The organism is Azospirillum brasilense, assembly GCF_005222205.1.
Classification (GTDB): domain Bacteria; phylum Pseudomonadota; class Alphaproteobacteria; order Azospirillales; family Azospirillaceae; genus Azospirillum; species Azospirillum brasilense_G.
In genome coordinates this window covers 399,382-457,052 of the sequence record NZ_CP032347.1, presented here as the reverse complement: position 1 = coordinate 457,052, position 57,671 = coordinate 399,382, and the positions used below count along the sequence as shown (strand labels likewise).

47 protein-coding genes (1 of these 47 running past the window's edge) are annotated in these 57,671 nt (G+C 69.3%); 31 read left to right on the top strand and 16 right to left on the bottom strand.

Going from position 1 to position 57,671, the window contains the following annotated elements; genetic code table 11:
- Nucleotides 1-5,328: the start of a non-ribosomal peptide synthetase gene (locus D3869_RS24250; RefSeq protein WP_137142346.1), read on the bottom strand. The gene continues 7,257 nt to the left of window position 1, outside the view; the window shows 5,328 of its 12,585 coding nt (coding positions 1-5,328); the start codon lies at nt 5,326-5,328; its stop codon lies off the left edge, out of view.
- 375 nt (nt 5,329-5,703) lie between these two features.
- Here D3869_RS24250 and D3869_RS24245 point away from each other — a divergent pair, with 375 nt between their 5' ends.
- On the top strand, nt 5,704-5,907 hold the full coding sequence (locus tag D3869_RS24245) for a DUF3008 family protein (protein ID WP_137142345.1): 204 nt from the start codon (nt 5,704-5,706) through the stop codon (nt 5,905-5,907).
- A 31-nt stretch (nt 5,908-5,938) separates the two neighbouring features.
- Here the strand turns inward: D3869_RS24245 and D3869_RS24240 are convergent, their stop codons facing one another.
- Nucleotides 5,939-6,544 (bottom strand): DedA family protein, encoded by a 606-nt coding sequence (locus D3869_RS24240; RefSeq protein ID WP_137142344.1) that lies wholly within the window; start codon nt 6,542-6,544, stop codon nt 5,939-5,941.
- A gap of 210 nt (nt 6,545-6,754) precedes the next feature.
- On the opposite strand from D3869_RS24240, the gene glpD reads away from it, so the two are divergent.
- From glpD to D3869_RS24195, 9 genes are all read left to right on the top strand, one after another.
- A complete protein-coding gene (gene glpD / locus D3869_RS24235; protein WP_137142343.1) occupies nt 6,755-8,296 on the top strand; it encodes a glycerol-3-phosphate dehydrogenase in 1,542 nt (513 codons plus the stop codon).
- Between the two features lie 68 nt (nt 8,297-8,364).
- Complete coding sequence (locus D3869_RS24230) at nt 8,365-9,468, top strand: ABC transporter ATP-binding protein (protein WP_040136345.1); 1,104 nt, start codon at nt 8,365-8,367, stop codon at nt 9,466-9,468.
- Between the two features lie 16 nt (nt 9,469-9,484).
- Entirely contained in the window at nt 9,485-10,573 is a 1,089-nt protein-coding gene (locus tag D3869_RS24225; protein WP_137142342.1) for an ABC transporter ATP-binding protein, read from the top strand.
- Nucleotides 10,573-11,457 carry a carbohydrate ABC transporter permease gene (locus D3869_RS24220; RefSeq protein WP_014242526.1) on the top strand — a complete coding sequence of 295 codons (885 nt, stop codon included), beginning with the start codon at nt 10,573-10,575 and terminating at the stop codon, nt 11,455-11,457. The genes D3869_RS24225 and D3869_RS24220 overlap by 1 nt, the downstream gene beginning before the upstream one ends.
- Before the next feature lie 15 nt (nt 11,458-11,472).
- On the top strand, nt 11,473-12,270 hold the full coding sequence (locus D3869_RS24215; RefSeq protein WP_014242527.1) for a carbohydrate ABC transporter permease: 798 nt from the start codon (nt 11,473-11,475) through the stop codon (nt 12,268-12,270).
- 19 nt (nt 12,271-12,289) lie between these two features.
- Nucleotides 12,290-12,583 (top strand): DUF2160 domain-containing protein, encoded by a 294-nt coding sequence (locus D3869_RS24210; protein ID WP_014242528.1) that lies wholly within the window; start codon nt 12,290-12,292, stop codon nt 12,581-12,583.
- A gap of 58 nt (nt 12,584-12,641) precedes the next feature.
- Nucleotides 12,642-14,396: an ABC transporter substrate-binding protein gene (locus tag D3869_RS24205; RefSeq protein WP_137106001.1), complete on the top strand. Its 1,755-nt coding sequence runs from the start codon at nt 12,642-12,644 to the stop codon at nt 14,394-14,396.
- Between the two features lie 179 nt (nt 14,397-14,575).
- Nucleotides 14,576-16,081: a glycerol kinase GlpK gene (glpK, locus tag D3869_RS24200; RefSeq protein WP_137142341.1), complete on the top strand. Its 1,506-nt coding sequence runs from the start codon at nt 14,576-14,578 to the stop codon at nt 16,079-16,081.
- Between the two features lie 12 nt (nt 16,082-16,093).
- Nucleotides 16,094-16,867: an SDR family NAD(P)-dependent oxidoreductase gene (locus tag D3869_RS24195; RefSeq protein ID WP_137142340.1), complete on the top strand. Its 774-nt coding sequence runs from the start codon at nt 16,094-16,096 to the stop codon at nt 16,865-16,867.
- Here D3869_RS24195 and D3869_RS24190 read toward each other — a convergent pair.
- Nucleotides 16,857-17,438: an AAA family ATPase gene (locus D3869_RS24190; protein WP_175426588.1), complete on the bottom strand. Its 582-nt coding sequence runs from the start codon at nt 17,436-17,438 to the stop codon at nt 16,857-16,859. The two genes, D3869_RS24195 and D3869_RS24190, sit on opposite strands and share 11 nt — an antisense overlap.
- Before the next feature lie 49 nt (nt 17,439-17,487).
- Between D3869_RS24190 and D3869_RS24185 the strand changes: the two genes are divergently transcribed.
- Nucleotides 17,488-17,955, top strand: a complete 468-nt coding sequence (locus D3869_RS24185) for a flavodoxin family protein (RefSeq protein WP_137142338.1) — start codon at nt 17,488-17,490, stop codon at nt 17,953-17,955.
- Between the two features lie 123 nt (nt 17,956-18,078).
- Complete coding sequence (gene gltA / locus D3869_RS24180; protein WP_137142337.1) at nt 18,079-19,419, top strand: citrate synthase; 1,341 nt, start codon at nt 18,079-18,081, stop codon at nt 19,417-19,419.
- 15 nt (nt 19,420-19,434) lie between these two features.
- Here gltA and D3869_RS24175 read toward each other — a convergent pair whose 3' ends face one another.
- Together D3869_RS24175 and D3869_RS24170 are read right to left on the bottom strand one after the other, a co-directional pair.
- Nucleotides 19,435-20,298, bottom strand: coding sequence for an aldose 1-epimerase family protein (locus D3869_RS24175; RefSeq protein ID WP_137142336.1), 864 nt, complete (start codon nt 20,296-20,298; stop codon nt 19,435-19,437).
- Nucleotides 20,299-20,321: 23 nt separating this feature from the next.
- Complete coding sequence (locus D3869_RS24170; protein WP_247895945.1) at nt 20,322-20,948, bottom strand: MarC family protein; 627 nt, start codon at nt 20,946-20,948, stop codon at nt 20,322-20,324.
- A gap of 184 nt (nt 20,949-21,132) precedes the next feature.
- On the opposite strand from D3869_RS24170, the gene D3869_RS24165 reads away from it, so the two are divergent.
- From D3869_RS24165 to D3869_RS24120, 10 genes are all read left to right on the top strand, one after another.
- Nucleotides 21,133-21,570, top strand: coding sequence for a response regulator transcription factor (locus D3869_RS24165; protein WP_247895944.1), 438 nt, complete (start codon nt 21,133-21,135; stop codon nt 21,568-21,570).
- 27 nt (nt 21,571-21,597) lie between these two features.
- The gene (locus D3869_RS24160; protein WP_137142334.1) at nt 21,598-22,236 is read left to right on the top strand and encodes a chemotaxis protein CheC; all 639 of its coding nucleotides are present in this window, start codon (nt 21,598-21,600) and stop codon (nt 22,234-22,236) included.
- A 90-nt stretch (nt 22,237-22,326) separates the two neighbouring features.
- The gene (locus D3869_RS24155; RefSeq protein WP_137142333.1) at nt 22,327-24,300 is read left to right on the top strand and encodes a methyl-accepting chemotaxis protein; all 1,974 of its coding nucleotides are present in this window, start codon (nt 22,327-22,329) and stop codon (nt 24,298-24,300) included.
- Between the two features lie 22 nt (nt 24,301-24,322).
- Nucleotides 24,323-25,861: a chemotaxis protein CheW gene (locus tag D3869_RS24150; RefSeq protein ID WP_137142332.1), complete on the top strand. Its 1,539-nt coding sequence runs from the start codon at nt 24,323-24,325 to the stop codon at nt 25,859-25,861.
- Nucleotides 25,862-25,879: 18 nt separating this feature from the next.
- Nucleotides 25,880-27,010, top strand: coding sequence for a chemotaxis-specific protein-glutamate methyltransferase CheB (gene cheB / locus D3869_RS24145; protein ID WP_137142331.1), 1,131 nt, complete (start codon nt 25,880-25,882; stop codon nt 27,008-27,010).
- A gap of 33 nt (nt 27,011-27,043) precedes the next feature.
- A complete protein-coding gene (locus D3869_RS24140; RefSeq protein WP_137142330.1) occupies nt 27,044-27,661 on the top strand; it encodes a HEAT repeat domain-containing protein in 618 nt (205 codons plus the stop codon).
- Entirely contained in the window at nt 27,662-28,537 is an 876-nt protein-coding gene (locus D3869_RS24135) for a CheR family methyltransferase (protein WP_137142329.1), read from the top strand.
- Between the two features lie 12 nt (nt 28,538-28,549).
- Entirely contained in the window at nt 28,550-28,948 is a 399-nt protein-coding gene (locus tag D3869_RS24130) for a response regulator (protein ID WP_137142328.1), read from the top strand.
- Entirely contained in the window at nt 28,945-31,143 is a 2,199-nt protein-coding gene (locus D3869_RS24125) for a chemotaxis protein CheA (protein WP_137142327.1), read from the top strand. Before D3869_RS24130 ends, D3869_RS24125 begins: the two co-directional genes overlap by 4 nt.
- Nucleotides 31,143-31,382 carry a hypothetical protein gene (locus tag D3869_RS24120; RefSeq protein ID WP_137142326.1) on the top strand — a complete coding sequence of 80 codons (240 nt, stop codon included), beginning with the start codon at nt 31,143-31,145 and terminating at the stop codon, nt 31,380-31,382. Before D3869_RS24125 ends, D3869_RS24120 begins: the two co-directional genes overlap by 1 nt.
- 139 nt (nt 31,383-31,521) lie before the next feature.
- Here the strand turns inward: D3869_RS24120 and D3869_RS24115 are convergent, their stop codons facing one another.
- The 5 genes from D3869_RS24115 to D3869_RS24090 all read right to left on the bottom strand — a co-directional run bounded on the left by D3869_RS24115 (nt 31,522) and on the right by D3869_RS24090 (nt 36,358).
- On the bottom strand, nt 31,522-31,920 hold the full coding sequence (locus D3869_RS24115; RefSeq protein ID WP_137142325.1) for a response regulator: 399 nt from the start codon (nt 31,918-31,920) through the stop codon (nt 31,522-31,524).
- Nucleotides 31,917-33,770, bottom strand: a complete 1,854-nt coding sequence (locus D3869_RS24110) for a sensor histidine kinase (protein ID WP_137142324.1) — start codon at nt 33,768-33,770, stop codon at nt 31,917-31,919. Before D3869_RS24110 ends, D3869_RS24115 begins: the two co-directional genes overlap by 4 nt.
- Nucleotides 33,751-34,392, bottom strand: coding sequence for a chemotaxis protein CheC (locus tag D3869_RS24105; RefSeq protein WP_014242550.1), 642 nt, complete (start codon nt 34,390-34,392; stop codon nt 33,751-33,753). Before D3869_RS24105 ends, D3869_RS24110 begins: the two co-directional genes overlap by 20 nt.
- Before the next feature lie 240 nt (nt 34,393-34,632).
- Nucleotides 34,633-35,784 (bottom strand): acetylornithine deacetylase, encoded by a 1,152-nt coding sequence (argE, locus tag D3869_RS24100; RefSeq protein ID WP_282190189.1) that lies wholly within the window; start codon nt 35,782-35,784, stop codon nt 34,633-34,635.
- Nucleotides 35,785-36,010: 226 nt separating this feature from the next.
- On the bottom strand, nt 36,011-36,358 hold the full coding sequence (locus D3869_RS24090) for a hypothetical protein (protein WP_137142323.1): 348 nt from the start codon (nt 36,356-36,358) through the stop codon (nt 36,011-36,013).
- A gap of 381 nt (nt 36,359-36,739) precedes the next feature.
- Here D3869_RS24090 and D3869_RS24080 point away from each other — a divergent pair, with 381 nt between their 5' ends.
- The gene (locus D3869_RS24080; protein WP_137142322.1) at nt 36,740-37,252 is read left to right on the top strand and encodes a DUF2934 domain-containing protein; all 513 of its coding nucleotides are present in this window, start codon (nt 36,740-36,742) and stop codon (nt 37,250-37,252) included.
- A gap of 22 nt (nt 37,253-37,274) precedes the next feature.
- On the opposite strand, the gene D3869_RS24075 is transcribed toward D3869_RS24080, so the two are convergent.
- Nucleotides 37,275-38,570, bottom strand: a complete 1,296-nt coding sequence (locus D3869_RS24075) for an alpha-glucosidase/alpha-galactosidase (protein WP_137142321.1) — start codon at nt 38,568-38,570, stop codon at nt 37,275-37,277.
- 198 nt (nt 38,571-38,768) lie between these two features.
- On the opposite strand from D3869_RS24075, the gene D3869_RS24070 reads away from it, so the two are divergent.
- The 5 genes from D3869_RS24070 to D3869_RS34525 all read left to right on the top strand — a co-directional run bounded on the left by D3869_RS24070 (nt 38,769) and on the right by D3869_RS34525 (nt 46,828).
- Nucleotides 38,769-40,103 carry a GH1 family beta-glucosidase gene (locus D3869_RS24070; RefSeq protein ID WP_137142320.1) on the top strand — a complete coding sequence of 445 codons (1,335 nt, stop codon included), beginning with the start codon at nt 38,769-38,771 and terminating at the stop codon, nt 40,101-40,103.
- A gap of 197 nt (nt 40,104-40,300) precedes the next feature.
- Nucleotides 40,301-41,047: a hypothetical protein gene (locus D3869_RS24065; RefSeq protein WP_137142319.1), complete on the top strand. Its 747-nt coding sequence runs from the start codon at nt 40,301-40,303 to the stop codon at nt 41,045-41,047.
- A gap of 221 nt (nt 41,048-41,268) precedes the next feature.
- On the top strand, nt 41,269-43,326 hold the full coding sequence (locus D3869_RS24060; protein WP_175426587.1) for a glycosyltransferase family 2 protein: 2,058 nt from the start codon (nt 41,269-41,271) through the stop codon (nt 43,324-43,326).
- Nucleotides 43,327-43,342: 16 nt separating this feature from the next.
- Nucleotides 43,343-44,902 carry a DUF6212 domain-containing protein gene (locus D3869_RS24055; RefSeq protein WP_137142317.1) on the top strand — a complete coding sequence of 520 codons (1,560 nt, stop codon included), beginning with the start codon at nt 43,343-43,345 and terminating at the stop codon, nt 44,900-44,902.
- A gap of 120 nt (nt 44,903-45,022) precedes the next feature.
- Nucleotides 45,023-46,828, top strand: coding sequence for an ABC transporter ATP-binding protein/permease (locus tag D3869_RS34525; protein WP_137142316.1), 1,806 nt, complete (start codon nt 45,023-45,025; stop codon nt 46,826-46,828).
- A 9-nt stretch (nt 46,829-46,837) separates the two neighbouring features.
- Here D3869_RS34525 and D3869_RS24045 read toward each other — a convergent pair whose 3' ends face one another.
- On the bottom strand, nt 46,838-48,973 hold the full coding sequence (locus D3869_RS24045) for a tetratricopeptide repeat protein (RefSeq protein WP_137142315.1): 2,136 nt from the start codon (nt 48,971-48,973) through the stop codon (nt 46,838-46,840).
- A gap of 168 nt (nt 48,974-49,141) precedes the next feature.
- On the opposite strand from D3869_RS24045, the gene D3869_RS24040 reads away from it, so the two are divergent.
- Nucleotides 49,142-50,914 carry a radical SAM/SPASM domain-containing protein gene (locus D3869_RS24040; protein ID WP_137142314.1) on the top strand — a complete coding sequence of 591 codons (1,773 nt, stop codon included), beginning with the start codon at nt 49,142-49,144 and terminating at the stop codon, nt 50,912-50,914.
- On the opposite strand, the gene D3869_RS24035 is transcribed toward D3869_RS24040, so the two are convergent.
- A complete protein-coding gene (locus D3869_RS24035) occupies nt 50,911-52,281 on the bottom strand; it encodes a GH1 family beta-glucosidase (RefSeq protein ID WP_432613434.1) in 1,371 nt (456 codons plus the stop codon). The genes D3869_RS24040 and D3869_RS24035 overlap by 4 nt on opposite strands.
- 104 nt (nt 52,282-52,385) lie before the next feature.
- Here D3869_RS24035 and D3869_RS24030 point away from each other — a divergent pair, with 104 nt between their 5' ends.
- Nucleotides 52,386-53,711, top strand: coding sequence for a GH1 family beta-glucosidase (locus D3869_RS24030; RefSeq protein ID WP_137142313.1), 1,326 nt, complete (start codon nt 52,386-52,388; stop codon nt 53,709-53,711).
- 178 nt (nt 53,712-53,889) lie between these two features.
- Nucleotides 53,890-54,357, top strand: coding sequence for a MucR family transcriptional regulator (locus tag D3869_RS24025; RefSeq protein ID WP_051658475.1), 468 nt, complete (start codon nt 53,890-53,892; stop codon nt 54,355-54,357).
- Nucleotides 54,358-54,441: 84 nt separating this feature from the next.
- On the opposite strand, the gene D3869_RS24020 is transcribed toward D3869_RS24025, so the two are convergent.
- The 3 genes from D3869_RS24020 to D3869_RS24010 all read right to left on the bottom strand — a co-directional run bounded on the left by D3869_RS24020 (nt 54,442) and on the right by D3869_RS24010 (nt 57,647).
- On the bottom strand, nt 54,442-55,620 hold the full coding sequence (locus D3869_RS24020; protein WP_137142312.1) for a polysaccharide deacetylase family protein: 1,179 nt from the start codon (nt 55,618-55,620) through the stop codon (nt 54,442-54,444).
- 322 nt (nt 55,621-55,942) lie between these two features.
- Nucleotides 55,943-56,584: a class I SAM-dependent methyltransferase gene (locus tag D3869_RS24015; RefSeq protein WP_432613435.1), complete on the bottom strand. Its 642-nt coding sequence runs from the start codon at nt 56,582-56,584 to the stop codon at nt 55,943-55,945.
- 139 nt (nt 56,585-56,723) lie between these two features.
- A complete protein-coding gene (locus tag D3869_RS24010) occupies nt 56,724-57,647 on the bottom strand; it encodes an alpha/beta hydrolase (RefSeq protein ID WP_137142310.1) in 924 nt (307 codons plus the stop codon).
- Nucleotides 57,648-57,671: the final 24 nt, after the last annotated feature.

Sequence of the window (57,671 nt, the reverse complement as noted above, 5' to 3'; positions counted from 1 at the left end):
CTCGGTCATGGCGAAGGGCTGCCCCTGGCGGGCGCGGATGTGGGCAAGCGCCGCGGCGCGGTCAGCCTGCGTGGAGAGTTCCAGCGCACCGTCGATGGAGGCGGCGATGCGGCGGCGCAAACGCCCATCCGCACCTTCCGCGAAGCTTGTGCGCAGCGCCTCATGCCGCTCGGCGAGCGCCGTCCAGGCGTCCGACCAGCGGGCCGCGTCCGGCAACTCCCCCTCCACGGCGCGGATCACCGGGATGATGAAGGGCCGCGTGTCCAGCCCCGCCGCTTCGGCCACCCAGAATTCGCGCTCCCCTTCGGTGGCGAGGTCGGAGTCGTCCGCGTCGGCTTGCGGCGTTTCCGCATCGCGCAACGCCGCCACCTTGCGGGCGAAGCCGGCCAGGGTCGGGGCGGCGAACAGGGCGCGCGCCGGAACGGCCACGCCCAGATCCTGGGACAGCCGGTGCGCAATGGTCACCGCCAGCAGGCTGTTGCCGCCGAGCGCGAAGAAATTGTCGGTGCGTGCGACCTCCTCGCCCAGCAGACCGCTCCACAGGGCGGCGATGCGGTGTTCTAGCCCGTCCCGCGGCGCCTGCCGCTCCGCCGTGGTGGCATCGCCATGGGCGTGTGCGAGGCGGAGCAGGGCGTCGCGGTCGATCTTGCCCGCCGGCGTCAGGGGGACGCTGTCCACACCCGTCACGCTGGCCGGCACCATGAAGGCGGGCAGGCGGTCGGCGAGGAAGGCGCGCCACGCCTCCTCGTCGGGCAGGGTGGCGCCGTCCTTGGCGCGGACGAAAGCGCGCAAGGCCTTGGTGCCCTCCGCCGCGGCGTCCACCAGGACGACGGCCTGGGCGGCGGCGGGGTGGGCCAGCAGGTCCTGCTCGATCTCGGCGAGTTCGACGCGCTGGCCGTGCAGCTTCACCTGATGGTCGATGCGGCCACACAGGACCAGTCGCCCGTCCGCCGTCCAGCGGCCCAGATCGCCGGTGCGGTAGAAGCGGCCCTCCGCCGTCTCGACGAAGGCGCGGGCGGTCAGGTCGGGGTTGTTGAGGTAGCCGCGGGCGAGGCCCACCCCGCCCAGCCACACTTCTCCCGGCAGGCCCGGCGGAACCGGCGTGCCGTCCGGACGGCGCAGAGTGACCCGGCTGTTGGGCAACGGGCGTCCGGCGGGGACCGGGCCGCCGCGCCCGCTGTCGGGCAGGATGCGGCCCATGGATGCGAGGATGCTCGCCTCGGTGGGGCCGTAGGCGTTCCAGAAGGCCAGGTCGGCGGCGTGGTGGCGGGCGTCGTCGGCGTTCGGCGCCTCTCCGCCGGTCAGCAGGACACGCAGGCCGCGGAACGGCTTCTCCTGGCTGATCCGCAGATAGGAAGGGGCGTGGAAGGCCACGGTGACGCCCAACTCCGTGTAGGCGTCCTTCAGCGCCCAGGGATCATCGCGCAGGTCCGGCGGCACGGGAACCATCGCCATCCCGTGCAGCAGCGCCAGCCCGAGTTCCCACAGCGAGGCGTCGAATCCCGGCGTCGCCGCCAGCGCCATGCGGTCGTCCGCCCGCAGGCCGACCGTCTCCCCGGTCGCCAGCGCGGCGTTGATGAAGCCGTCGTGACGGACCGCGACGCCCTTCGGATGCCCGGTCGTGCCGGAGGTGTAGATGACGTAGGCGAGGTCGTCCGGCGCCCCAGCCACGGTGGTCGGTGCGGCGGAGCCTTCGAGGATGTCCGGGCGGATCAGCGTCGGCACGGCCTCGGCCAGGGCGGGCGGGACGGGCTGGCCGTCCAGCGCGATCAGCAGCCGGACCCCGGCGTCGCGGACCATGTAGGCCATGCGCTCCGGCGGCAGGTCCTGGGCCAGAGGCAGATAGGCCGCCCCGGCTTTCCAGACGCCTAGCACCGCCGCCGGCAGGCCTGGAGAGCAGCCGGTCAGCACCGCCACGGCGTCCTGCCGTGCCACGCCGCAGAGCAGAAGGGCGGCGGCGATGCGGTCGGCGTCCCGGTTCAACTCGCCATAGGTCCGCACGCCGCTGCGGGTGACCACGGCGGGGCGGTCCGGCTGGCGGGCGGCGATGTCCTCGAACAGTTCGTGGGCGCGGCGGGGCGGGCGGGGGCGCTCCTCGCCATGCTCCCAGCGGTCGAGAAGGGCCGCCTCCTCCGGGAGCAGCGCGGGCAGGGGCGAGTCCAGCCGTGCCGGATCGACGGCGAGCCAACGCGCCCAGGCGGCGAAGCCGGCCAGCCAGGAGTGCGCCGTGGTCTCCGTGTGGACGTCCGGATTCCATAGAAGGGCGAGTTCCAACCCTTCGCCGTCGTCATCCGTCACCGGCTCGTGGCTGAAGGCGAGGTCAAGGCCGGCGGCGGGGTGGGCGAGCGCGCCGGGCAACCGGCGTGGGGACAGCGACAGGCCGCTGGCCGGATCGGCGCTGGTGCGCGGCGGGTTGGCGGTCAGCGCCACCGCGAAGAGGTTGGGGCGGGCGGGCGGCAGCGCGTCGGGCCGGCGCTGGCGGAATTCACGCTGGATCAGGTTGGCGGGCAGGCCGGCGTGTCCGACCGCCTCGGTCAGCGCATCCTGGGCGGCGCGGACCTGCCCGGCCAGTGCCGTCGGGGCGCCGGGCAGGACGACCGGCACGAGATTGACGAAATGCCCGACCGCGTCCTCGCCCCCCGCCGGGCGCAGCGAAACGCCGGTTCCGAGGATCAGGTCGGTCCGCCCACCGCGCCGCCGCGTCTCCGCCGCCAGGATCGCCAGCAGCAGCCCGTGCAGGCCGACGCCTTGAGCCTTCGCGATGGCGGTGAGGGCTGTGGTGGTCGCGGCGTCCAGCCGCTCCGCCAGGGGTGGGGCGGAGCGCCCGCTGGGCGTGATGGGGCGGGGCTGGTCGAGCGGAAGCTCCTCGAACGCCTCAAGCGGCAGGGCGTCCAGCTTGGCGTTCCAGAAGGCGCGGTCCCGCTCCGCCAGGTCGGAGCGGAGGTGGCGGGCTTCGTCCCGCGCGGCCAGCGCGATGCCGTGCGGCGCCGGAGGCAAGGCGCGGTCCAGCAGGAGGGCCAGGACATCCTCCTGCACGGTGCGGGCGGACTGGCCGTCCACGACGGCATGATGCAGCACGAACCAGAACAGCGTCTCGTTGCCGGATTCGATGATCATCAGGCCGGCGCGGGCCAACGGCGCTTCGGTCAGGGCAAAGGGCGTCTCGGCGTAGCCGGCGATCAGCTCGCGCGCCTCCTCCGGGAGGTGGCAGCGGTCGACGGAGAAGCCGGCGGAGGGCGGCAGGGCGGCGGCGGGGATCGTGCGCCAGCGCACCCGGCCTTCGGCGTCGGTGTGGAAGGCGGTGCGCAGGGCCGGGTGGCGCTCCAGCAAGGCGGCCCAGGCGGCGCGCCAGCGCTCGACCTTTGGAACCGGGCCGCGCACCGACAGGACGCGCACGACGTGCGATCCGGCGGCGGCGAGGCCGAGCTTGGCGGCGACCCAGAAATCCTCCTGTCCGGCGGTGGCGGGGCCTTCGCTCACGTCCAGCGGGGCGGTGTCCTCGTCCTTGCGCTCCACGATTCGGCGGGCCAACGCCTCCACCGTCTGCGAGGCCAGGATCACCGGCACCGTGACCGGATGGCCGAGCGCATGGAGGCGCTGCCCGACCGCGATGGCGAGCAGGCTGGTGCCGCCGATGGCGAAGAACGGGTCGTCCCGCATCACCGGGCGTGTGTCCAGAATCTCTTCCCAGACCGTGGCGATGGCCCGCTCCAGATCGCCTTGCGGCGGCGTTCCGCCCGTGCGGCGCGCGGCGGACAATGCCTCTTCGGCGAGCGCCAGCAGGGCGCGGCGGTCGGTCTTGCCGGCGGAGTTGATCGGCATGCGGGCCACCGCCTTCACCCGCGCCGGCACCATGTAGGCGGGCAGTGTGCGGCCGAGGAAGGCGCGCCAGTCTTCCGCTTGCGCCGCCTCCGGATCGGCGCTCTCGACGATCGCGGCGAGGCGGCCCTGATGCTGAAGGGCGGCGGCGCGGCTGACCAGCGGATGGCGCAGCAGTGTCCGCTCGATCTCGCTCAGCGACACCGACTGGCCGGACACCTTCACCATGTCGTCGGCGCGGCCCAGCGTCTCCAGGTCGCCGTTTTCGTTCCAGCGCCCAAGGTCGTGCGTGCGGTAGGCGCGCCCGAAGCGCGTCTCGACGAAATTCTCCGCCGACAGCTCGGGCTGGTTCAGGTAGCCGCGCGACACGCCCCGCCCGATGACATGGATCTCGCCGACCTCGCCGTCGGGGACCTCGTTGCCGTGGCGGTCCAGCAGATGGACGGCGTTGTTGGTGAAGGGGCGCCCGCTGGGCAGCGGGCCGTCGCCGTCCGGATTCACCTTGTGCATGCAGATGGTGCCGCAGACCTCGGTGGCGCCGTGCATGTTCCAATAGTCGAGGTAACGGGCGTAATGCCGCGCGTCGTCCGGGTTGGGCCGCTCCCCGGCGGTCAGGATCATGCGCAGCCCCGCCGGTACCGCGCCGCGCAGAAGCCGCAGATAGGAGGGGGTGAACAGCGCGATGGTCACGCCCAGCCGGGCCATATGGTCGAGCAGCCGCGCCGGATCGTCGATCAGCGCGCGCGAGGCCGGGACATAGGCGGCCCCGGAGAGCAGCGGCAGGCACAGCTCGCGGAAGCCCAGGATGAAGCCGGGGGAGGTGGACAGCAGCACCCGGTCTCCCGGCCCGACGCCTTGCGCCTCCGTGTGGCCGAGCGCCAGATTCACGCAGGCGTCGTGCTGGATCAGGACGCCCTTCGGCTGGCCGGTCGAGCCGGAGGTGAAGAGGATGACCGCCAGCCCATTGGCCGGACCGGGCCGGTCCGGGCGCTCCGCGGACCTGGCAAGACTCTCGCCGTCCAGGGATTCGGGGCGCAGGACGGCTTGCGGCCGCTCCATCTTGCCGTTGGCGGACAGAGCATGGGTCAGCGCTTCCGGCGGGACCAGCCCGTCGAGCGCGACCAGCAGCCGCATCCCCGCTTGCCGCGCCATGTTCGCCAGCCGCTCCGGCGGCAGGTCGGCGACCATCGGCACATAGACCCCGCCCGCCTTGAGAATGCCGAGGAAGGCCTGCGGCAGGTGACCCGACCGTTCCGTCAGAACGCCGACCGGCTCCTCCATGCCCAACCCAAGCGCCAGCAGCGCGTGAGCCAGCGCGTTGGCCGCCGCGTCCAGTCCGGCATAGTCGAGGATACCGGCCTCCGTCACCACCGCCGGAGCGGTGGGATGCCGCTCGACAAGCTGTTCGAATCCCTCGTGCAGACGAAGATCGGGCCAGATTTTGACCGGTCCGAAACTGTTGGACAGATGAAGGCGATCGGTGGGGATGTGCGGCGTGGTGTCGGGCATCGAAGTCCCCACTATTCCTTCGGCGTTGCAATGATCCGATGGGAAAATTCGCGGCGAGTTTTTACAGAAACGTCATATGCATCCCGAAAAGGGATTAGATCGCCAAAAATACGTCCTAAAGAGGGATTGTCAACGATTGATACAACTAAGAGAGATTCTGACAGTTGCGAAAGCCGTATTACGGATATGGAACAGCCCCGAACACACCCGCGTGTGGTTATTCCAGTCCAAGGAGTCTCACGGACGCCGGGCGGCGCGACCGGCGCGGTGGAGCCATCAAAGGTTGCGGCGCCGGCGGGACGGACGGAATTCGTCTCAGCCCTGTTGATGGCCTGTTGAAGGACAGTGCGTTCACATCACGGTTGGAGGGGACGGATGAGCAAGGCGGAGTCCAAGAAGCAGCAGATGGCCGCGGGCGCGGCGCTGGCGGCCAAGCGCGGGGAGCAGCCGGAATCCAGTCTGCGCGGGGCCTCGAAGGAGATGGCGAAGTCAATGAGTGAAAAGGAACTGCAGGAGATGGCATCCGCAAAACGGAAGGACTTGCCCACCCGCAGTTCGAAAGATGAAGCGAAGGATTGAGGGTTGTGGACACTGACGGGGAAACACCCCGTCAGTTCTGCTCCTGCGGGCGGAAGGTGGCGACGCGATAGGCGTACCAGGCGGCGATGGCGGCGATGACCAGCTTGGCCACCGGGTCCATCCAGCCCGACACCTTGTCGTACTGGCCCTCCAGCAGATAGCCGGCGCCGGCGAGGACCAGCGACCACAGCGCCGTTCCGATGGTCGAGAAGACCATGAAGCGGGCCAGACCCATCCCGGCGATCCCGGCGGGAACGGAGATCAGCGTCCGCACCGCCGGGATCAGGCGCCCGATCAGCACCGACGCCCCGCTGTGCCGGCGGAACCAGCCCGTCGCCTCGTCAACCTGCGCGGGCGCCACCGTCAGCCAGCGGCCATGCCGGGCGGCCAGCCGCTTCAGCCGTTCGCTGCCCAGCCACAGCCCGGCGTAATACCAGAACAGCGCGCCCGCCACCGAACCCGCGGTGCCCGCCAGAACCACCAGCGGCAGGCTGAGATCCCCGCGTGCGGCGACGAATCCGGCCAACGGCATGATGAGTTCCGATGGGATGGGCGGAAAGACGTTCTCCAGCAGCATCAGAAGCGCAATGCCGGCGTAGCCGCCGCTTTCGACCAAGTCAGTGATCCACTCGAACACGCGGTCCTCCGGTTCCGGTTGCCTGGATAACCCGCCAGCGCCGCGGGAGTTCACCGGCTCCCCCAACGAGGGAGGGGGGATGGCGCCATCGTCTTTCGTATCGCTTTCACTTTTTTCGTATTGCGGCCTGTCGAACCCTCAGCTACCGTTTGAAACGAAAACAAAGGCGCAGACCGCAAGGGGCGGGCGCACAGCGGAGAGGAGGGATGGATGGCCGGGGTCTACGACCTTGCCATCGTCGGCGGCGGCATCAACGGCTCCGGCATCGCGCGCGATGCCGCGGGGCGGGGCTGCTCCGTCTATCTGTGCGAACAGAAGGATCTGGCGTCGGGCACGTCCTCGGCCTCGACCAAGCTGATCCACGGCGGCCTGCGCTACCTGGAATATTACGAGTTCCGGCTGGTCCGCGAGGCGCTGCGCGAGCGCGAGGTGCTGTGGCGCATGGCGCCGCACATCATCTGGCCGCTGCGCTTCGTCCTGCCCCACCTGCCCGGCCTGCGGCCCTCCTGGTTCCTGCGGCTGGGCCTGTTCCTCTATGACCATCTCGGCGGGCGGGAGAGGCTGCCGGGCACGCGCGGGCTCGATCTGCGCAGCGATCCGGCGGGAAAGCCGCTGAAGCCGGGTTTCGGTCGCGCTTTCGAATATTCGGATTGCTGGGTCGACGACGCGCGTCTGGTGGTCCTGAACGCACAGGACGCCGCCCGCATGGGCGCGACGATCCGCACCCGCACCCGTTTCCTGAACGCCGTCCGCGAGGACGGGCTGTGGACCGTGACGGTCGAGGACGCGCGCAGCGGCCAGCGCAGCAGCATCCGCGCCCGCGCGCTGGTCAACGCCGCCGGCCCCTGGGTGTCGGAGGTGATGCGGCAGGGCGCGCGGTCCACGGTGGACGCGCGCATCCGTCTGGTCCAGGGCTCGCACATCGTGGTGCCGAAGCTGTTCGACCACGACCGCTGCTACATCTTCCAGAACGCCGACAAGCGGATCGTCTTCGCCATCCCCTACGAGCGCGACTTCACCCTGATCGGCACCACCGACAACGACTACCAGGGCGATCCGGCGGACGCCCGGGCGTCGGAGGCGGAGATCGCCTATCTCTGCGCCGCCGCCGGGGACTATTTCGCCAAGCCGGTGACGCCCGCCGACGTGGTGTGGACCTATTCCGGCGTCCGCCCGCTCTATGACGACGGCGCCTCGACGGCGCAGGCGGCGACCCGCGACTATGTGCTGGCGCTCGACGCGCCGGGCGACGGCAAGGCGGCGCTGCTCAACATCTTCGGCGGCAAGATCACCACCTACCGCCGTCTGGCCGACGCGGCCATCGCCAAGCTGGCGCCGTTCCTGCCGAAGCTCGCCCCAGGCGCCTCGGACTGGAGCAGCGCCGGGACCCTGCCGGGCGGCGATTTCCCGGTGGACGGCGTCGCGGCACTGGCCGCCGAACTGCGCGGGCGGGCGCCCTTCCTGACGCAGCCGCATCTGGAGCGGCTGGTGCGCACCTACGGCACCCGCGCCCGTCGGATTCTCGACAGCGCTGCGCGGCCGGAGGATCTGGGCCGCGATTTCGGCGGCACCCTGACCGAGGCCGAGGTCCGCTATCTGATGACGGAGGAATGGGCGGAGACCGCCGAGGACGTGCTGTGGCGCCGGACCAAGCTGGGGCTGCGGCTGGACACCGCCCAGGCGCAGGCGCTCGACGCCTTCATGACGGAGGAGCGCAGCCGGAGGGAGAGGGCATCCGACGCTGCCGAATAGCGGGCGTGGAAAAACGGCGACAAGAACCATCTCAATAAAGAAAAAATGAATATTGGGGAGGAAGGCCGGTGGGCTTGGTTCTGGACAAGGTCAGCAGGCACGTCGGCGGCCACGTTCACCTCGAAAACGTGTCGCTGAGCCTGGAGCGCGGGTCGCTGAACGTTCTGCTGGGGCCGACCCTGTCGGGCAAGACGTCGCTGATGCGGCTGATGGCCGGGCTGGACGTGCCCAGCGCTGGGCGCGTGCTGGTGGACGGTGTGGACGTGACGGGGCGGCACGTCCGCGAACGCTCCGTCGCCATGGTCTACCAGCAATTCATCAACTACCCCTCCCTGACCGTCTACGAGAACATCGCCTCCCCCCTGCGGGTCGCCCGCCGGCCCAAGGACGAAATCGACCGCAAGGTGCGGGAGGCCGCCCGCCTGCTGAAGCTGGAGCCCTACCTGCAGCGCACGCCGCAGCAGCTCTCCGGCGGCCAGCAGCAGCGCACCGCCATCGCCCGCGCCCTGGTGAAGGAGGCGCAGCTCGTCCTGCTCGACGAGCCGCTGGCCAACCTGGACTACAAGCTGCGCGAGGAATTGCGGGAGGAGCTGCCGAAGATCTTCGCCGCGACCGGCGCGGTCTTCGTCTACGCGACGACCGAGCCGGCGGAGGCGCTGCTGCTCCGCGGCAACACGGCGACTTTGTGGGAAGGGCGGCTGGCGCAGTTCGGGCGCACCCCGGACGTCTACCGCCGCCCGGCCAACCTGACCAGCGCGCGCGTGTTCTCCGACCCGCCGCTCAACACCATGCGGGTGCACAAGCGCGGCCTGCAGATCGTGCTGGCGACCGGTGAGCACGGGCCGGCGCGCGGCGTCCTGGCGGAGTTGCCGGACGACGACTACACCATCGGCTTTCGCGCCGACCACCTGCACCTGACGCGGCCCCATGCCGACGCGATGTCCCTGAGCGGTGCCGTGGCGGTCAGCGAGATCACCGGTTCGGAGAGTTTCGTCCACATCGACCTGCCGCGCACGGATGGAGGAACCGACCGCTGGGTCGCCGTCACCCGCGGCGTGCTGGAGGTCGAGCCGGGCGAGCGGATCGAGTGCTTCATCGACCCGCGGCGGCTGTTCGTGTTCGGCCATGACGGGCGGCTGGCCGCGGCGCCGCCGCTGGTCATGGCGGCGTGACGGGAGGGCGGACGGCATGGCGCGCATCGACCTTCAATCCCTCGGCCACAGCTACACCCCCAATCCGAAAAGCGACGACGACTACGCGCTGAAGCCGATGACCCATGTGTGGGAGCAGGGCGGCGCCTACGCGCTGCTCGGGCCGTCGGGCTGCGGCAAGACCACGCTGCTGAACATCATCTCCGGCCTGCTGACCCCCAGCGAGGGGCGGGTGCTGTTCGACGGCAAGGACGTGACGGCGCTGCCGACCGAGGCGCGCAACATTGCCCAGGTTTTCCAGTTCCCCGTCGTCTACGACACCATGACGGTCTACGAGAACCTCGCCTTTCCGCTGCGCAACCGCGGCCTGCGCGGGGCGCCGCTCGACGCGCGGGTGCGCGAGATCGCCGGGCTGCTCGACCTGACGGCGGACCTGAACCGGCGCGGGCGGAACCTGACCGCCGACGCCAAGCAGAAGATCTCGCTGGGGCGCGGGCTGGTGCGTCCGGACGTGGCGGCCATCCTGTTCGACGAGCCGCTGACCGTCATCGACCCGCATCTGAAATGGGAGCTGCGGTCGAAGCTGAAGGCGCTGCACCGCGCGCTCGACCTGACGATGATCTACGTGACCCACGACCAGACGGAGGCGCTGACCTTCGCCGACAGGGTGGTGGTGATGCATGACGGGCGCGTCGTCCAGGTCGGCCGCCCGCAGGAGCTGTTCGAGCGGCCCGCCCACGTCTTCGTCGGCCATTTCATCGGGTCGCCGGGCATGAATGTCCTGCCGGCGGAGGTGTCGGGCCGCGCCGCGCGGGTCGGCGGGCACGTCATCGCGCTGCGCCGCGACTATCCGACGCTCAATGGCGGAGCGAAAATCGAAATCGGCGTGCGGCCGGAGTTCGCCACGCTGGCTCCCGCCGGGGCCGGCGGCGTGCCGGTGCGGGTGCGCCGGCTGGACGATCTGGGGCGCACGCGCATCGCGCGGGTGGAGCTGTCGGGCCTGCCGATGGCGGCGACGGTGCCGGAGGATCTGACGCTGGCGGGGGACGAGGCGTCGCTGCTGCTCGACCCCGCCATGGTGCATGTCTACGCGGACGGAACGCTCGTGGAAGGGGAGGCGGCGTGATGGACAAACCCGTCAACCAGGGGGCATGGCTGCTGGTCCTGCCGGTTCTGCTGATCGTTGCCTTCTCGGCCATCCTGCCGCTGATGACGGTGGTCAACTACTCGGTGCAGGACACCTTCGGGAACAACCAGTTCTTCTGGAACGGCATCGGCTGGTACCAGGAGCTTCTCGACCCCTCCACCGACCTCGGCGGGCGCTTCTTCGACGCGCTGTGGCGCAACCTGCTGTTCTCGCTGCTGATCCTGCTGATCGAGGTGCCGCTGGGCATCGCCGTGGCGCTGAGCATGCCGCGCCACGGCTGGCGGGTGGCGGCGACGCTGGTGGTGTTGGCTCTGCCGCTGCTGATCCCGTGGAACGTCGTCGGCACCATCTGGCAGATCTTCGCCCGCGAGGACATCGGCCTGCTGGGCTGGGCGGTCAACCGGCTGGGCATCCCCTACAACTACACGGCGGACCCGCTGTCGGCCTGGGTGACCATCGTGGTGATGGACGTCTGGCACTGGACCTCGCTGGTCGCACTGCTCTGCTACGCCGGCCTGCGCTCCATTCCCGACGCCTTCTACCAGGCGGCCCGGATCGACGGCGCCTCGCGCTGGGCGGTGTTCCGCAACATCCAATTGCCGAAGATGCATCGGGTGCTGCTGATCGCCGTTCTGCTGCGCTTCATGGACAGCTTCATGATCTACACCGAGCCCTTCGTGGTGACCGGCGGCGGCCCCGGCAACTCGACCACCTTCGTGTCGATCGACCTCGTCAAGCTGGCGCTGGGGCAGTTCGACTTGGGCAAGGCCGCGGCCCTGTCCATCGTCTACAACCTGATCATCCTGGCGGTCTGCTGGGTCTTCTACACGGTCATGACGCGCATGGACGCGCAACGGAACTAGCAAAGGAAACGGGCCATGCTGCGCGCACGGATCGTCCTCACGCTCTACATCCTGTTCCTGATGCTGCCGATCTACTGGCTCGTGAACATGAGCCTGAAGACGAACACCGAGATCGTCAGCGGCCTGACGCTGTGGCCCCACACCCTGACCTTCGAGAATTACCGACGCATCTTCACCGACTCGTCCTGGTATTCGGGCTATCTGAACTCGCTGCAGTATGTGGCGCTGAACACGGTGCTGTCGATCGCGCTGGCCCTGCCGGCGGCCTACGCCTTTTCGCGCTACCGCTTCGTCGGCGACAAGCATCTGTTCTTCTGGCTGCTGTCCAACCGCATGGCCCCGGCGGCGGTCTTCGCGCTGCCCTTCTTCAACCTCTATTCCGCCATCGGGCTGTTCGACACGCCGCTGGCCGTGGCGCTGGCCCACTGCCTGTTCAACGTGCCGCTGGCGGTGTGGATCCTGGAGGGCTTCATGTCGGGGGTACCGCGGGAGATCGACGAAACCGCCTATCTCGATGGCTACAGCTTTCCGCGTTTCTTCGTGAAGATCTTCATGCCGCTGGTGGCCAGCGGGATCGGCGTCACCGCCTTCTTCTGCTTCATGTTCAGCTGGGTCGAGCTGCTGCTGGCGCGCACGCTGACCTCGGTGGACGCCAAGCCCATCGCGGCGACGATGACGCGCACCGTCTCGGCCTCCGGCATGGATTGGGGGCTGCTGGCGGCGGCGGGGGTGCTGACCATCCTGCCCGGCGCGCTGGTGATCTGGTTCGTGCGCAACTACATCGCCAAGGGCTTCGCCCTGGGCCGCGTCTGACGGGAGGGAGGACGCCGCCATGGACACCGTCACCGAACACCTCGCCTGGATGGCCTGGACCTGGCAGACCGGCGCCTTCTTCGCCGTCATCGCCGGGCTGCTGACCCTGCTGACCGTCCTGGCGCTCAACCGGCCGGAGGTGGCGCGCCCCGGCGTGCTGGGCATCACCACGACGCGCGGCGACCGGCTGTTCATCACGCTGCTCGGCAGCGCCTTCATCCACCTCGCCTGGCTGGGGCTGGTGGGCGGGGAGGTGCACTACGCGACGGCACTTTCGCTTCTTTACGCCGCGGCGGTCTTCCGCTGGGTGTGACGGCCGGCCGTCGCCGGCCGGAACGGGCCTAAAACAATGGAAACGGGAGGAAACAACGATGCGTACCCTGTATCTCGCCTCCGCATCCGCGGCGGCGCTTCTTCTGTCATCGGCCCCGGCCTTCGCCGACATCGAGGCGGCCAAGCGCTGGATCGACAGCGAGTTCCAGCCTTCGACCCTGTCGAAGGAGGAGCAGCTGAAGGAAATGCAGTGGTTCATCGACGCCGCCAAGCCCTTCGCCGGCATGGAGATCAACGTCGTCTCCGAGACCATCACCACCCATGAGTACGAGGCCCGGACGCTCGCCAGGGCCTTCAGCGAGATCACCGGCATCAAGCTGCGCCACGACCTGATCCAGGAAGGCGACGTGGTGGAGAAAATCCAGACGCAGATGCAGTCCGGCAAGAACATCTACGACGCCTGGATCAACGACAGCGACCTGATCGGCACCCATTTCCGCTACAAGCAGGCCGTGGCGCTCAGCGACTGGATGGAGGGGGAGGGCAAGGACGTCACGTCCCCCACGCTGGACGTGAACGACTTCATCGGCAAATCCTTCGGCACCGGTCCGGACGGCAAGCTCTACCAGCTTCCCGACCAGCAGTTCGCCAACCTCTACTGGTTCCGCTACGACTGGTTCCAGCGCCCGGACCTGAAGGAGAAGTTCAAGGCCAAGTACGGCTACGAGCTGGGCGTCCCGGTCAACTGGTCGGCCTATGAGGACATCGCCGAGTTCTTCACCAACGACGTGAAGGAGATCGACGGCGTCAAGGTCTACGGCCACATGGACTACGGCAAGAAGGACCCGTCGCTGGGCTGGCGCTTCACCGACGCGTGGCTGTCGATGGCCGGCAACGGCGACAAGGGTCTGCCCAACGGCAAGCCGGTGGACGAGTGGGGCATCCGCATGGAGGGCTGTAGCCCGGTCGGCTCCTCCGTCGAGCGGGGCGGCGACACCAACGGCCCGGCCGCCGTCTACTCCGTCACCAAATACGTGGAGTGGCTGAAGAAATACGCGCCGCCGCAGGCCGCTGGCATGACCTTCTCCGAATCCGGCCCGGTGCCGGCCCAGGGCAACGTCGCGCAGCAGATGTTCTGGTACACCGCCTTCACCGCCGACATGGTGAAGGACGGCCTGCCGGTGGTGAACGCCGACGGCACGCCGAAATGGCGCATGGCCCCGTCGCCCAAGGGCGCCTATTGGAAGGACGGCATGAAGCTGGGCTACCAGGACGCCGGGTCGTGGACTCTGCTGAAATCCACCCCGGTGGACCGCCGCAAGGCGGCGTGGCTCTACGCCCAGTTCACCATGGCGAAGTCGGTCAGCCTGAAGAAGAGCCATGTCGGCCTGACCTTCATCCGGGAAAGCGACATCTGGGACAAGAGCTTCACCGAACGCGCGCCGAAGCTGGGCGGGCTGGTCGAGTTCTACCGCTCCCCCGCGCGCGTGCAGTGGACGCCGACCGGCGTGAACGTGCCGGATTACCCGAAGCTGGCGCAGCTCTGGTGGCAGAACATCGGCGATGCCTCCTCCGGCGCCAAGACGCCGCAGGCGGCCATGGACGCGCTGGCCGCGGCCCAGGACTCGGTGATGGAGCGGCTGGAGCGGTCGGGCGTTCAGGGCGAATGCGGGCCGAAGCTGAACAAGAAGGAGTCGGCGGAGTTCTGGTTCGCCAAGGCCGAGAAGGACGGCACCACCGCGCCGCAGCGCAAGCTGTCCAACGAGAAGCCCAAGGGCGAGACGGTGGACTACGACCAGCTCATCAAGTCCTGGCCGGCCTCGCCGCCGAAGAAGGCCGCGATGGCGCAGTGATGCGATGACTTGAATCCCTCTCCCGTCCCGGGAGAGGGTGGCCCGAAGGGCCGGGTGAGGGTCGTTCGAGGATCAAGGTGCTGATCCTTGCCAGTACCCTCACCCTCCCACGCTGACGCGTGGGTCCCTCCCTCTCCCGGGACGGGAGAGGGGAAAGAAGAAAGACCATAGGAAAGACCATGTCTGAAGCCGGCCACGTCCTCGCCATCGATCAGGGCACCACCTCCACCCGCGCCATCGTCTTCGACCGGCAGGGCGTTCCCGCCGGGGTGGCCCGGCGCGAGTTCGCGCAGCATTATCCGGACGACGGCTGGGTGGAGCACGATCCGGAGGACATCTGGCGCGACACCGTGGCGGTGATGCGGGGCGCCGTGGACGAGGCCGGGCTGAGCGCCGCGGACATCGCCGCCATCGGCATCACCAACCAGCGCGAAACCACCGTCGTCTGGGACCGCCGCACCGGCGAGCCGGTGCACCGCGCCATCGTCTGGCAGGACCGCCGCACCGCCGACCTTTGCCGCAAGCTGGTCGAGGAGGGCTGCGGGCCGCTGGTGCGGCGCAAGACCGGGCTGCTGATCGACTCCTACTTCTCCGCCACCAAGATCGCCTGGATTCTCGACCATGTCCCCGGCGCGCGGGAGCGGGCGGAGCGGGGCGAGCTGTGCTTCGGCACCATCGACAGCTTCCTGCTGCACCGGCTGACCGGCGGGCGGGTGCACGCCACCGACGCGACCAACGCCTCGCGCAGCATGGTCTTCGACATCCATCGCCAGGACTGGGACGACGAGCTGCTCGCCCTGTTCCGCATCCCCCGCGCCATGATGCCGGAGGTGCTGGACAGCAGCGCCGAGTTCGGCGCGACGGAGCCGGACCTGCTGGGCCGCGCCATCCCGATCACCGGCATCGCCGGCGACCAGCAGGCGGCCACCTTCGGGCAGGCCTGCTTCGAGCCGGGCATGGTGAAGTCCACCTACGGTACCGGCTGCTTCGCCCTGCTGAACACCGGCGACACGCCGGTGGAATCACGCTCCAACATGCTGACCACCGTCGCCTACCGGCTGGACGGGCGGACGACCTACGCGCTGGAGGGCTCCATCTTCATCGCAGGGGCGGCCATCAAGTGGCTGCGCGACGGGCTGGGGATCATCACCCACGCCTCCCAGACCGACGACATGGCGACCCGCGTTCCGGACAGCCACGGCGTCTATCTGGTGCCGGCCTTCGTGGGCCTGGGCGCCCCACACTGGGACCCGGAGGCCCGCGCCGCCATCTTCGGCCTGACGCTGGACGCCGGCCCGGCCCACATCGCCCGCGCGGCGCTGGAGGCGGTCGCCTTCCAAACGCGCGACCTGCGCGACGCCATGGTCTCCGACTGGGCGGCCTCGCACATGGCGACCTCCGACGCGCTGCGGGTGGACGGCGGCATGGCGGCGAACGACTGGCTGTGCCAGTTCCTGGCCGACGTGCTGGACCTGCCGGTGGAACGCCCGGCGGTGATCGAGACGACCGCGCTGGGGGCGGCCGGGCTGGCTGGGCTGAAGGCCGGGGTCTACCGCGATCAGGCGGCGCTGGCCGGCGCCTGGCGCTGCGACCGCCGGTTCGAGCCGCGGATGGACGCGGCCAAGCGCGTCCGCCTGTACGACGGCTGGCTGGACGCCGTGCGCCGCGTGCGCCGCGAACGCTGAGGGGCAGGAGTCATGACTCTGTTGGGCGAGGACCTGCGCGGCAAGCGCGTGCTGGTGACCGGCAGCAGCCGGGGCATCGGGGCGGCGGTGGGCACCGCCTTCGCCAGCCTGGGCGCGCGGGTGGCGCTCCATGGTTCTGGTGGCAATGATGCCGCGGCGAGGCTGGCGCTTGCCCTCACGGCGGGCGGGACGGACGTCTACGCCGTCACCGGCGACTTCCGCGACCCGCGCGCCGTGGAGTCGGCGGTGGACGCGGCGGTGCAGGCGCTGGGCGGGCTGGACATCCTCGTCAACAACGCCGGCACCATGGTCGGACGGGTGCCGCTGGAGCGGATCGGCGACGACTTTCTGGACGAGGTGATCGACCTCAACCTGCGCTCCGTCGTCGTGGCCTGCCGGCGCGCCCTGCCGGCCCTGCGCGCCGCCGGGGGCGGGGCCATCGTCAACACCGTCTCCATCTCCGCCCGCACCGGCGGCAGTCCCGGATCGTCGGTCTACAGCGCGTCGAAGGCCTTCGTCTCGACCTTCACCCGCTCCCTGGCGGCGGAGCTGGCGCCGGACCGCATCCGCGTCAACGCCGTCTCGCCCGGCACCATCAACACCGATTTCCACCAGCGCTACTCCTCGCCGGAGAAGCTGGCGGCGACGGCGGCGCGCATCCCGTTGGGCCGGCTGGGCACGGCGGAGGACTGCGTCGGCGCCTATCTGTTCCTGGCGTCGGAGGCGCTCAGCGGCTACATCACCGGGCAGGTGATCGAAGTGAACGGCGGCCAGCTTATGGCGTGAGCTGGGTGGGCGTGAGCGGCCCCGGTTGGCCAAGCCGGTCCAGGACGAAGCGCAGCCGTTCCGCCACCGGCGCCTTGGGCAGTTCGACCAGTTCGTAACCCAGGCCGCGGTAGGTCTCGACCATGGCGTCGTGGGTCGCCGCGGCTTCGGCCAGGGTCTGCCGGCGCTCGGCGTCCGGCGCGAAAATCTCCGGCCAGGGCGGTGCGACAAAGACGGTCCGGTGATAGCGGAATTGCCGGGCCGCCCTTTCCAGATGTGCGGGAACCGGGCGCTTCATCAGGCGCAGATAGCCGAGGATGTCCGGGATGCCGCGGTCGAAGAAGACCGTCCCCTCCTGCTCCCGCGCGAGGCGAAGGGAGCGCAGTTCCCAGCACAGCATCAATTCCGCGAAGGCGGGCGGGTCGATCCAGGGCAGCGCCGGCCCGCCGATGGCCATCTGGTCCTGGATGATGGCGCGGCCCGCCTCCACGCTGTGGGCGTGGCCTTCGCTGGCCAGCGCGTCGATCAGGGTGCTTTTCCCGGAGCCGGGGCCACCGGTGACGACGACGAAGCGGCGCGCGTCTTCGCTCATGAGACGTCCTCCTGTGTTGTTGGTACAGTCGCCGTGGAAAGGACGAATCATGCCGCCCAAACGCCTTCTCGTCGTCGCCCATTGCCCGTCGCCAAACACGCGGGCGCTGCTGGACGCCGTGCTGCGCGGAGCGCGGTCGCCGGAGGTGCAGGGGGTGGAGGTGGTGGCGAAACCGCCGCTGGAGGCCGGTCCGGAGGATGTGCTGGAGTCGCAGGGCGTGATCCTCGGGACGACCGAGAATCTGGGCTATATGAGCGGGGCGCTCAAGGATTTCTTCGACCGCAACTACTATCCCTGTCTGGAGCGCACACAGGGGATGCCCTACGCGCTGTTCGTCCGGGCGGGCCATGACGGGACGGGGACCTGCCGCGCCGTCGCCTCCATCGCGACGGGGCTGCGCTGGCGTCCGGTGCAGGAACCGCTGGTCTGCCGCGGCCCGTACCGCGACGATTTCGCCCCCTCCTGCGAGGAACTTGGGCTGCTGATGGCCGCCGGGCTGGAGGCGGGAATCTTCTGACGGCCTATGCCCGGCGGAGTGGCATCTATCGGGAGTGCTATTGACGACACCCCCCTTTCATACAGTCTCCTACGTGCAACGAAACAGCGTCACGCCCGATGACGCGTGCATAAGGAGGGGCCGATGGAGAGCAGCAAGGGCCGGCCGGTCTGGCGCGGCGAGGTCAAGCAGGTCGGGACCATCACGGTCACCGACGACACGACCGGAAAAACCGTCAAGCTGCCGCTGCTGGAAGGCGAAACCGGCCCGCGCGCCATCGACGTGCGCAAGCTCTATGCGGAAACCGGGTATTTCACCTTCGACCCCGGCTTCACCTCCACCGCGAGCTGCGAGTCGGCGATCACCTTCATCGACGGCGACGAGGGCATCCTCCTGCACCGCGGCTACGCCATCCAGGATCTGGCGGAGAACTGCGATTACCTGGAGGTCTGCCACCTGCTGCTGCGCGGCGAGCTGCCGAATCCGCAGCAGAAGGAGGAGTTCGAGCGCACCATCACCTACCACACCATGGTGCACGAGCAGTTGAGCCGCTTCTACAGCGGCTTCCGACGCGACGCCCACCCCATGGCGGTGATGTGCGGGGTGACCGGCGCGCTGTCGGCCTTCTACCACGACTCGACCGACATCCTCGACCCGCGCCAGCGGATGATCGCCGCGCACCGGCTGATCGCCAAGATGCCGACCATGGCCGCCATGGCCTACAAATACTCGGTCGGCCAGCCCTTCATGTACCCGCGCAACGATCTCAGCTACGCGGAAAACTTCCTCTACATGACCTTCGGGACGCCGTGCGAGACCTGGAAGGTCGATCCGGTCCTGGCCCGCGCCATGGACAAGATCTTCATCCTGCACGCCGACCACGAGCAGAACGCCTCGACCTCCACGGTGCGGCTGGCCGGCTCGTCGCACGCCAACCCCTTCGCCTGCATCGCCTCGGGCATCGCGGCGCTGTGGGGGCCGGCGCATGGCGGCGCCAACGAAGCCGTGCTGCTGATGCTGGAGCAGATCGGCTCGGTCGAGCGCATCCCCGAGTTCATCAAGCGCGCCAAGGACAAGAACGATCCCTTCCGCCTGATGGGCTTCGGCCACCGGGTCTACAAGAACTACGACCCGCGCGCCAAGATCATGCGCCAGACCTGCTACGAGGTTCTGGACGTGCTGGGCATCAAGGACGAGCCGCACCTCGCCATCGCCATGGAGCTGGAGAAGATCGCGCTGGAAGATCCCTACTTCGTCGAGAAGAAGCTCTATCCCAACGTCGATTTCTATTCCGGCATCATCCTGAAGGCGATGGGCTTCCCGACCAGCATGTTCACCGTGCTGTTCGCGCTGGCCCGCACCGTCGGCTGGATTTCCCAGTGGCAGGAGATGATCGAGGACCCGCAGCAGAAGATCGGGCGCCCCCGCCAGCTCTACACCGGCAATCCGGGCCGCCCCTTCGTTCCGCTGAACAAGCGCGGCTGACGGACCGCCGGTCTCTTACCCCACGGCGACGCGGTAGCTCAGCTCCCGCGTCGCTCCGGGGGCGAGGTGAAGCAGCCCCGGCTTGTCCGCGAACTCCCCGTCGAACTCCGCCGGGGAGGCGTGGCCGTGCCAGGGCTCGATGCACAGGAAGGGCGCGCCGCTCGGCTTCGACCAGATGCCCAGCTCTTGGAAGCCCTCCCAGGAGACGGTGAGAACCGGCGTGCCGGGCGCGCCGTAGCGGACGGAACGGCTGGCCGGCCGGTCGAGGATCACCGCGTCCCGCGTGAACAGCCCTTCGCTCAGCGGCAGGCGGCGGCCCTCGATGGGCGTCGGCTCCGGCTGCGGCGACAGCAGGCCGCCTTCGACGCGGCGGATCGGCGCGGGCTCGTCGGTTTCGAACAGAAGCTCGTGCGCCTCCTTCGGGACGCCGTCCTGCAACGGCCAGAGGAAGGCCGGATGCACGCCGAGCGAGGCGGGCAGCGTCTCCGTGCCCGGATTGGTGATGCGGTGGCGGATGGTCAGCCCGTCCGCGTCCAGCTCGAAAATCAGTTCCAAATGGAAGGCGAAGGGGTAGTGCGCGCGGGTCTGCGCGTCGTCGGACAGCGACAGGCGGCAGAGGGTGGCGGTGTGTTCCTCCCAGGCGAAGCGGCGGTCGCGGGCGAAGCCGTGCTGCGTCATGCGGTGGGTCTGTCCCTGGTGGCGCAGCGTGTCGTCCTTCAGCCGGCCGACGATGGGGAACAGCACCGGCGCGTGGCGCGGCCATTCCGGGCCGGCCTGCCAGAGCAGTTCCCGCCCGTCGAGGGTCAGGGAGCACAGCTCCGCCCCGTCGGCCTTGATCGCGGCGCCGAGGCGCCCGTTGCTGAGCGTGTGCCGGTCCATGGTCGGTTGTCCCTCTGTGGATATCAGTGCGGCGGATAGACGGCGGTGATGCCTTCGATGATCGTCTGGGCGGCCAGCGCCGCCAGGACGATGCCCAGCACGCGGCTGACCGTGTGGATCACCGTGCGCCCGAGCAGCTTGTTCACCAGATCGGCGACGACCAGCAGCGCCATGACGCTGCCCACGGCGGCTGCGGCGGCGCCCAGCACCAGGCCCTGGCCGGCCAGCGTCGCGCCGTAGCGGTCCATCAGCAGCAGCGTGGAGGTGATCGCGCCCGGCCCGGCGATCAGCGGGATCGCCAGCGGGAAGACGGCGAGGTCGTGGGCCTCCTCCTCCGTCCGGGCATCGTCCGCGGTGCGCTCTTTGCGCTCGGCCCGGCGCTGGAACAGCATCTCGAAGGCGATCCAGAACAGCAGCGCGCCGCCGGCGATGCGGAAGGCCGGCATGCCGATGGACAGGGCGTTCAGCACCAGTTCGCCCAGATAGGCGAAGAAGACGATGATGGCGAAGCTGATCAGCGGCCCGCGCAGGGCGATGGTGCGCTTGCGCCGGCTGTCGAACCCGCGGGTGAGGCCGAGATAGATCGGAACCAGCCCGATCGGATCGACCACGACGAGAAACACCACGAGCGCGCTGATGAAATCTTCCACGGACGAAACCCCGGACGCCATGACCCTGTCGGCCGATCCTCTGTTAGCAAAGCCACCGCGGCGGGCCAAGGGGAGGCTCGTCGAAAAACGCTGATTGCGGACCGCAATCCATGCTGGCGTGCGGCGTGGCGGTGGTTATAATCGCTTCACAAATCAAATTTTCTCTCCTCCCGGAGCACAGGCGTTGAGCAAGACCGTAATCGTCGTGGACGACAGCAAGCTGTCCCGCATGCATGTCCGCGGCATAATACTTCGGAACAAGCCGGATTGGACGGTCATCGAAGCGGCGAACAGCGCTGAGCTTTATGGAAAACTGCACGAAAGTGATATCCATATCGCCATAATCGATTTCAACATGCCGGGGGACAACGGCCTGGAGGCCGCCGCCCGCCTGTTGCAGGCGAAGCCGGACATCCGCGTCGCCATCATCACGGCCAACGCCCAGGATTCGGTGGTGTCGGGCATCCGCGCGCTGGGCGCCGCCTTCATGCCCAAGCCGCTGGAGGAGGAGCAGATGGCCCGCTTCCTGACCGCCGCCAGCCTGCCGCGCCGCCCGTCGCCCGCATCATCGTCCTCCAACGACTCGTCATCCAACGATGTGGCCGGCGGGGGCGCCGGTTGACCGGCCCGGTCCGGCCGGCACCCGCCGATGGACCCGATCCCCATGCGGCTTGAGCTGGACGATCTGGAGCGCGACGCGCTGACGGAGCTGGGAAACATCGGCGTCGGCCGGGCGTCCACGGCGCTCAGCCGGATGATCGGCGGGCCTGTGGAACTTTCCGTGCCAATGGTCACCCTCGTCCCCGGCGACCGGGTGTCCGGCCTGCTTCGGTCGACGCTGCCGGGAGCGTTGATCGCGGTGACCGAGTGCCTGTCCGGCGCCTTCCTCGGTTCGGCCATCCTGCTGATGCCGGAACGCAGCGGCCTGCCGCTGGCCGCCGCCGCCCTGCCGCCCGGCGTTCCCAAGGAGGACGCGGCGGAGTTGGTGGAGGAGGCGCTGGCCGAGGTCGGCAACATCGTGCTGAACAGCTGTCTGTCCTCCATGGGGAACCTGCTGGGCGTCGCGATCGGCACCACCCTTCCGCAGGTTCTTCGCGGGATGGGGGACGACCTGCTGGACCGTTGCGGCGTCGCCCTGACGGCGGAGGCGCAGGCCATCCTGTTCCACGTCACCTTCCGCACACCGCCCCACGATGTCGAGGGGACCGTGGTCCTGGCGCTCGACGCCGGATCAGCGACGGAGCTGAAGGCGGCCATCGGGCGCTACATCGGCCGGGTGCTGGCCTGAGGGCGGGCAACCCGCCGGCAATCAACACACGCCAATCAACAAGAGCCCCCGGCAGGGACGCACGGGCTCGTGGGGCAAGGGGTTTGGATCATGGCCTTGGTCAAGAAGAAGCGGATCGACACGGCGAACGCCTCCCGCAACGCGGACATCGGCGAGGACGCGGCTGCGCTTCCCAATGACGCCGCTGTGTCCGGCCAGCCCGACAACGCCCTGTCGACCCGCCGCGCGGCGGAGGTCCGGCGGCGCGCCCGCGCCGGGAACCGGCGGCGCAAGGCGGCGGAGGGCATCGCCGCCGCCGCGAACGAGCTTGCCAGCGGGGTGACCCAGGCCGCCGCCGCCGCCGAGGAATTGCGCAAGGCGATGGAGCAGGTCGCCGCCGGGGCGGAGGAGGCGGCCAGCGCCACCCAGCAGTCGCAGCGGATGATCGACCGCAGCGCCAGCCTGATCGGGCGGGCGCGCAGCAACGCCGAATCCTCGCTGTCCCGCATCGAGGCGCTGCAAGCGCTGATGAAGGACGTCAGCGGCCAGATCCTGACCTCCGTCGATGGGCTGGTCCGCGCCGCCGCGCGGCAGGAGGCCGCGGTCGCCCTGGTTCGCGACCTGGAGCGGCAGGCGGCGGAGATCGGCACCATCGTCGAGGGGGTGGCGGTCATGGCCGACCAGACCAACCTCCTGGCGCTGAACGCCGCCATCGAGGCCGCGCGTGCCGGCGACGCCGGGCGCGGCTTCGCCGTGGTGGCCGACGAGGTGCAGGCCCTGGCCGAGCGGTCCGAGCGGTCCGCCAACGAAATCAACCGCATGGTCGTCCAGATCCAGGAGGCGGTCGGCGCCATCGCGGAGAGCATCGTGGCCGGCGCCGACGCGTCCAAGGCGGAGGTGGAGCGGGGCCGCAAGATCGCCGGCCAGCTCGACCGGGTCCGCGACGGCATGGGGGACATCGCTCGCGGCGCGCAGGACACCATCAAGGCCGCGCTGGAGGCCGATTCCGCCGGACGGGAGGCGCAGCGCGGCGCCGAAAGCGTCGCCTCCGCCGCGGAGGAGCAGGCGGCGGCGAGCGAGGAGGCGCTGAAGACGGTCGGCGAGCAGGCCAAGGCGCTGGCCCAGAGCGAGCAGGCCGCCGGCCAGCTGTCCGATCTGGCCGACGAGCTGACCGGCAGCACCGACGTCCACCGCGCCGCCGGGGACCTCGCGTCGGCCGCCGAACAGCTCTCCGCCGCCATCGAGGAGATCAACCGGGCCGCCGCCCAGATCATGGCGGCGATCACCCAGATCTCCCGCGGCGCCCAGGCCCAGGGGGCGGCCACCCACCAGTCCAGCAGCGCCATTGCCGAGATCGATGCCAGCGCCAAGCTCGGTCACAGCCGCGCCGAGGAGGCGCTTCAGCGCTGCGTCGGCCTGGAGGCGTTGCTGTCCGAGACGCAGGACATGGTGGGCGCTCTGACCGCCGGGGTGGGCGAGGCGGTGGCCGCCAGCCTCCGCACGGTGGAGCGGATCGGCACCATGGAGCAGATCGGGCGGCGCATCGACAAGGTGGTCGACGCCATCTCCATCATCGCCATCCAGACCGGCATGCTGGCGGTCAGCGGCTCCATCGAGGCGGCGCGGGCCGGGGAGTTCGGGCGCGGCTTCACCGTCGTCAGCAACGACATCCGCAACCTCGCCCGCGACAGCTCGGAGAATGTCGAGCGGGTGAAGGACATCGTCCACGCCATCCAGGACCAGATCGGGCGCGTCCGCCGCGACATCGAGGACATCGGGGGCGAGACGGCGCGCCAGTCCGTCCGCCACCAGGAGTTCGCCGGCAGCCTCGCCGCCGCCATCGCCGACCTGCGCACCGTGATCTCCGGCAGCCGCGAGATCGTCGAGAACGCCGGCGAGGTGCAGCGCGCCGTGGCCGAGGCGCAGAAGGGCGTGGAACAGGTCGCCGCCGCCGCCAACCAGGCCAATCGTTCGGCCAACGAGGCGGCCAAGGCCGCGCGGGAGCAGGCCAAGGGCGCGGAGGAACTGGCCGCCGCCATCGAGGAGATCGCCGCCATGGCCGAAGAACTGCAAGGGGCCGGCTGACCGGCCGGCGGGGAGACGACCGATGGCCGCGATCATCCGCCGCGACGGCGCGCGTTCCTTCGTCCTTTTCACGGTCGGTGGCATGGAATTGGCCTTGCCGCTCGACGGCGTGCTGGAGATCCTGCGCCCGCCCGCGCTGGTGCGCATCCCGCTGGGCCCGCCCAGCCTGGAAGGGCTGGCCCGGCGGCGCGGCGCCGTCCTGCCGGTCATCGGATTGCGCCGGGTCCTGGGCCTCACCGGGGCCGGGGAGGGCGAAGCGGGTCAGGGAGGGACGAAGGCGGCGCGGCTGCTCATCGTTCGTCACAACAGCCAGCCGGTCGGCCTGCTGGTGGACCGGGTCCTTGGCCTGTCCGCCGTGGACGAGGACCGCATCGCCGAGTCCGGGACAGTACCCGACCCGTCCATCGACGCCGATCTTCTGGCCGGCGCGATCCTGGCCGGCAGCGGCCGTGACGGCGCCCTGATCCTCGACCCCGGCCCGCTGATCGAGCGCCAGTTCACCGACCTCGGACGGGGGGCGGCGGGAATCGCCGACTTCAGCGCGGCGCCCCAGCCGAAGACCGCCGCCGCCATCCGCCAGGACGAGGAACAACTCGTCGTCCTCACCGTTGCGGAGCAGGAGTTCGCGCTGCCGGTGGCGGCGGTGCGGGAGATCGTTACGGTTCCGGAGACGGTGGCCCGCGTCCCCCGTGCCCGCGCCCATCTTCTGGGCATGATGACGCTGCGCGATGCGCTGCTTCCTCTGGTCGGGCTGCGGGAGCTGTTCGGGCTCGACGAGCGGAAGGGGATGGACCGTGGCAAGGTGGCCGTCCTGCGCACGGCGGAGGGCCTGGTCGGCGTGGCGGTGGAGGATGTGCGGGAAATCCTGCGCGTTCCCCGCGAACGGATCGATCCGGTGCCGCCTCTGATGGCGCGGGAGGCGGAGTTCGAGGACATGGACGGCATCGCGCGGCTGGACGGCGGCGCGCGGCTGATCCCGGTCCTGTCGGCGGAACGCTTGTTCCGTCATGGAGCGGGCGATGGCGCGGGGCTGGGCGCGCCTGCCCAGGGGCGCGAAGGAGGGTCGGCTGTGGCGATGGACGCGGAGGCGGAACGGGCGGAGGCCTTCGTGGTGTTCCGGCTGGCCGGGGCGGAATACGGCCTGCCGGTCGCGGCGGTGCAGGAGGTGCTCCGCCGGCCCGACGCCGTGACTCCGCTGCCCAACGCGCCGGATTTTGTGAGCGGCGTGACGACCCTGCGCGGCGCGGTCCTGCCGCTGGTCACGCTGCGCCGCCTGCTGCGCCTGCCGGAGGACCAGGGGAGCGCGGGGGAGCGAGGCCGCGTCGTGGTGATCGCCGCCGGGGCGGCCCGTGCCGGGCTGCTGGTGGACGGCATGGCCGGGATCGTCCGCCTTCCGGACGACGCCATCGGGCCCGCCCCCGTCGTGTCGCAGGCGCAGCACCGGCTGATCCGCCGCATCGGCGCGCTGGACGGCGCCGGGGAGCGGCGGATGATCCTGCTGATGGACCCGGCGGAACTGCTGGACATGGACCAGCTCGCCGACCTCCTGGCCACCGTCTGATCGGAAGGTGGTCCTGTCATGGTGAAGGTCCTGGTCGTCGATGATTCGGCGCTGATGCGGCGGCGCATCGGGGACATCCTCTCGTCCGCCGGCTTCGAGGTGGAGTCCGCCGCCGACGGGGCGGAGGCGCTGGAACGGCTGCCGGTCTTCGATCCGGATGTGGTGACCCTGGACGTCACGATGCCCGGCATGGACGGCCTCGCCTGCCTGAAGCGCATCATGGTCGAGCATCCGAAGCCGGTGGTGATGGTCTCGGCCCTGACCGCAGACGGGGCTGAGGTGACCCTGGAGGCGCTGCGGCTGGGGGCGGTCGAGGCGGTGCGGAAGCCGACGGGGATCGGCGCCATCGCCGGCATCGCCGAGGAGCTGGTCGACACCGTGCGCGCCGCCGCCGGGTCGCGCCCGCGTCGGGTGCTGGGTCTGCGGGAACGGCTGCGCCGGGCGCGCGAGCGCATCGCCGGGGCGGATTTCTTGGCCGACGCTCCACCGTCCAAGCCGTGGGCCGCGGACGAGGGCGGCGGCGAGGTTCCGGGTGGTGGGCCGGATGAGGGACCGGGTGAGGGGCTGGTGTTGATCGGCGTGTCCACCGGCGGGCCGCGCACGCTGGAAGACATCCTCCCGCTTCTGCCGGAGGATTTTCCCTGGCCGGTGGTCGTGGTCCAGCACATGCCCGCCAGCTTCACCGGACCGCTGGCCCGCCGTCTCAACACCATTTCCGCAATTACGGTGGTGGAGGCCGCGACGTCCACGGCGCTCCAGCCCGGAATGGCGTGCATCGCGCGCGGCGGCGCCGATCTACAGATCGTCCGGCGCGGCGGGCGGCTGTGCGCCCAGCCCGTTCCGATGGATGAACGGCGGAGCTGGCACCCCAACGTCGACCGCCTGGTCGAGAGCGCCCTGCGCGCCGTGGCACCGTCGCGGCTGATCGGCGTTCTTCTGACGGGCATGGGGTCGGATGGCGCGGTCTCGATGGCGGAACTGCGTCGCCAGGGCGGCCGGACCATCGCGGAGGCCGAGGCCAGCGCCGTCGTGTTCGGCATGCCGCAGGAGCTGATCCGCCGCGGCGGCGCCGACATGGTGCTGCCGTCCGACCGGGTGGCCCAGCAGTTGGGGCGGTGGGTGATGGCCCTGGGTGATGGCCGTGGGTGATGGGATGAACGCGACAGGCGTGGAGGCGGCGGCATGGCCCTGGTGAAGGCCCGGAAGATCGACGGAGCGAAGCCGGCGGGCGCCGCGGAGGGCGGCGATCCGCTGGCGTGGCTGGAGGATGCCGACCCGGCCCGCCGGCGTCAGGCGGCCCACGCGCTTGGCGATCGTCCCGACGCCGTGCCCGCCCTGTCCGCGCGGCTGACGCGCGAGGAGGACCCGAGCGTCCGTGAAACCCTTCTCACCGCGCTGGTCCGCATCGGCACCGCGGCCGCCGCGGCGGCGCTGGTGCCCCATCTGGCGAGCGAGGACGTCGGGCTGCGCAACGGCGTGATCGAGAGCCTCCAACAGATGCCCGCCGCCGTGGCGATGCCGGAGGTCGCCCCGCTGCTGACCGCGGCGGATTCGGACCTGCGCATCTTCGCGGCCCAGCTCATCGGGAAGCTGCCCCATCCGGACCGGCTGGACCTGCTGGCCGGGGTGATCGACCGCGACCCGCACGTCAACGTCTGCCTGTCCGCGGTGGAGGCGCTGATGGAGGGCGGCGACCCCGCGGCTCTGCCGGTCGTCGAGCGGCTGTCCGGACGTTTCCCGGACGACCCTTTCGTCGCCTTTTCCGTCGACGCGGCCCGCCGCCTGTTTTCCGGAGCCTGAATGAGCCTGCCTTCGGATAAGGGGCCTTCGGACAAGGGAGACACCGCCGGCCTGAGCGCCGCGGATTATGACGCCTTCTGCCGGTTCTTGCGGGAACGCACCGGCCTGTCCTTCACCGAGGCCAAGCGCTACTTCGTCGACCGCCGCGTGTCGGAGCGGATGGCGGCGGTCGGCGTCGAGCATGTCCGCCAGTATCTGAACCTGCTGCGCTTCCAGGCGTCGGGGGAGGAGCTGCAGCTTCTCGTCAACCGCATGACGGTGAACGAGACCTATTTCTTCCGCGAACTGTATCAGCTCGACTGCCTGGTGAACGCCGCCCTGGATGAGGTGGTGCGCGGGCGCCCGCCGGGCAGCCGGGTGCGCATCTGGTCCGCCGGCTGCGCCACCGGGGAGGAACCCTATTCCATCGCCATCACGCTGCTGGAGCGGTGGAGCCGGGTGGACGAGTTCGAGATCGAACTCTACGCCTCCGACATCGACAGCCAAGTGCTGGCCCGCGCGCGCGAAGGAATTTACGAGCAGCGGTCGCTCCAGGCGATGCCGCGCGACCTCGTCGCCAAATACTTCACCCGGCTGGACGACCAGAGCTGGCAGATCATGGAGGAGCTGCGGGACTCCATCGATTTTTCACTGGTGAACATCGCCGACCCGCAGCAGATGGAGAATTTCCGTGGCATGGACGTCATCTTCTGCCGCAATCTGCTGATCTACTTCGACGATCTGGGGCGGCGCGAGGCGGCATCGATGTTCTACGACGCGCTGTCGCCCAACGGCTTCATCTGCCTCGGCCATTCGGAGAGCATGAGCCGGATGTCCTCGCTCTTCGTGCCGCGCCGGTTCCCCGACGCCATCCTCTATCAGAAGCCCCAGAGTTAAGGAGGCCGTGCGGTGACCGACCCATCCAATCCCCAACCCCGCGTCCTCGTGGTGGACGACGCCGTGACCGTCCGGGCCTACACCCGGCAGGTTCTGGAGGCCGATGGCTTTCGGGTCGACGAGGCGGTGAACGGGATCGACGGGCTGGAGCATGCCCTGGCGTCCACGCCGGACCTGTTGATCGTCGACATCAACATGCAGAAGATGGACGGCTACACCATGCTGCGTCGCCTGCGGCAGGAGCAGACCCTGCGCGATGTGCCGGCGATCATGATCAGCACCGAATCCAAGGACAGCGACCGCGAGAAGGCGCTGCTCGCCGGGGCCAACTGGTATTTCGTGAAGCCGGTGCGCCCCGCCGACCTCACCGCCGCCGCCCGCCTGCTGACCGGCCGGGAGGCACGCTCATGAGCGCGCTGTTCGAGCAGTTCGTCCTGGAATCGCGGGAGCTGCTGGAGGCGGCGGGCGCCGCCCTGCTGCGGCTGGAGCGCGACCCGATCGACAAGGCCGCGGTCAACGACCTGTTCCGCGCGCTGCACACGCTGAAGGGGGCTACCGCCCTGTTCGACATGGCGCCCTTCACCCGCATGGTCCATGCCGGCGAAGACGCGCTGATGGCCGTGCGCGACGGGCGCGCCGCCATGACCGGGGATCTGGCCGACCGTTTGCTGGAGTTGCTCGACACCGGCGCGGCGTGGGTCGATGGGCTGGAATCCAGCCAGTCCCTTCCCGACGATGCCGACGCCCGCGCGCGGTCGCAGGAGGCGGGGCTGCGCGCCGCCCTCGGCGGGCCGGCGGAGGCCACAGGCGGTGGCACGCCCGCCGGCTTCGCCTGGGTGGACGACCTGCCGGCGGCCGAGCGGGCCAAGGCCGCCGGGCGCACGGTCACCGCCATCGCCTACGACCCCACGGAGGACTGCTTCTTCGCCGGGGACGATCCGTTGGACCTGTGCCGTCGCATTCCCGATCTGCTGCTGCTGCGCATCGAGTCCGCCGTGGCGTGGCCGCCGCTGAGCGACCTCGACCCCTACCGTTGCGCCCTGCGTTTCCGCGCGCTGAGCGGCGCCCCGAAGGACGAGCTGACTCGCCTGTTCCGTGGCGTTCCCGATCAGGTGGCGCTCGCCACGGTTGCTATTCCCACCCAGACAGCCGAGACGGCGCCCCTCGCGGCGCCGGCCAGCCTCGCCACCGCCATGCTGCGGGAGCAGGCGCGCATCCTCGGTCTGCCCGGCAGCGACGAGGAGACGGCGGCTCGCCGGGCCGCGGTGCTGCGGGCGGTGCGCAACATCCTCGCCGCCGAAGGGCGGAACGCCGACGCGCCGACCTTGGACCGCGCCGCCGACGGCCCGCCGGACGCGCTCATCCGCTGCATTGACACTTTGGCGGACGGCCCGGCCGCGGCGCCGCCGACCGTGCCCGCCGCTCCGGCTGCTCCGGCGCGGCGGGCGCTGCGGGTGGACGCTGAACGCATGGACCGGCTGATGGCGCTGGTCGGCGAACTGGTCGTCGCCAAGGGGAGCTTGCCCCATCTCGCCCGCGAGGCGCAGGAGGGGCGCAGCGCCGACGCGCTGGCCCAGGGCATCAAGGAGGCCCACGGGCGCATCGACTCCATCGTCGGCGAGTTGCAGGACGCGGTGCTGCGGTTGCGGCTGCTGCCGTTGTCGCGCGTCTTCGACCCGTTGCCCCGGCTGGTCCGCGACACCGCGCGGCGGCTCGGCAAGACGGTCGAACTGCATCTTAGCGGTGGCGAGACGGAAGCGGACAAGGACATCCTCGACATTCTGGGCGAGCCGCTGCTGCATCTCGTCCGCAACGGGCTGGACCATGGCATCGAACCGCCGGAGCGCCGCCGCGCCGCCGGCAAGCCGGAGGTGGCGGCGCTCCGCGTTCAGGCCTTCCAGGACAGCGGCGGCGTGGTGGTCGAGGTGTCCGACGACGGGGCGGGCATCGACGCGGCGGCGGTGCGCCGCAAGGCGGTGGCGACGGGCGCCCTGACCGCGGAGCAGGCGGCGGCGCTGTCCGATGCCGAGGCGCTGCGCCTGATCCTGCTGCCGGGACTCAGCACGTCGGACACAGTGTCGGACCTGTCGGGCCGCGGGGTGGGGATGGACGCCGTGCGCGGCGCGGTGGAGCAGGCGGGCGGACGGGTGGAGGTCGCCTCGACCCCCGGCGTCGGAACGCGCTTCCGCCTCGTCCTGCCGCTGACCATGATGGTCACGCGGCTGGTGACGGTGGAGACGGCGGGAGCGCTCTACGGCTTGCCGGTCACGCTGGTCACCGGCATGCAGCGCGTTCCCCGGGGCGCGATCCGCCGGATGAAGCACGCGGAGAGCGTCGTCGTGCAGGATACGGTGGTGCCGCTGCTGCGGTTGCGCCGCCTGCTCAACCTGCCGGAGGACGAGCGGGAGCGCAGCGGGGAGGCGGTGCTTCTGGTGGACCTCGGCGGACAGCCGGTGGCGCTGGTCGTGGACGCCTTCCGGGAGCGCGCGGAGGTGGTTCTGAAGCCGATGACCGGGCTTCTCGCCCGGCTGCGCGGCTATGCCGGCACGGCGGTGCTCGGCGACGGGCGCCTTCTGCTCGCCCTCAATTTGCGGGAGCTGCTGTGATGCCCATCCGTTTCGAGGGCCACACGGCCCGGTTCGAGGCCGCCTGCTCCATCGACGAAGCCATCCCGCTGGCCGAATGGCTGTGCGCCGTCGCGGAGCCGCGGCTGGACCTCGGCGGCTGCACCGCCCTGCACACCGCGCTGCTGCAGGTGCTGCTGGCGTCGGGACGGCCGATCGCGGTTCCGCCGGACGACGCCTTCCTGAAAAGCTGGGTGTTGCCGCTGCTGGTCAAGCCATAGCGCGCCCGCGCGTGTCGCGGGCGGCGCCTAAAGCGGATTGCAATCCGCTTTGGATCGCGACGGCGGTCCCGGCCGCACATGCGGCCGAAGCCCGCCGGCAAGTGAGGCGATGTGAGTCTAAAGCGAACGGAAGTTCGCTTTAGGAGAACAGCTCCATCGTATCGGGAACCTTGGTGGGCGTCCGCCCGGCCAGGATGGCGGCGACCGCCTCCACCGCGGAGACCAGCGAGGTTTGCGAGAACGGCTTGGGCAGGCAGCCCAGGCCATATTCGCGCGTCGGTTCCACCTCCTCGCGGTAGGAGGTCACGAACAGGCAGGGGATGCCCAGCGCGGTCATCCGGCGCGCCGCGTCGATGCCGCTGGAGCCCTGGGCCAGATGGATGTCCACCAGCGCCAGATCCGGCTTGACCTCCTGCGCCAGGACCAGCGCCTTTTCGCTGGTCGAGGCCGGCCCGTGCACCTCGTGCCCGGCGGATTCCAGGTAGAAGCTCTGCTCCATGGCGATGAGGACCTCGTCCTCGACGAGAAGGATCTTCATCCGTTCCACTCCGCCGCGCTTTCTTCCAGAATGGGGCCGCGCGTCTCCGGCATGGTCAGCGCGATGCGGAAGGAGGTGCCCCGTTCCACCGGCATCAGGGTGACCGTCGCCCCGACCTGACCGGTCAGGCTGGTGATCAAGCGCATGCCCAGGCTGCGCGACCGGCGCATGTCGAACCCGGCGGGAAGGCCGGGTCCCTGGTCGGTCACGGTCAGCGCCAGCAGGTCATCGGTCCGGTCGAGCGACACCAGGACGTTGGCGGGCGCGGACCCGCGATGCTTGATGGCGTTGGTGATCAGCTCGTTGGCGATCAGCCCCAGCGGTGCCGCCTGATCGATGGGCAGGTCGACGCGCTCGGCCCGCACCTCGATGGAGCCCAGCGTCTCACCGCCCGAGGCGCGGGACAGATCGGCGCACAGCTCGTTCAGATAGCTGCCGAACTCGATGGTCTGGAACTGCTCGGTCTGGTACAGCCGGCTGTGCACCCGCGCGATGGCGTCGATGCGGCTGCGGGCGTCCTGGAAATGGACGCGCTCGGCGGCCCCCGGCAGGCTCATGGTCTGCAAGGTCAGCAGGCTGGAGACGAGCTGAAGGCTGTTCTTCACCCGGTGGTTCACTTCGCGCAGCAGCGTGGACTTCTGCCCCACCAGCTTGCGCAGCGCCGCCTCCATCGACTTGATCTCGGTGACGTCGATGTGCATCAGCACCGCCCCGCCGAAGGGGCCGGCGGCCATCGGGGCGGCGAGGCAGCGGTACCAGCGCGGCCCCTCGTCCGACAGGCCGGGATACTCGATGGACACCGGCGATCCGCCGCGCAGCAGGCCGCGCAGCCCTTCGATCAACGCGTCGGCGTGCTCCGCTCCGCTGCGGGTGGCGGCGCAGGCCTCCAGATAATCGTCGCCGATGGCCGAGCCGTCGCCGAGAAAGCCGGCCTGTGGGCCGCTTTCCGCCCAGGCCTTGTTGACCGAGATGATGTGCCCGCCATGGTCGAGAACGGCGATGTGCGCCGGCAGCGCGTCGAGCGTGGCCTTGGTCTGCTCGGCGAGCTGGCGCATGGCGAGGGCGTTGGCCTTCAGTTCCTCGCGGGTGCGGCGGCGCTCGGTGATGTCGCGCAGGACGCCGGTGATGAAGCTCCGCCCCTCCGACTCCCAGCGGGCCAGCGACACCTCCAGGTCGATGCGGGTGCCGTCGCGCTTGCGGCCGATCAGCTCAACCGGGGCCGGCCGGCCGGCCGGGTCGCGCTCCAGAAGGCCGGACCAGTCGGGAGACCCTTCGGCGAGGAAGAGGCTGACATGCTGGCCCATCAGTTCGTTGGGCGGAAAGCCGAACTGCAGGGCCGCGGCCCCGTTGGCCCATTGCACCACACCGCGCGTGTCGGTGGTGACGATGGCGTCTGGGGCGGTGTCCACGATGGCGCGGTAGCGCGCGTCGCGCTGTTCGCGCAGAACCCGCTCGCGGTTGACCACGGCGGTGACGTCGGTCACCTGGATCAGGCAGTAGGAGGCGTTGGCAACGGTGAAGGGGCGGATCAGCACGTTGTGGACCATCCGCCGCCCGTCGGGGCAGCGCAGCGGGAACAGCACCGGGTTCAGCGTGTGGGACAGAACGCTGGGCGCTCCGGTCTCCAGCACGTCGCGCACCGCGTTGTGCAGCCGCGTGTCGCGCAGCGACGGCAGGGCCTCCACCAGCTCCCGCCCATGGATGTCGGGTTCGGGTGTGCCCGACGCCCTTTCCATCCATCGGTTCCAGAACTGCACGCGGCCATGGCGGTCCAGCACGACGATGCCGGCGTCCATCGCGTCGAGAAGCCCGTCCAGCCAGGGCATGCGCTTAAACTCGGTCGGTTCCATCGGGCGTTCCGGAGGCGATGCGGTCGATGAATCCATGGATCAGTCCCTTCAGCGACTCCAGAGACGACAGTCCCATGAGCAACGCGATGTAGCCGCGAATGCTCCGGCTGCGGATCAGGAAGTCGATGTAGAGGAACATCACCAGCTCGTCGGGGTTTGGCCCGTTGCTTTGGAAGATGCGGTCGCTGTCGCCGCGCAACACGCTGGGCAGCGAGATGTCCAGATTGTCCTTCAGCGTGTTGGCCATCACGACCAGACAGCCATTGAGGATGATGTTGCCGATCTCCGCCAGCGCGTCCTGTTCCAGATCGACGATCTCCTCCAGGCTCAGCTCGCTGCCCAGGACGGCGCGGGCCAGCTCCAGGCTGTTGGTCTCCGGGAAGATCAACAGGGCGCGGCCGGAAAAGGACCCGTCGAAACGCTGCTCCACCGCGACGAGGCTCATTTTCTCGCGCGCGGCCAGGAGGCCGGCGGCGTCGTTGCGGCTGACGATCTCGATGGAGGGAACGGACAGCAGGACCTGATCGGCGACCATGCGGCTGAGGTTGGTCGCGGCACGGCCGACGCCCATGTTCACCAGCTCGGTCAGCGCGTCGCGCTCGAGGTCGCTCAGATCAACCATGCACCGACGCTCCCGTTTCCATGGACACGCCGGTGCACCGGCGCCCCCGGGCACAGTGCGACAGGAATGCCGTCAAAGTCTCCCCCGTCGACGGCATAGGCCAAATTGGGAGTGCTCTAGGCAATTGAGCAACAAGGCGCCGTCGATCCAACAATTGGTACCTTCCATTGATCGCGGTCCGAATAAAATGGTCGTTTGTACTGTGATCCAGCGCGACGCTCCGCCGCACCCCGTTGCGGCTCAGGCCGCCAGCCGGCGGACGAGATTCCGGAGGAAGCCTTCACAGGCCGTCACCTGGGCGACGTCGATGTACTCGTTGGGCTGATGCGCCTGATCGATGGAGCCCGGGCCGCAGAGCACGGTGGACAGGCCGGCCTCCTGGAACTGCCCGGCCTCCGCCGCGAAGGACACCATGCCGGTGTCGTTGCGTCCGGTCAGGGCGTGGCAGAGCTGGGCCGCCGGCCCGCCCGGCTCCGGCGCCAGCCCCGGCACGCCGGCGAGCTGCTCGGTGCGGATGTCGCAGTCCGGGCTGATTTGCCGCATGGCGGCGCGCAGCCGTTCGCATTCCGCCTCGAACCGGTCGTGGTAGCGCGTCCAGTCGTCGCCGGGCAGCGGACGGATGTCCCAGACGAAGGAACAGTGTCGGGCGGTGATGTTGGCCGCCGTGCCGCCTTCGATGGTGCCGACCTGCAGCGTGGTGAAGGGCGGGTCGAAGCCACAGGCGGGGTCCGCGGCGGCGGCGTTCTCCGCCGCCATGTCACCGACGAGGGTGACGAGCCGCGCCGCGGTCATCACGGCGCTGACCCCGCGGTCGATCTGGGACGAATGAACCTCGTGCCCGGTGACCGTGGTGCGCAGCACGTAGCAGCCCTTGTGGGCCAGCACGACCCCCATCGATGTTGGCTCGCCGACGATGACGGCGCTGGGGCGCGGCAATTCATCGGCGATGCGGGCGATCATGGCCGGCGCGCCGATGCAGCCGACCTCCTCGTCGTAGGACAGCGCCAGATGCAGCGGCCGCTTCAGCCCGGCCTCCAGGATTTCCGGCAGCAGGGCCAGCGCCACGGCGGGAAAGCTCTTCATATCGGCGGTGCCGCGCCCGTAGAGGCGCCCGTCGCGCTCGACCAGGGTGAAGGGATCGGTGTCCCAGGGCTGCCCGTCCACCGGGACGACGTCGGTGTGGGCCGACAGCACCACGCCGCCCTCAACCATCGGACCGATGGTCGCGAACAGGTTCGCCTTGGCGCCGTCCGGGCTGGGCACCAGCCGGCTCTCCACGCCGTATCCGGCGAGATAGTCCCGAACCCAGTCGATCAGCGCCATGTTGGAGCGGCGCGAAACCGTGTCGAAACCGACCAGGCGAGCGATCATCGCCTTGGAGACGTCTTGCACCCTTGCGATCCAATCTGCGGAACGGCGGCGCCGTTCCCGCGCTTGTGATAATCTTTAGCAGTCAGACACTGGCCCCTGCATCCTACGATGTCAAATGAGTCGTCTGAATTACGTGGGCATAGCGGCCAACGGCGAACGCCGATTGAACGCTTCCGTCGCCTTCGGAAAGCGGTCCAACCAGTTGTGATACGGGCCGGGCCGGTGCGCCGCAGGGCGAAAGGGGCGGTCAGGCCGCCGACCAGACCTTCTCGGTCAGGATCGTGCGGACCAGCGTCAGCGCGCTCTCGGCGCTCTCGCGCCCGTCCAGCTTCGCCGCCACCGCCTCGATCTGGGCCGGCGGCAGGGTGGACCGTAGGCGGCGCACCGTATCGGTCAGGTGCTTCTTGGCGAAGCGCGCCTGGTTCCCACGCTCCGACAATTCCTGGAAGGCCAGCCGCCGGGTGGTCGCGTCGCGTCCGGCGCTGGCCGCCGTCGCCCGCTCCGCCGCCGCGGCAAGCTCGTTCGAGGATTGGAGGTAATTGCTGATGGCTTCGGTGAGAATACGGTTGGCTTGAAGCATGGGATCAAGGGACATGCGCTGAACTCTTTGCCTTCCGTGACGGCTCTGGGCCGCAAACGGCCCCCTGCCAAGACGTTTCACCCGAAGTTAATTGGGCCGGGCACCCCGCTTCAACCCGGCGAAGGGTTCTATGCGGACCGCAAGCCGGTGCAGCGCCGGTGCCGTCGGGGCGGCACCAACCCATGGTCTATCACCGTCCGCTGCCTGGCGAGGCTGGACAAGCAATGGGCCTATGAATTTCCTATGAACTAAGGCACGCTTTCTTTGTGTACGTTTATCGTCACATAAACCGGGCACTAAAACGGGAACCCACGGGCGCAGGACGCCGTTTTCCTCGAGCGTCGATGTTTCTGCGGCCAAACCCACTTGGACCAAAGCCCACTTGGAGACGGAAGAATGCAAGGCGATCGTGAGGACCGCATCCGCCACCGCGCCTATGAGATCTGGGAGCGCAACGGGCGACCGGAGGGACGGGGGGAAGAACACTGGGCGCAGGCCTGCGCCGAGATCGAAGCCGAGGACCGGGCGGTGACCACGGCGGAACCGGTCGCCATGGTCGCGGCGGTGAAGGACGCCGCCGCGGGCGCCGTGAAGAAGGCGGTCCGCCGGACCAAGACGGCGGCGACCGAATTGCTGGGCGTCGGCCTGAACGCCGTGGTCGATGTCGTGGAGGAGGCGGTCGCCCCCAAGAAGCCGCGCGCCCGCAAGGCCAAGGCCGAACCGGTCGCCGCGAATGAATCCTCCGCCGAAACCCCGGCCGCGGTTCCGGTGCCGGCGGTCCCGAAGGCGGCGAAGCCGCCCCGCGCCAAGGCCGTGAAGGCGGACCCGGTGACGGCGGAAGCGGTGAAGCCGGTCGCCCCGCGCGGTCGCCGCAAGCCGGCCGCGCCGGACACCGAACCAGCCCATTGACCCGCACCGGCCCTGCGCGTTCCTACACACAGGGACGGATGTAGGGCCGGTTCGCCTCCCACAGCTCGTCCAGGATCCTGACGGCGGCGTCGGTGGAGTTCACCACCGGGTCGATCAGCAGGGCCTGGAGCGCCAGTTCCTTCGAGGCGTGGACCGCCGCCTCGACGGAGAGTTGCTGCACGCTCGCCTGGACGTGCAGCAGTTTGGCGATCGGGTCGGGGAGGGGGCCGAGCGAGACCGGGTGGACGCCCGCCGCGTCGGCCAGCAGCGGCACCTCCACCGCCAGATCGGGCGGCAGGTTGGGGATGGCGCCCTGGTTGTAGACGATCCCCGATTCAATGAAGCGCTTCTGGTTGTGCAGAACCCCGGCGATGACCTGCACCGCCCGCTCGCCCCAGGATGGTTGCGTCCAGTCGTCCGGCACCGGCGTCGTCCCGGCGATCGTTCCGTCCATCAGCGCGTTGAGGATGCCGCGCCCGCGCTCGTCCTCCGCGAAGTCGAATCCATGCTCCCCGCCTTCCCAGCCGTAGGGCAGATATTCGCCCAGATGATCGTCGCTGCAGGTCGGCCACAGGCCGAAGCTGTTGAACAGGCGGCGGGTCAGCGGTGTGAAGGCCGGGTCGTGGGTCTTCTCCTTCACCCGCAGCATCGGGTAGAGGTCGCGTCCGCTCGCTTTGTCGCGGATGTGCATCAGCCACTGGAAGTGGTTCAGCCCGGCCCCCCAGACCTCCACGTCCTTTTCGGCCATGCCGAGGATCTGGCAGATGAACCAGCGCGCCAGAAAGATGCCGTGGCACAGCCCCAGCGTCTTGACCTTGGTGTACTTGCCGAGGCCGAGGACGACTCGGCTTTCCGGATTGGACAGGTTGATGAACTGGGCGTCCGGGCACAGTTCCTCGATATCGCGGGCGAAGTCGAAGATCAGGGGCAGGGTGCGCAGCGTGAAGAACAGGCCGCCCGGGCCGCCGTTCTCGCCCAGCGTGTGGCGGACGCCATGCTTCTTCGGCACCTCGAAATCGAGCTTCCACAGGCGGTTGCGGTCGATGGCGACGGAGTTGACGACGAATTCGGCGCCGTCCAGGGCGGCGCGGCGATCGGTGGTCTGTTCGATGATCAGGCCGGCGCCGCCCTTGGCGTTCAGCAGGCGGGCCAGCGCGGTCATGCGGTCGAGCGCCGTCGGGTTGGTGTCGACCAGCGTCAGGGTGCTGCCCGCCAACTCCGTCGTGGTGAAGAGGTCACGGTACATGCTCAGACCGAAGGCCGCGCTGCCGGCGCCCAGGAAGACGATCTTGGTGGTCTTGGGGGTGGTAACGGCCATGGGATGCCTCCCGCCGGTGGGAATGCCGCTGTGCTGATTTGTCAGGGCAGCCGCCTTGGGTGAAGCATACACTTGTTAAGACGAAGAGACTATACCTGATGGTCAGAATAAGCGTGGTGATTTCTTCGCTTGCGCAACATGGCCTTCGCGCTCGCAACAGCGCGTCCGCAGCATGATCACTTCAAGGGAGTCCCCGTCATGGCACTCTTCACTTTTCCCAAGGACTTCCTGTGGGGGGCGTCCACCGCGGCCTATCAGATCGAGGGGGCGATTCACGAGGACGGGCGCGGCCCCTGCGTGTGGGACACCTTCACCGAGGCCGGGCGCATCCAGGACGGCAGCAGCGCCGCCGTCGCCTGCGACCATTACCACCGCTGGGCGGAGGACATCGCCCTGCTGAAGGACGCGGGATTCAACGCCTACCGCTTCTCCATCGCCTGGCCGCGCATCCTGCCGAGCGGGACGGGGGCGGTGAACACGGCGGGGCTCGACTTCTACGACCGGCTCGTGGACGGGCTGTTGGCCGCCGGCATCCGGCCGATGGCCTGCCTGTACCATTGGGATCTGCCGCAGCCGCTGGAGGACCGCGGGGGCTGGCAGGGCCGGGAAATCGTCGGCCCCTTCGCCGACTATGCCCGCATCGTCGCCGCCCGGCTCGCCGACCGGGTGAAGGACTGGATGATGCTGAACGAGCCGAACGTGGTCGCCACCCACGGCTATGGCACGGGCGAGCACGCGCCCGGCCACAAGTTGGGCGAGACGGGCATCCTGCGCGCGCTGCACCACCAGAATCTGGCGCAAGGGGCGGCGCTCCGCGCCATATCGGCGGAGCATGCGGACCTGACGCTCGGCACCGTCATCAACCTCCAGCCCTGCCGGGCCGAGAGCGACCGCGCGGAGGACGTCGCGGCGGCGGCCCGTTGGGACGCGGTGTGGAACCGGGTGGCCCTGGACGGCGTGATGCGCGGCAGGATCCCGGAGCTGATGGCCGAGCGGATGAAGGACTTCGTGCTGCCCGGCGACGAGGAAGCGATCCGCTTCCCCATCGACCTGCTGGGCATCAACTATTACTCGCGCATGACCATGAAGCACGAGACGGGCCATCCGTTCGACGTGTGGTGGGGGGACGCCCATTGCGACCGCTGGACCGCCATGGCCTGGCCGGTGCAGCCCGACGGGCTCTACGACCTGCTGATGGAGTTCAAGCGCGACTACGGCAACCCCGCCGTCTTCATCGCCGAGAATGGTGCGGCCTATGACGACGTGGTAACGCCGGACGGGCAGGTGCACGACGCGGAGCGCGTGGCCTTCCTGCGCGACCATGTGGCGTCGGTCGGCCGCGCCCTGGCCGATGGCTGCAACGTGAAGGGCTATCTGTGCTGGAGCCTGCTGGACAATTTCGAATGGGCCTTCGGCCTGTCGAAGCGGTTCGGCATCGTTCGCGTCGATTACGACACGTTGGTCCGCACGCCCAAGGACAGCTACCGCTTTCTGAGCGCGGTGGCAAAGAGCGGGCGGCTTGATCTCGCGTAACGAACAGGAGGGCAGGCTGTGCGGAGCGATGCTCCGTCAGTCTGTTCTTCTTGCGGAGAACGAAGATTTGGAACCATTGATGGTTTGAGATCTAATCATTAGAAATATAGGTATTTTTTATTAATTTATCCTTCATAATATTGGCTTCAGATGGCCCGGTGTTGCTCGCCATGCGTTCAGAGTCACCGGAGGAAGCCATGGGAATTTCCGACGTTTCGGCATCCTTGTTCCAGGCCACCGCCGCGGCCTCCGTGCAGACGAAACCCACCGCTGCAAAGACCGGCGCCACGGACGGGACCGGATCGGCCTCCGGCTCCAAGACCGACAAGGTCGATCTCAGCGATCTGGCGTCGGCGCTCAAAGGTGATACGCTCGACCTGTTCACGAATCTCTCGGCGGAGGATCGGACGTCGCTTGGCAAGCTCGTTTCCAGCGGGGCGCTGTCGGCGGACGAACTCAACGATGCGCTGTCGTCCGCATTGAAATCGGAGCGCAAGAAGGCGTTCTGGCAATCCGCCAGGGAGGACGCCGAGGCTGGGCGCACCCCTGAAGGCGAGGCGCGGCAGATAAGCATGAAAGCCATCTCGGATCGTATGGAGTCGGAGTTGGAGAGCCGGCGCGCCGCCATGCATGCACCAGGGGTGAGTCCCCAAGACCGCTTGGCCGCGCTGAGCAAGTTGAGCGAAGACCTGAAGGAGATGCAGAATTCCTGGGATCAACTGGCTGGTATCGGCATGCCCATGAAAGCCTACACCCTCAAAGGGGGCGATGAGCGTTTCTTCGCAACGTCCAAAGAGCAGGCGGCGGGCCAGAAATTAAAGGATCTGGGATTCAACTCCGCGACCTTTGATAAGGTGCTTTCGAGCCAATCCAAGGTTTTTGCGCAGAAGTACCTGTCCGAGGAAGGGACGTCCCAGATGACTTTAGGGAATGCGAACAAGTAGTCTGCGGCGCCTTCAGTGATAAGTTTTCCCCTATCATCAGAGTTCAAGCATAGGGCAGCGCCCGGCCCGAACATTCCTGTCCACGAATTGTCACATCGGAGGCAAGCGGAAGCGGTGCTATCGACGATGTCGTGTCACCACTGCGTCCGCCCATGCATTCCGTTGGAACTCACACCGCTTCAGGGTCCGGTGACGCCGAAGACGTCCGCGCGGCCATCGTCGTGCCGACCTACAAGCATTCGGGCCTGCTGGTCGAAGCGTTGTCCACCGCGCTCGCCCAGGACACGGACTTCGCCTACGCGGTGGTGGTGGTCAACGACGGCTGTCCCTTTCCGGAAACGGAACGGGTGTGCCGGGAGTTCGCGGCCGCCCATCCGGGGCGGCTCTATTGCCTGCACAAGCGCAACGCCGGGCTGAGCGCGGCGCGCAACAGCGGGATCGCCTTCGCGCTGGACGCCTTTCCGGCGCTGGAGGCGGTCTACTTCCTCGATTCCGACAACCGCATCCGGCCCCATCTGCTGCAACGGATGCTGGACGCGCTGCGGGCGGCGGGGCCGGAGGTCGGCTGGGCCTATCCGGACGTCGACAAGTTCGGCTTCTTCGAGTTCTGCGACATGTCCGGGGCCTATTCGCCGCTGGAACACCTGTTCCGCAACGTCAGCGAGGCGGGCAGCATGGCGTCGCGCCGCCTGCTCGACAGCGGCGCCCGCTTCGATGAGGCGATGCGCCAGGGCAGCGAGGACTGGGAGTTCTGGCTGCAGGGGCTGGAACGCGGTTTCCACGGCGTTCATGTCCCGGGCACCGGCTTCGGCTACCGCCGCCGCGGCGAGAGCATGCTGACCGAATCGGAACGCGATTACCGCCCCATCCTGACCCACATCCAGAAGCGCCACCCGGCGCTGTTCGGGGTTCGGGCCGTGCTGCGGGCGGAGGCGGCGGTCGGTCGGCGCTACGCGGTGTATCTGCCCGACCGCGCCATTGTCCGCTGCGTCACCGACCCCGCGGCGGGCGAGGAGGATGTGCCACTCGCCGACTTCGTGCGCCGCGCCTTGCGCGCGCCGGAGCGGCCGGGCTACGGGGAGTGCCCCGGCCTGCTGGCGGTGATGGACTCCGGCCTTTACGAGCTGCTGACGCGCCACCGTCTGCTGCGCGGCGCCCTGTGGGTCCTGGAGCGCGCGGCGGCCCAGGCGACCCTGGTGCGTGCCGCGGTGACGGCGCGGGCGGTGGAGAGTGGTTGCGCGCTGTCCTGGTCCGGCGCGCCCGTAGGATTGCAGGCGGACGCGCCGTTCCCCTTGCCGGACGGCGGGGCGGCGGTGGCGATGCTGCCCACCGCGGCCCTGCTCGACCTCGTTCGGCGCCAGCCGGCGGACACCCCTTTGCTGGAGCGGGACCCCCGCAAGCCCTGCGCCGAGGCCCGGCTGAGCCTCACCCTGGCGCTGCCCGGCGCGGCGCAACCGCCGGCCGGCGCCGATGCCGCTCTGTCCACGCTGCGCGAGGCGATGGCCGTGGCGTGGTCGCGGCCGTCCAACGGCGGCTGGGCGGCGGCGCCCATCGACCGTTACCGCGCCGGGGTCGCCACGCCGGAGGATGTCTATCAGACGGTGCATCGGCTGCCCTCGGTGCTGCCGCTTCTTCCCCCCGCCGGGCACCGGCGTTTGGCCGCGCTGGTGGCCGATCCCGCCGATGCGGGGGCGCTGGGGAGCGCCGCCCACATGGCCCGCTGGCTGGCCGGGAAGGGCTATGACGCGCATCTGGTGGCGATGGGGGGCAGGGATCTGACCCTGGCAGCCGAGTTGGTTGAGTCGTTCGCGTCGGTCATCCCTCATCCGTCGCCGCTGGTGCTGCCGGAACGCCCGCTGACCGACCGCGACGCCTATCTGGGCACGCCTCTGCGTCCCTGGGATGCGGTGGAGGAGGATAGGGCGGTCGGCACGCTGGCCGTCTTCGATCTCGTCGTGACCGTGCGGCACGGCGCGGCGCACCCGCTGATGGGCCGGCTGCGCGCGCTCGGCGTGACGGGCTGGGCGTTGCTGGGCGCGTCCACCGTCCCGGACGCGCCGTCCCTTGCTGATGCGGTCAACGGCTGTGCCGCCTTCGAACATGCCTACCAGACCGTCGTGCCCCTCGACGCCCGGACCTATCGTCTCTGCCAGGCGCTGGGGTTCCCACCGGACAAGTTGCGGCGCTGGGAGGATGCGGCGGAGCCGGACGCCGATTCCGATTGGACCGCCTGCGCGCCTCTGTCCTCGTGTCTTCCCGAAACCTCCACGGCCGCCTGAGAGGGGTGTCGTCATCATGAAGCTCTCCGCCCCCGCGGCCCAGTTCGCCTCCCTCTACGACGGCACGCCGAAGATCATCGCTGTCGGCGCCGTCACGGGGCTGGAAGCGGGCGCTGTGCCCCTTCGTCGGCTGCGGCTGGTCCGTCACGACGGCGGCCATCTGCTGCTGTCCGGGGACGCCGCGGCGGAGGAGGGCGCGGCGGAGGAGGGTGCGGCGTTGCGCACGCTGGCCATCCCGCCGTCCGCCGTCCGGGCGGTGTGGTGCGGCGACGAGGCGGCGCGGCGGGACGCCGAGCGGTTGCTCGGCTGGTGGGAGGAAACCGGCGGGCCGGGCAGCGCGCCGCCGCTGATGATGGGCGACGCCTCCACGCTGCTGCACGGTCTGTTGGCCCAAGCCTTCGGAGAGATCGACGGTCTGCACCGCCGCAACGCCGGGCTTCAGCGGACCCTGTCCACCTTGCGGGAGGAATGGGGCCGCTCCGTCCGCCTGCCGCCGGAGGCGGTGGAGCTTCTCGACGCCCTGCGCCTCAGCCCGCCGCGGCTGGTCTTCGCCACGCCGCGCCCGGTGGGCGCGCTGACGGTGCCGCTGCGTCATGGCCGGAATCCAGCGGGCGCCGCCGAGATCGTCCAGCGCCTGCCGGCGGGAGCGCGGGGGTTGGCCGGACTCGACCTGCATCTGGATCAAGCGCCGAAGGGAAGCGGGGCGCTCGCCGTCGCCCTGACGGGGGTTGAGACCGGGGAGACCATCGCGGCATGGACGCTGTCCTTCGGCGAGTTGAGGTCCGGCTGGCTGCCGTTGCGCCTGCCCGCCGCGTCGACCCGGATGGATCGCCTTGTCGATCTGCGGATCGGCGCCACCGGGGTGGTGACGGAGGCGCCGCGCCTCTCGCTGGCCCAAGCCGGCCTGCTCGACGAGTACGCCGTCGCGCCGCCGGCCCGCGCCGTCGGGCAGCCAGCCATGCTGGCGCTGCGGCTGTGGGGTGGGCTGCCGGGGCTGGACTACGGGCCGGCCGGCCATCTGGCACCCCGTCCGGCGCCCGATCGCATGGTCTGGCCGCTGACCGAACCGGTGCTGGCGCAACTGCGCAAGGGCCGCGAGTTCGAGGCGACCTTCCCCTGGTTCGGCCTGCTGCGCGGCGGGCGTGTCCTGCTCCACCCGCTGCACGGCGTCGTCACCGCGGCGCACATCCCGCTGGACGAGGTGCCGGGCGCCGTGGCGGTGCGGGTGCGGGCGGTGATCGACGATCCGCGCTGCCGCACCGCCATCGCCTGCAAGCTGGTGGTGGCGCCGCCGGCGCTGACGGTGGACGAGGCGGAGCGGGAGGAGGGCGTCCTCGCCTCCAGCGGTTGGATGGTGCTGGAGGAGCCACGCCGTCCGCTCGACCTCGCGGCGGTGCTGGCGGCGCCCTGGTCGGGGCCGATGGCGCTTCATCTTTTCACCGACATCCCGGATCGCGGTCACGGCCTGTACGGGCGAACCGTCTTTTCCGATTTCGAACTGGAGATCGATTCCCGCACCGCCTGGGCCAACCCGCCCCTCCTGCCGGCGGCGGACGGGATCGCCGCCACGCCGTGACCGGCTATGACCTTGCGGCGGCGCACCAATCCTTTGGTGCACTGCGGGGCAAGCTGTTGGTAATAAACTGTTCGTTAGGGTAAAGGAGGTCTTGCTTCAAGCCCAAGGGGGTGACGGGCCATGTCGATCGCGTCCAGGACGCCGGACCGATCCGGCTTCACCCGCCGTTTCCTTCATCTTGCCGGAGGCTTCTGGGCCGGAGGCTCCCGTTCTGGCGGGCGGAACTGGACCGTGTGGCTTCTCGCCGGGGCGCTGGGGCTTCTGACGGTCGGGCAGGTGGTGGTTCCCATCCTGCTGAACCTGTGGAGCCAGCATCTGTTCGACGCGCTGGAGCAGCGCTCGATGGACCGCTTCGTCCTGATGATCGCGGCGGCGGGCGGCATCATCCTGTTCAACATCGCCAACACCATCCTGCATCTGCGGGTGAAGCGCCGCCTGCAGCTGGGTTGGCGCACGTGGCTGACGCAGAAGCTGCTGGGCGACTGGCTGACGCGCGGCCGGCAGCATCAGGTGACCTATCTGCCCGGCGACCACGACAACCCGGATGGGCGCATCGCCGAGGACATCCGCATCGCGACCGAGGCGGCCATCGATCTCGTCCTGTCGCTGTCCTACTGCGCGCTGCTGTTGGTCAGCTTCACCAACATCCTGTGGAGGCTGTCCGGCGCGCCGGAGGTGACGCTGGCCGGAAGCACCTTCCACGTGCCGGGCTATCTGCTCTACATCGCCCTGGTCTACGCGGCCGTCGGCACGACCATCGCCCTGCTGATGGGAAAGCCTCTGGTCCGGGCGGTGAACCGGCGGCAGGGGCACGAGGCGTCCTTTCGCTTCGGCCTCGCCCGCGTGCGCGAGAACGCCCAGGACGTGGCGCTCCTGCATGGGGAATCGGGGGAACGCCACCGGCTGGGACTGTTGTTCGGCGGGGTGCAGCGGGGCTGGAACGGCCAGACCCACGCGCTGTCCAACATGATGGTCTTCAGCGCCGCCTATTCGGTGCTGTCCGCCGTCTTTCCGATCCTGGTCGCCTCGCCCAGCTACATCGCCGGGGCCATCTCGCTCGGCGTGCTGATGCAGACGGCGCAGGCCTTCCAGCAGACGGTGGGCGCGCTGTCCTGGCCGATCGACAACCTCGCCCGCGCGGCGGAGTGGAAGGCGTCGGTGGAGCGCGTGCTGGGCCTGCACGAGGCGCTCCAGCGCCTGGACCGCGAGATCGGCGGGGAGGGGACGGAGCGCATCACCGTGGAGCGCAGCGACGGCGAGCACAGCCTGGGTTTCCGCGGGCTGTCCATCGCCGAGCCGGACGGGCGCCGGGTGGTGGAGCCCTTCGACCTGGAGATCCGCCCCGGCGAGCGCGTGCTGATCGTCGGCGATCCGGCGGCGGCGGTGCGGCTGTTCCGGGCGGTGGCGCGGGTCTGGCCCTGGGGTAGGGGGCGCGTCGTCCTGCCCGCGCTCTCCCGCGTGTTCTTCATGGCCGAACGGCCCTACCTGCCGCACGACACGCTGCGCGCCGCCCTCAGCTATCCCGACGGCGCGGAGACGGTGAGCGACGCGCGGGCGGCGGAGGCGCTGGAGCGGATCGGTCTCGGCCACCTGCTGCCGAGGCTGGACGAGCCCGACAGCTGGGACGAGGTCCTGGCGGTGCCGGAGCAGCAGTTGCTGGGCTTCGCCCGCCTGCTGATCCATCGCCCGGATTGGATTTTCCTGGAGGATTCCACCGACAGTCTGGACCCGCGGACCGAGGAGGCGATGCTGCGCCTGATCGACGCCGAGTTCCCCGACGCCACGCTGATCACCATCGGCAGCCACCCCGGCCTGGAGGCGCACCACCGCCGCAAGCTGGTGCTCGAACGGGTGGGCGACACCGTCCGCATCCGCGAAGTGCCTTGCGGGGACCGCGACCGCAGGATCGCGGCGGTCGCGGAGTAGGGGGCGGCCTCACCGCGTCGTCGGGACGGCGGCCTGAAGCCGGCGCAGCAGGGCGGTCAGGGCGGCGCGGCGCTCCTCCTCGGACCGGCCGTCGGACCGGCCGTCGCCCTGCGTTTCCTCGCAGACGCGCGCCGTCAGCGCGGACAGCTCTTCGGTGAAGCCGGCGCGGTGCTTCTCGTCGAAGAAGGGCAGGAAGACGTCGGGCACGCCGAGACGGCGTCCCAACTCCTCGATCTTCAGGATTCCGACCGCGCCCCGCCGGCGCTCCACATCCGCGAATCCCTGGATCAGCGCCATCTGATCGAGAAAATAGGCCATGCTGCGCCGCCGCAGCCAATGCAGGAGGACGGTGGCCGTGCGCTCCAGAACCTCCAGCATGGCGCTGCTCGGGCGCAGCACGATCAGCCCGTTGCTGATGGTGTTGTAGAGATGGTCCAGGCTGTCCGGCCGATGGATGAGCATCGCCTCCTCCTCCGGGGCCATGGCGTCGACGAGACGCCGCGGATCGATCGGCAGCAGGGCGTCGATGTCGATCATCACCAGCGGCGGGCGCCCGTGGAGGTCCAGCACGTCCGGCGCCCTCAACAGGCGCAGGCAGGTGTAGAGGGTGCGCCGGCTCGCCGGATCGAGATCCGGCGGCGTCCGTTCGGTGCTGACGGTGAGGCGGCACCGCCGCAGCGGCGCGCGCAGCCCGGCGATCACCTCCACTATGTCCGGCCCGGGGTCCGCGATGTGGAGATGCACCCGCTGCCCCTCGCCGCAGAAGGCCTCCACCGTCAGCAGAAGGGGAACCGCGAACAGCCGCAGGTAACGGTCGTCGCAGGCCGCGAACAGCAGCGGTCCCTCGCCCCCGGCGGCCGGTTCCGACTGGAATCCGGCCCGATGGGCCGCGCGCTCCTCCGGCGGAACCGACCGGCAGAGGGCATCGAACTCGTCGGTGGAGGCGACGTGGCGCAGGAAGGGCAGGGCGGGAGCCAGCGCATCCAGCACGGCACGGCCCGCCGCCTCGTCCCCCGGCGTGCGCAGAAGCAGCGAACCGCGCAGGAAATCGATCCAGGGCAGCAACTCCCGGTTCTCCTCCGCCGCGGCCTGACGGAAGCGGTCCAGCGCCCGCGTCGCGGCGTCCGGGCGTCCCGCCGCGATCCGGTCGTTCGCCACATGCATGGCGACGTAGACGGGAGCCTTCCAGAACAGGTGCTTCGCCCGCGCCGCGGCCATCAGCCCGCCGGCGTGGGCGGCGAGGGCGGACAGGCGGTCCCCGCGCGCGTCGAGAAGGGCGGCCTTTTCCCACGCCGTGTAGTCGGTGGGGCGCAGGGCCGCCGTGTCCTTGTAGGCCGCCGCGGCGCGGTCGGCATCGCCCGCAGCCTGCGCGGCCTCGGCCAGATGAAAGCGGTCCTGCGCGTCGTCCGGACGCAGCCGGACCACGCGTGCGAGGATCCCATCGGCCTGGTCGGCGCGCCCGCCGGAGAGCAGCGCCAGCCCGAGCCCGGACAGCGCCGCCGGGTCCGCCGGGGCGAGAGCCGCCGCCGCCTGGAACGGGGGAATGGCGGCGGCGTCCTCCCCGGCTTTCCGAAGCGTCGAAGCGAGATTGTAAGCCGCGAAGGGCGCGGCGGGACGGAGCCGGTAGGCCCGGCGGTAGGCCGTCAGCGCCGCGGCCGGTGTGCCGGAGTCCGCCGCCGCGAGCTCCGCGGTGGCGTGGGCGATCCCCTCCTGCACGGCTCCATCGGCCGGATCGATGGCTTGGGCGGCTCGATAGACGGCCAAGGCCTCGGCAGGGCGGCCGCCGGCCCGCCGCACGCCCCCCAGCGCGACGAGGGGCGCCGCCCCCGGTGCCAGGGCTATGGCGTTGCGCAACGCCGCCTCCGCGTCGTCGAAGCGCCCGAGCGCCTTCAAGGCAAGCGCGAGGTTGGAATGATAGGCGGCGACGGTGCCGCGGCGGGCGATGGCCTCGGCGATCAGGGCGGCGCCTTCCGCCGGGTCGCCAGCCTGGCTTCGCAGAACCCCGAGGAGGTGCAGCGCATCGGGGTGGCCAGGCTGCCGCTCCAGCAGGGTGCGGTAGAGCCGTTCGGCCTCGGCGAGGTTGCCGGTGCGGTGCAGCGCCACGGCATTCGCGAGAAGCGTCTCGGAAGGAATGGGCGCGCTCATGGCCGTCGTCTCCGACTTGAAGATGGCGTCTTTCTCTTCTATCGCGGGTACGTTCCGCTGCTCAATAAAGCACTTTAAGTGCGATCAACAATATTGCAATTCCCGTTTTGGAAGCGCTTTCTTGACCCGTGTTGGTTCGGTGGCAAGGCGTGGGAGCGGGCGGCGGTCATGCAGGATCTTTCCACGATCTTCCAACAGGCGGTGACGCTGCACCAGCAAGGACGCCTGCCGGACGCGGAGGTGGCCTACCGCGCCGTCTTGCAGGCGGTTCCGGACCATGGCGACACGCTGCGGCTGTGGGGGCTGGTCGCTTTGCAGTCGGGTGCGGCCGATGCGGCCTGCGCGCGCCTGTCCTGCGCGGTCGCGGTCAATCCCGGTTCGTCGGAGGCGCTGCATATTCTCGGCGGTGCGTTCCGGCAAGCCGGCAAACTCGACAAGGCGCTCGACTCCTATCGCCGGGCGACGCTGCTGCGGCCGGTCTTTCCCGAATGCCACTTCAACCATGGCAACGCCCTGGTCCAGGCGGAGCGGTCGCTGGAGGCCGCGGCGGCCTACCGGACGGCGGTTGTGCAGCGGCCGCTCGCGGCGGACAGCCGTCTCAATCTGGCCGGTGTGCTCAACCGCATCGGAGATCCCGCGGGGGCGGCGCTCCAGGCCCGCGCGGCGGCCGCTCTGGAACCTCACCGCCCGGCGATGCTGACGGCGCTTGGCCGTGCCGAGACGGGTCTGGGGAACACCGCCGCCGCCGAACGGACGCATGGCCGTGCCCTTCGGTTGGACCCGGGGCAAGAGACGCTCGCCTATGAACACGCCCTTGCCTTGTCCGCGGTGGACCGCATCGAGGAGGCAAGCGCCCTCCTGCACCCCCTGGCCCGCTCAACCGACGCGACCATGAGGCTCGGGGCCAAACTGGCTCTGCACCGGCTGGTGCTCCGCTGCATCGATGCCGATGATTACCCGCGGGCCGCCGCCGTCACCCTGAACGCCGGAAACGGCCGGGCGAGTGATGGAAGGGCGATGCTGCCGATGAGGGTCCGCATCGAGTCCTCCAGCGCCTGCAACCTGCGGTGCCGCCACTGCACCACCGGCGTGGCCTACCACAGCATCGAGCGCCGTCTGCTGAAGACGGAGATGTTCGAGCGCATCTTGCGGAATCTCAAAGGTATCGAGGGGTTGGTCAGCGGCGTCATGTATCTGGGCGGAGAACCGCTGATGAATCCCCAACTGGAATCCATGATTCGGCGTTTGAGGGACGAGACGTCGATCGATCAGATCCATTTCGTCACCAACGCCATGCTGGCGACCGAAGAGCGGTGCCGTGCCCTGGCGGAGTGCGGTGTGGAAAAGATCTATGTGTCGATCGACGGCCGCTCACCGGAGGAGAACGACGCCATCCGCCGCGGGTCCCACTATCCGACGGTGCGCCGGAACCTGAATCTGATGCGCCGGTATCTTGAACCTGCCGGGGTGACGCTGATCATCTCCAACAACGTCCTGCGCCGCCCGGGGGATCCGCCGGCCGCCGCGACTCCGGCCTTCCTGATCCAGGACTTTCCCGGCCTGCCGATCGCCACGAACTACGCCTACAAATGGCCGGGCTGGACGCAGACTGGGGAGGACGAGACGCTGGTGGTCGAGGTCGATCCGGGCCGCCGTCGTGGCTTTTGCGGCGCGCCTTTCACGGAGACGGTGATCCGTGCCAACGGCGACGTGACGCTGTGCTGTTACGACATCTCCGGCATCGAGGTGATGGGCAATCTGGGCCGGGACACCCTGGAAGACATCTGGAACGGCGAGCTTTACCGGGCGCTGCGGCTCGCCATGATGGCCGGCGACGAGGCGGCTCTGCCCGGTGTGTGCCGGAACTGTCCGGTCTACACGGGCGAGGAGATCCAGGAACGCCCGGCAAGCGTGCCCGCCCCCGGCGTGGCGGCGGATTAACCGCCCAACCGCCCGCCGATCAGCGCCGAATACCATTTGGCGGACTCCTTCGGCGTACGCGCCTGTGTCGCGAAGTCCACATGGACGATGCCGAACCGCGTGCCGTAGCCGCCGCCCCATTCGAAGTTGTCGAGCAGCGACCACACGAAATAACCGCGCACGTCGGCCCCGTCCGACAGCGCCCGGGCCATCTCGCCGATGCAGGCCTGCAGATAGTCCAGCCGCTCCCGGTCCATCACGATCCCCCGCGCGTCCGAGGACTCCGGCGCCTTGGTGCCGTAGCCGTTTTCCGTCACGTAGATCGGCAGACGGTAGCGCGCGGTGGCCAGCATCAAGGCTTCGTGAAAGGCGCTGGGCTGGAGCGGCCAGCCAATGTCGGTGCGCGGCATGCCCTCCGGCGGGGCGCCGAAGCCGCAGCCCCAGACGGCGCCCGGCTCAGCCTGGGCGAAGAGGGGCGCGTAGTGGTTCATGCCGAACCAGTCCACGGGACGGCAGATCCGCGCCATGTCGCCGGCCTGGACGTGGGGTTCGATGGCGCGGGCGAGGCGCGGCGGGTAGTGGCCGAGAATCTGCGCGTCGGGGAAGCCCAGGTTCCACAACTCGTCGAACAGGGCCGCGGCCTCGACGTGTTCGGGCGCCGGGTCGGCGGGGCGGCAGGGCTGGACACTGTGCACCGCCCCGATGGAGGCCCGCGGCACCAGAGCGCGCAGCACGTCCACGCCGGCCCCGTGGGCGAGATTGGTGTGGTGGATGACCTTCAGATGCTCCCCGCGGTCGGACACGCTCGGCGCCCCCCAGCCCAGCGCGTAGCCGAACAGGGTGAAGACGGAGAATTCGTTGAAGGTCGCCCAGCGCGTCACCCGGTCGCCGAACCGGCGGGCGCAGAGGACGGCGTAGTCGGCGTACCAGCCGGCGCTGTCCCGGTTTGCCCAGCCGCCGAGGTCCTGCAAGGCCTGCGGCAGGTCCCAATGGTAGAGGCAGGCCCAAGGTTCGATCCCCGCCTCCAGCAACCGGTCGATCAGGCGGTCGTAGAAGTCCAGCCCTGCCTCGTTCACCGCGCCGCGCCCGCGGGGCAGGACGCGCGGCCAGGAGATGGAGAAGCGGTAGGCGCCGACGCCGATGTCCCGCATCAGCGCCACGTCCTCGGCGTAGCGGTGGTAGTGGTCGCAGGCGACGTCGCCGGTGTCGCCGTTGTCCACCCGGCCCTTCAGACGGCAGAAGCTGTCCCAGATGCTGGGCGCCCGCCCATCCTCGGTCGCCGCCCCTTCGACCTGGAACGCCGACGTCGAGGTTCCCCACAGGAACCCAGCGGGAAAACCGGAGTTGGGCAGGGGCGATGCTCGCCGTTGCACAGCCTTATGTTCCAAGGGAGACCGCTCCGTCGAACCATTCGCTCGCCATTATGCCTGCTTCTTGACCATTCCGCCAAAGGTAGTAAGGGTAGGGACGATCGGTGCGGATGGAGACGGCGATGGCGGACCTGCCGAAGGGCTTTGTTTGGGGCGTCTCCACCTCCGCCTATCAGATCGAGGGCGCCGCGGCGGAAGACGGACGCGGACCCAGCATCTGGGACACGCGCTGCCGCACGGCGGGCGGGGTGGTGAACGGCGACACCGGCGACGTCGCCTGCGACCACTACCACCGCTACGCCGAGGACGTGGCGCTGATGCGCGGGCTGGGGGTGGATGCCTACCGCTTCTCCGTCGCGTGGCCCAGGGTGCTGCCGCGTGGGCGTGGGGCGGTGAACGGGGCCGGGCTGGACTTCTACGACCGCCTGATCGACTCGGTGCTGGAGGCCGGAATTGAGCCCTGGCTGTGCGTTTATCACTGGGACCTGCCGCAAGCCCTGCAGGACCTCGGCGGCTGGGCCAACCGGGACAGCGCCGGCTGGTACGCCGACTACACGGCGCTGCTGGCGCGGCGCTACGGGGACCGGGTGACGCGCTGGATCACCTTCAACGAATTCTCCGTCTTTACCCTGTTCGGCTACGCCATTCCCTGGGCGGCTCCCGGCATCACCGACCGCGAGCAGCATTTGCGGGCCATCCATCATGTGAATCTCGCCCACGGGGCCGGGGTGGACGTGATCCGCGCCCTGGTGCCCGGAGCGTCCATCGGGGCGGTGCACAACCGCCAGCGGGTGCTGCCGGAAGGCGGCAAGCCGGAGAACGCGGAGGCCGCCGCTCTCTTGGACGAGCATTGGAACTTGGCCTTCTGCGACCCGCAGCTTCTCGGCCACTACCCGCCGCGCGTCGCCCGCGCCATCGAACCCTACGTCCAAGCCGGCGACATGGCGCGGATCTGCCGTCCCATGGACTGGTTCGGCCTGAATCATTACGGCCCGATCTTCGCCCGAGTGAACCCCGACACCACCTGGGGCTACGGCTGGGGCGACGCGCCGCCCGATTCGCCAACCTACGGTGTCGGATGGGCGGTTTTCCCCGACGCCTTCCGCGACGAGCTGCTGGAGATCACCCGCCGCTACCGCATGCCCATCGTCATCACGGAAAACGGCTGTGGCGGCAGCGATTTGCCGGACGAATCGGGCGTCGTCGACGACCAGCACCGAATCAACTACCTGCGACTCTATAACGCTTCAATGCACGAGGCGCTTCGCGCCGGAGCGGACGTACGCGGTTACTTTGTCTGGTCGCTTCTGGATAATTTCGAGTGGGGAAGCGGTTACGGCAACCGTTTCGGCATCATCCACGTCGACTTCGAATCGCAGAAACGCACGCCGAAAGCCTCTGCCCGCTGGTACGCCGACCTGATAAAGCGCGCGCGTTCCACCGCCTGAGCGGGCAGCGATTTCATCGCCAAAGCCTACTATTTCCGTTCGACTGGACCGCCCGGCCGCGTGTCCTGCATGAAACACATTACACATTTGCATGTTAAACCTGATGCACAGGCTTGCGCTTTGCGCATCACTTTGCCCATCCTCCGTCCTGGATCATTCGTTCTCGAAGGAAACTGACATGCAAAGCAGCGACACCGACGGTTCTGAGAATTCGGCCACCGATCTGGTCGCCATGACGGGCAAGATCGTTGCGTCTTATGTCCGCTCGAACCAGATCGCGGTGAATGATCTTCCGAACCTCATCCGGATCGTCCATCAAAGTCTGTCGGGCACGGGCCGTCCGGTGGAACCGGAAGCGGTGGAACTGCGTCCCGCCGTGCCGGTGAAGAAGTCGGTGATGCCGGACTACATCGTTTGCCTTGAGGACGGCAAGAAGCTGAAGATGCTGAAGCGCTATCTGCGCACGGCTTATGGAATGACGCCGGACGAATACCGCCGCAAGTGGGGCCTGCCCGCGGATTATCCGATGACCGCCCCGAACTACGCGGAACAGCGGTCCGCCTTCGCCAAGTCGATCGGTCTGGGCAAGAAGGCCGCCGCTCCGGCCAAGCCGGCCCGCCGCGGACGCGCCAAGAACGTCGCCTGACCGCGGGTCCGCTCCGAACCGCTCCTTTCCCGACCCCCGGGAAGGGGGCGGCGGAGGGATCGAGCCCTGGTCCGTCGCCCCGCCTCAGCGTTGCGCGATGCGCGGCGTTGCGAGGCTGTTCAGGCTGGTGATCCATTCCGACAGGGTGACGAAGCGGCAGCCGCGCGTGCGCAGCAGGCCGATGGCGCGGGGAAGCGCTTCCGCCGTCGCGTTGTAGGTGGTGTGCATTAAGACGACGCTGCCGATGGTGCCGGTGGCTTCCAGCTGGGCCATGATCTTGCCGGCGTCGCGGGTGAACCAGTCGCGCGTGTCGACGTTCCACAGCGCCGGGCTCATCTTCTCCTGTTCGACGGCGCTCAGCGTGTCGCTGTTCCAGCGGCCGGCGGGTGGGCGGAACAACACCGGGTCGGCGCCCGCTTGGGCCAGGATGCGATTCGTTTCCGCGATCTGCGCGCGTTGCGCCTCGGTGTTCAGGGTGCGCATGTTCGGGTGGGTCAGGCTGTGGTTGCCGACCTCGTGTCCTTCCTGAACGATTCGCTGAATGATCCGCGGGTGGCGGACCGCGACGTTGCCGATCGGAAAGAAGGTCGCCCGCACCCCTTCGCTGCGCAGAATGTCGAGGATGCGCGGGGTCACCGCCGGGTGCGGCCCATCGTCGAAGGTCAGGGAACAGAGGTTCCAGCGGCTGGCCTTCAGCGCCCCGATGTCCACCCGCGCTTCGTTTCCGGGCACGATGGCGGCGATTCGCGACAGGCGGGCGGCCTGCCGTTCGATCTCCTGCATTTCCCGGCTTTGGTCCGGGCTGTAAGTGACGACACCATTGTGGTCGTTGTCCTCCGATGCGGCCGCGGGCGCCGTCGCGGGATGTTCGGCAACGGCGTCCACCACGAGGCAACTGCCGCCACCGCCGACGATCCGGCGGCAGACGAAATTCGGATCAAGGTCGGGCAGGGGGGCGGCCCGCAGGACGAAACCGGAATCGGCGACCTCGGGCCTTTGCAGGGCGACTCGGGGAACGAGATCGGCGACCATGTCGGGCTGGCGTCGGACGACCGCCTTCCAAGCGACCCAGGCGTCGGCCTCCGTCCGGTAGACGCCGAATTGCAGCATCTTGGCCGTTTGGTTGTCGGCGTCCTTGCGCAAGGTGGTGACGGTGGAGAGATGCGGCTGGTCCGCCGCCCGCGCCGCGCCGGAGAACGTGCCGCCGGACATCGCCGCCAACAGGCCGGCGGTCAGAAAGCTGACGCGCCATCGGCCCCGCATCGTTGAAGGGGTGGCGCTGTGAACGGTGGAAAGGCCCGAACCTGACATCATGTGCGATCGACCATCAACATCGCCGCGGTGAGATCAGGTGTGGGCGATACCTCTTATGAAATAGAGCAAAATTTATCACGCCTCCATAAGGATCATCGTCCCGGTGACGTTGTCACGGCTTTATGGGCTTTGTTTTCCATTCCCTGCGCTATTATTTTCCATAATGCACCTTATGGGATTTATCGTTTGATCCGAGCCGTGACCATTCCAGAACACCCAAAAACGGCAGCCTGCTTCTGCTCGCCGTCACGGGTGGCCGGCCGCCTTGCGCTCAGCGCCGCCGCAGGAGGGTCACCCCGTCGCCCACGGGCAGCATGCACAGAGCCACCCTCTCGTCCTCCAGACGGGCCGCGTTGAAGGCACGGATGGCCTCGGTCTTGTGTTTGCGGTCTCTGGGATCGGCGACTCGTCCGCGCCACAAGGTGTTGTCCACCACGATCAGACCACCGCGCCTCACCAAGCGCAGGCACCGCTCGCAATAGGCGTCATAATTTTCCTTGTCGGCGTCGATGAAGGCGAAATCGAACGAATCGCTCGCACCGTCTGCGATGAGTTTGTCCAGACTGTCGAGCGCCGGCCCGATGCACAGATCGATCTTGCCCGCGACCCCGGCCTCGGACCAGATGGCGCGGGCCTGTGAGGTCCACTGCTCGTTGACGTCGAAGCTGATGACGCGGCCATCGTCCGGCATGGCCTGCGCCACCGTCAGCGCGCTGTACCCGGTGAACGTGCCGATGTCCAGGGTCCGGCGCGCGCCGATCATTTCGACCAGGAAAGCCAGAAGCTGGCCTTCCTCCGGCGCGATCTGATAATGCGCCTCGGTCATTGTGGCCGTCTCGGCGCGCAACCTCGCCTGGATGGCCGTCTCGCGCAGCGAAGCGTCGAGCATGTACCGGTAGATGGCCTCGGGCATGAAGATCGACTGCACGGTCAAGGAATCCGCTCCCCCAATCTGGCCGCCCGCTCCCCGCGGACAGTCACTCACATGTGGGGTGCCGGGTGTCGATTCCGAAAGGTTTTCCCGTGTCGCCGCCGGGCGCGTCCCGCCCCGATCAACGCGGATTCCGCCCGAAGGCGAAACGCAGGGCGTCGGCCACGGCCAGCGGCAGCATCGAGCCGTGGCTCTCCTCCACGAAGTCATGGAAGGCCAACCGCAAGCCCGGAACCGCCGCGAGGGTGGCGGCAACCTCCCTGCCCGTCTGCCCGGACCGCAGGCGCTTCAAGCGCTCGGCCTCCGCCGGGGGCAACGGGCGCTCCAACAGCTTGCCGGACGTCTCGATCAACAGCGCCGTGCCGGGCGCCACGCCGTCGCGCGCCGCCCGGTCGAGGAACGCCGCCTGCTCTCCCAGGATCGCCTGTCCGCCCCACCAGATCGCCGGGTCGGCGGCGATGTAGGTCTGGAACAGGTCCCCTCGGGTGTAGAGGACATAGAGGGAGAACAAGCCGCCCAGCGAATGGCCGAACAGGGTCCGGCGCTGCCGGTCGATGGGCAGGCGCGCTTCTACCGCCGGGATCACCTGCGTCTCAAGGAACGCCAGGAAATCGTCGCGCCCGCCGGTTTCGATGACCGAGGTTCCATCCCGCGACGGCGGAATCAACTCCGGCGGCGTCGGCGGGGTCAGGTCGCGGTAACGGCGAAGGATGTCGAACGGCTCAGCGGTCGGATAGCCGATTCCGACGATCACCGCGGAACCGTAGGGCTCCGGCGGATTCGGGCCGATGACCTTTTCCATCATCGGCACGGTCGCGTTGCCGTCCAGCAGGTGGATGACCGGATAGCCGCCGGCGGGCGGCGGTTCCGCGGGACGAACGAGAAAGACCCGGTAATCCAGACCCGTCCGGTCGGCGCGCAAATCGAAATGTTCCACCTTGCGAGCCTTCTCCCCGGTCTCGGCCGTCACGGTTTCCGCCTGCGCGGCCGGGACGCCGAAGCCGGACAAGGCCATCAGAAGCACGGTCGTGGCGAGACGGAGCATCGGCGGTTCCTGCGCAATCGGACG

What these genes read in the sequence shown, in the direction of transcription:
- D3869_RS24150 (WP_137142332.1), top strand. Translation starts at nt 24,323, where the DNA reads ATGGCCGCGATCATCCGCCGCGACGGCGCGCGTTCCTTCGTCCTTTTC.
- D3869_RS24090 (WP_137142323.1), bottom strand. Translation starts at nt 36,358, where the DNA reads ATGTCCCTTGATCCCATGCTTCAAGCCAACCGTATTCTCACCGAAGCC.
- D3869_RS24125 (WP_137142327.1), top strand. Translation starts at nt 28,945, where the DNA reads ATGAGCGCGCTGTTCGAGCAGTTCGTCCTGGAATCGCGGGAGCTGCTG.
- D3869_RS24155 (WP_137142333.1), top strand. Translation starts at nt 22,327, where the DNA reads ATGGCCTTGGTCAAGAAGAAGCGGATCGACACGGCGAACGCCTCCCGC.
- D3869_RS24055 (WP_137142317.1), top strand. Translation starts at nt 43,343, where the DNA reads ATGAAGCTCTCCGCCCCCGCGGCCCAGTTCGCCTCCCTCTACGACGGC.
- D3869_RS24030 (WP_137142313.1), top strand. Translation starts at nt 52,386, where the DNA reads ATGGCGGACCTGCCGAAGGGCTTTGTTTGGGGCGTCTCCACCTCCGCC.
- D3869_RS24225 (WP_137142342.1), top strand. Translation starts at nt 9,485, where the DNA reads ATGGCGCGCATCGACCTTCAATCCCTCGGCCACAGCTACACCCCCAAT.
- glpD (WP_137142343.1), top strand. Translation starts at nt 6,755, where the DNA reads ATGGCCGGGGTCTACGACCTTGCCATCGTCGGCGGCGGCATCAACGGC.
- D3869_RS24080 (WP_137142322.1), top strand. Translation starts at nt 36,740, where the DNA reads ATGCAAGGCGATCGTGAGGACCGCATCCGCCACCGCGCCTATGAGATC.
- D3869_RS24215 (WP_014242527.1), top strand. Translation starts at nt 11,473, where the DNA reads ATGCTGCGCGCACGGATCGTCCTCACGCTCTACATCCTGTTCCTGATG.
- D3869_RS24210 (WP_014242528.1), top strand. Translation starts at nt 12,290, where the DNA reads ATGGACACCGTCACCGAACACCTCGCCTGGATGGCCTGGACCTGGCAG.
- D3869_RS24175 (WP_137142336.1), bottom strand. Translation starts at nt 20,298, where the DNA reads ATGGACCGGCACACGCTCAGCAACGGGCGCCTCGGCGCCGCGATCAAG.
- D3869_RS24185 (WP_137142338.1), top strand. Translation starts at nt 17,488, where the DNA reads ATGCCGCCCAAACGCCTTCTCGTCGTCGCCCATTGCCCGTCGCCAAAC.
- D3869_RS24120 (WP_137142326.1), top strand. Translation starts at nt 31,143, where the DNA reads ATGCCCATCCGTTTCGAGGGCCACACGGCCCGGTTCGAGGCCGCCTGC.
- D3869_RS24075 (WP_137142321.1), bottom strand. Translation starts at nt 38,570, where the DNA reads ATGGCCGTTACCACCCCCAAGACCACCAAGATCGTCTTCCTGGGCGCC.
- D3869_RS24160 (WP_137142334.1), top strand. Translation starts at nt 21,598, where the DNA reads ATGGACCCGATCCCCATGCGGCTTGAGCTGGACGATCTGGAGCGCGAC.
- D3869_RS34525 (WP_137142316.1), top strand. Translation starts at nt 45,023, where the DNA reads ATGTCGATCGCGTCCAGGACGCCGGACCGATCCGGCTTCACCCGCCGT.
- D3869_RS24025 (WP_051658475.1), top strand. Translation starts at nt 53,890, where the DNA reads ATGCAAAGCAGCGACACCGACGGTTCTGAGAATTCGGCCACCGATCTG.
- D3869_RS24140 (WP_137142330.1), top strand. Translation starts at nt 27,044, where the DNA reads ATGGCCCTGGTGAAGGCCCGGAAGATCGACGGAGCGAAGCCGGCGGGC.
- D3869_RS24115 (WP_137142325.1), bottom strand. Translation starts at nt 31,920, where the DNA reads ATGAAGATCCTTCTCGTCGAGGACGAGGTCCTCATCGCCATGGAGCAG.
- D3869_RS24190 (WP_175426588.1), bottom strand. Translation starts at nt 17,438, where the DNA reads ATGAGCGAAGACGCGCGCCGCTTCGTCGTCGTCACCGGTGGCCCCGGC.
- cheB (WP_137142331.1), top strand. Translation starts at nt 25,880, where the DNA reads ATGGTGAAGGTCCTGGTCGTCGATGATTCGGCGCTGATGCGGCGGCGC.
- D3869_RS24010 (WP_137142310.1), bottom strand. Translation starts at nt 57,647, where the DNA reads ATGCTCCGTCTCGCCACGACCGTGCTTCTGATGGCCTTGTCCGGCTTC.
- D3869_RS24195 (WP_137142340.1), top strand. Translation starts at nt 16,094, where the DNA reads ATGACTCTGTTGGGCGAGGACCTGCGCGGCAAGCGCGTGCTGGTGACC.
- gltA (WP_137142337.1), top strand. Translation starts at nt 18,079, where the DNA reads ATGGAGAGCAGCAAGGGCCGGCCGGTCTGGCGCGGCGAGGTCAAGCAG.
- D3869_RS24110 (WP_137142324.1), bottom strand. Translation starts at nt 33,770, where the DNA reads ATGGAACCGACCGAGTTTAAGCGCATGCCCTGGCTGGACGGGCTTCTC.
- D3869_RS24205 (WP_137106001.1), top strand. Translation starts at nt 12,642, where the DNA reads ATGCGTACCCTGTATCTCGCCTCCGCATCCGCGGCGGCGCTTCTTCTG.
- D3869_RS24020 (WP_137142312.1), bottom strand. Translation starts at nt 55,620, where the DNA reads ATGCGGGGCCGATGGCGCGTCAGCTTTCTGACCGCCGGCCTGTTGGCG.
- glpK (WP_137142341.1), top strand. Translation starts at nt 14,576, where the DNA reads ATGTCTGAAGCCGGCCACGTCCTCGCCATCGATCAGGGCACCACCTCC.
- D3869_RS24045 (WP_137142315.1), bottom strand. Translation starts at nt 48,973, where the DNA reads ATGAGCGCGCCCATTCCTTCCGAGACGCTTCTCGCGAATGCCGTGGCG.
- D3869_RS24135 (WP_137142329.1), top strand. Translation starts at nt 27,662, where the DNA reads ATGAGCCTGCCTTCGGATAAGGGGCCTTCGGACAAGGGAGACACCGCC.
- D3869_RS24220 (WP_014242526.1), top strand. Translation starts at nt 10,573, where the DNA reads ATGGACAAACCCGTCAACCAGGGGGCATGGCTGCTGGTCCTGCCGGTT.
- D3869_RS24040 (WP_137142314.1), top strand. Translation starts at nt 49,142, where the DNA reads ATGCAGGATCTTTCCACGATCTTCCAACAGGCGGTGACGCTGCACCAG.
- D3869_RS24015 (WP_432613435.1), bottom strand. Translation starts at nt 56,584, where the DNA reads ATGCCCGAGGCCATCTACCGGTACATGCTCGACGCTTCGCTGCGCGAG.
- D3869_RS24245 (WP_137142345.1), top strand. Translation starts at nt 5,704, where the DNA reads ATGAGCAAGGCGGAGTCCAAGAAGCAGCAGATGGCCGCGGGCGCGGCG.
- D3869_RS24105 (WP_014242550.1), bottom strand. Translation starts at nt 34,392, where the DNA reads ATGGTTGATCTGAGCGACCTCGAGCGCGACGCGCTGACCGAGCTGGTG.
- D3869_RS24065 (WP_137142319.1), top strand. Translation starts at nt 40,301, where the DNA reads ATGGGAATTTCCGACGTTTCGGCATCCTTGTTCCAGGCCACCGCCGCG.
- D3869_RS24070 (WP_137142320.1), top strand. Translation starts at nt 38,769, where the DNA reads ATGGCACTCTTCACTTTTCCCAAGGACTTCCTGTGGGGGGCGTCCACC.